Source organism: Microbispora sp. CA-102843, assembly GCF_050936215.1.
GTDB lineage: Bacteria > Actinomycetota > Actinomycetes > Streptosporangiales > Streptosporangiaceae > Microbispora.
On the sequence record NZ_JBNJNF010000001.1, the window covers coordinates 7,920,024 to 7,976,868 of the forward strand.

Sequence of the window (56,845 nt, forward strand, 5' to 3'; positions counted from 1 at the left end):
GCCGAACGCGGTGCTCAACTCGACCTCCATCGGCAGGATGCTCGCCAAGCCCGAGATCGGCGTGAACCAGTACGGCTCCTGGTATGGCGCCGGCCTGTGGGTGCGCCAGGTGACGGGACACGTCAACACCTGGCACGACGGCTCGCAGCCCGGCACCTACACCTACATGGCGCGCCTGCAGAACGGCGTCACCTACGCCGCCCTGTTCAACCGGCGGGAGGAGACCGGGTCCCCCGACTTCGACGTGCTCGCCGACCTGTTCAACGCCCAGATCGGGAAGGTGCGCCTCTGGCCCACCAACGACCTCAGCTCACGCTACTTCTGACGTGGTTCAGGTGGGACTCGGCGCGGGCGACGGCGTGGCGACGTCGTTGTCCAGTTCCCTGGCGGTCCACAGGGCGACACCGCTGCCCGGCAGCTGACTGATCCGGGACTGGAACGTGGCGGTGCCGTCCGTCGCGTCGTCGTCCTCCTCCGCGAAGACGATGAGGGACTGCCAGGTGCTCCATCTGTCCGCGGGGAAGAGCAGCCGGGGGCCGATGGACAGGTCCGAGTCGCCGAGCAGCCGCTCGCTGTCGACCGTCACCCAGCCGTACGACGGCCTCTGGCTGAGCCGCACGTAGATGAGCGCCGAGCCTCCTTCGGGCACGACGACCTCCGCGGGCGAGACGATGACGCTCGGCGTAGCGCTCACGGACGGGGTGGGAGTGGGGGTGGACAGCAGGCGGACCACGCGAGCCGATCCGCGGGGCGCGGCGTCGGCCGCGCCCGGGACGAGCCCGGTCACCGCGGACGCCGTGGCCACGACGGCCGCGAGGAGGGCCGAGCGACGTAACCGGCCGTGGGGGAATCGCATCGGGCACCTCCATGGCGAGCTGACCAGACCGCCTCGGGCCGGCTGCCGCTGATCGCCGGCGATGGTCCCAGCGTCGGGTCTGCTTCGCGACCTGTACAGGAACCGCCCCCACGGCGGCGGCCCGCGACGCGGGCGTGCGACCGGCGGCCCGCGGTCTACCGGCGGTCTACCTGGGGGAAACTCCGCCCGACATGGCCTGCCCAGCCGGTGACGACCGGTGAAAGATTCAGCCGGCTTGGCGGAATTCGGCAGCCTGGGGGCCTTCGGCGCAGGCGGCGGCCAGTTCGTCCAACGACAGGCCCAGCGCGGCGGCGAGCGCCGCGACGGTGAAGAAGGCCGGGGTCGGCGCGCGGCCCGTCTCGATCTTGCGCAGCGTCTCGGCCGACAGCCCGGCCGCCGCGGCGACCTCGACCATGCTGCGCTCGCCGCGCGCCTGCCGGAGCAGGACGCCGAACCGCTCCCCCCGCTGCCGTTCCTCGGGGGTCAGGGGCACTCTCACCATGACCGTGATACTAATACCGGTATAGTTATTGGCGCCACCCCGGGAGGGCATGTCATGGTGGAAATCAAGACCGACGCCGCGCTGGACGCGATGCGGGAGGCGGGGCGCGTGGTGGCCCGCGCCCTCGACGCCGTACGGCGGGCCGCGGCCGTGGGGGTGCGGCTCACCGACCTGGACGAGGCGGCTCGGGCGGTGCTGCGTGAGGCGAAGGCGCGCTCGCCGTTCCTCGGCTACCGGCCGCCCTTCGCGCCGACCCCGTTCCCCGCCGTGGTCTGCCTGTCCGTCAACGACGCCATCGTGCACGGCATCCCGACGGACTACCGGCTGCGTGACGGGGACGTCGTCGGCGCCGACTGCGGCGCCGAACTGGACGGCTGGACGGCCGACGCGGCCGTCACCTTCGTCGTCGGCACCCCCCGCCCCGGCGACGTGGACCTCATCGAGACCACCCGCCGCGCCCTGGACGCCGGGATCGCCGCCGCGACCGTGGGCCACCGCATCGGGGACATCTCGGCGGCGATCGGCGCGATCGCCCAGAAGGCCGGATACGGCATGCCGAGGGACTTCGGCGGCCACGGCATCGGCCGCCGCATGCACGAGGACCCGTCGGTGCCGAACCACGGCCGGCCCGGCCGGGGCTATCCCCTGCGGCACGGTCTCGCTCTGGCCATCGAGCCGATGTTCATCGCCGGAGGCCGGGACGGTTACCACACGGCTGCCGACGGCTGGACGCTGCACACCACGGACGGCAGCCGGGCCGCCCACATGGAGCACACCATCGCGGTCACCGAGGACGGCCCCCGCGTGCTGACCCTGCTCTAAATAGGAGTGCCCCGGCGGCCGGTCGCCCGTACCATCCGAGCCATGCCGACTCTGCCTACGCTCGCCCTGTTCGCGACCGCCACGCTGGCGCTGCTCCTGGTTCCGGGACCCGCCGTGCTCTACATCGTCACCCGCAGCGTGGCCCAGGGCCGTACGGCGGGGCTGGTGTCGGTCCTCGGCGTCCACGCCGGATCGCTGGTGCACATCGCCGCCGCGGCGTTCGGGATCACCGCGCTGCTCGCCGCCTCGGCCACGGCGTTCGCCGTCGTGAAGTACCTGGGCGCGGCCTACCTCGTCTACCTCGGGATCCGCAAGCTCGTGCGGCGGCCCGAGGTGGAGGCCGCCGAGGTCAAGGTGGCCTCGCCCCGCAGGCTGTTCGGCGAGGGGTTCGTGGTCAACGTGCTGAACCCGAAGACGGCCATGTTCTTCCTCGCGTTCCTTCCGCAGTTCATCGATCCTGCACGCGGTCCCGTGGCGCCGCAGGTGCTCCTGCTCGGGGCCGTGTGGGTCGCGCTCGGCATGGCCAGCGACGGCACGTACGCCCTGCTGGCGTCGGTCCTGGCCGGGCGGCTGCGTTCCTCGGCGCGGGCCCGGCGGCGGCTCGACCGGGGCAGCGGCGTCGTCTACCTCGGCCTCGGCGCTGTGGCCGCGCTCGCGACCGAGGGCGCCAAGAAGCTCTGACGGCTACCCGGGACATTTGTACTGCCGCAAACGGGATCGCTGAATCTGCCCGGCTCCTCCGGCTTTCGAGACGCTTGATGCGCACACCGAGACGCACCGGAGGAGCCGATGACCGAGACCCTGACCACCCCGGTGAGAGCCGAGCAGCCCCGGCGGGGCAACCTCGGCAAGACGCTCATGCCGCTGGCGCTCGACGTCGCCATGCCGATGGCGTGCTACTACCTCCTGCACGGCGCGTTCGGCATGAGCGAGGTCGCCGCGCTGGCCGTGAGCGGCGTGATCCCGGCCGTCCGGGTGGTCGCCGGGATCGTCAGGGACCGCACCCTGAACGGGCTCGCCGGGCTGACGCTGGCGGTGAACGTGGCGGGCATCGCGCTGAGCTTCGTCACCGGCGACGCCCGCATGATGATCGCCAAGGACTCCGGTCTCAGCGGCGTGATCAGCCTGTTCATGATGCTCTCGGCGTTCACCGCGCGCCCGGTGATGACCCCGGGCATGCGCGCGTTCATCACCCGGGGGAACGCGGTGCGGGAGGCCGCGTGGGACCGGCTCGCGGAGCGGTCGGCCCGGTTCCGCCGGGCCGAGCGGAGGTTCAGCGGCATCTGGGGCGGTGTGCTGCTGGCCGAGTGCGTGGCCCGGCTGATCGGCGCGTTCACCCTGCCGGTGTCCACCATGGTCTGGCTGTCCAACGTGATGCTGATCGCCGCAATCGTGCTGGGGCTCGTGCTCGCCGGCGCGTTCGCCTCCGGGCCGATCATGATGATGGTCAACATCGAGGTGAAGGAAGCGCGATGAGAGGCAGAGGCATCAACTACGACACCGGTTTCCTCCCGGGCGGGCACATCAGCCGGGAGACGTTCGACCCGGAGACGGTCCGCGCGGAGATGCGGGTCATCGCCGATGAGCTGCACTGCACCGCGGTCCGCATCACCGGCGGGCACCCCGAACGGCTCAGCGTCGCCGCGCGGCACGCCGCCGACGCGGGGCTGGAGGTGTGGTTCGCGCCCTTCCCCTGCGAGATGACGACGCGGGAACTCGCGCCGTACTTCGCGGAATGCGCCGAGCGGGCCGAGGAGGTGCGGCGCGACGGCGCGGAGGTGGTGCTCGTGACCGGGTGCGAGCTGAGCTTCTTCTGCGCCGGTTTCCTGCCCGGGGAGACCTTCTTCGACCGCATGGCCGCGCTCGGCGCGGGGGATCCCGAGCTGTACGCCCGGTTCGCCGAGATCCCCGCGCGGCTGAACCCCTTCCTGGCGGAGACCGCCGAGGCCGCCCGCACGGTCTTCGGCGGACGGGTGACGTACGCCTCGGGCGACTGGGAGGACGTCGACTGGAGCCCGTTCGACATCGTCGCGGTGGACGCCTACCGCGACGAGCGCAACGCCGCGACCTACCGCGAGGAGCTGCGCTCCCGCTTCCGGTTCGGCAAGCCGGTGGCGGTCACCGAGTTCGGCACGTGCGCCTACACAGGGGCAGGCGCACGCGGCGGCATGGCGTGGGCCATCGTGGACTACACCGTGAGTCCGCCCCGGCTGAACGGCGACTACCGCCGCGACGAGGGTGAGCAGGTCCGCTACCTGCGCGAACTGCTCACCGTGTTCGAGGAGGAGGGGGTGGACAGCGCCTTCTGGTTCACCTTCGCCGGCTACAACACGACCTACGACCCGGACCCGCGCGGCGACCTCGACATGTCCTCCTACGGGGTGGTCCGGCTGCTGAAGGCGGGCGGCAGGGAGCCGAAGGAGGTCTTCCACGCCCTCGCCTCCGCCTACTCCGGCTGACCCGCCCCGGCGGCCACCTGGCCGGCCCACCGGTAGTCGGCCTTGCCCGCCGGGGAGCGGAGGATCTCCTCCACGAACGCGTAGGTCCGCGGCACCTTGTAGCCCGACAACCGGGTGCGGCAGTGGGCGTCGAGCTGCTGCGCCGTCGGCGTGGTCCCGTCGTACGGCTGGACGACGGCCGCGACCCGCGTGCCCCAGCGCTCGTCGGGGATGCCGGTGACCACGGCGTCGAACACGGCGGGATGTCCCTTGAGCACCGCCTCGACCTCCTCGGGAAAGACCTTCTCCCCGCCGGTGTTGATGCACTGGGAGCCGCGGCCGAGGATGCGGATCGTCCCGTCCTCCTCGACCATGGCGAGATCGCCGGTGAGCAGCCACCGGACGCCGTGGGCGTCGGTCACGAAGGTGCGGGCGGTCTTGTCCGGGTCGTTGTGGTAGCCGGACGCGATCCGGCCGGTCCTGGCCACCGTGCCGATCCGCTCCGAGCCCGGCTCGACCGGGGTCAGCGTCTCGTCCAGCACGGCCACCGAGGCGTTGGCGTTGGGCCGGTAGCGCAGGCCCGACTCGGGCGACGACCCGTCGACGGCGGAGGCGGTGTATCCGGACTCGGTCGAGCCGAAGTTGTCGAGGATCATCCTGCCGGGCAGGAGCTCCTCCAGACGGGCGCGTACGGCGCCGCTGAGGATCGCCCCGGTCGAGCTGAGCGCGAACAGCGACGACAGGTCGTAGGAGCCGGCGGCGATCTCGTCGGCGAGCGGGCGGGCCATCGCGTCGCCGGTGACGTTCAGGCTGACGACCTTCTCCCGCTCGATCGCACGGAGCACGGCGGCCGCCTCGAACCTGCGGACGTACACCATCGTGCCGCCCATCCACCAGGCGATGTAGGTGCCCACCTGCGCGGCGCCGTGCATCAGCGGCGCCGCCGTCATCATGACCACCGGGGACGCCGCGCCGCGCGCCTGCTCGATCACCGCCTCGGGCGTCTTCAGCGGCTCGCCGTACGGGTTGCCGCCGCCGAAGGCGTAGAACAGGTCCTCCGACCGCCACATCACGCCCTTGGGCATGCCGGTAGTGCCGCCGGTGTAGATGACGTACACGTCGTCGCCCGACCTGACGGGGAAGTCCCGGCCATCGGGCTGCCCCGCCACCGCCTCCTCGTACGGCACCGCGCCCGGCACGGCGGTGGGGCCGCCGACGGCGACGAGGTGGCGCAGCCCGGGGACCTCGGGCGCGGTGGCCGCGACCCGGTCGTCGAACTCCACGTCGAACAGCAGGGCCTCCATGCCGGAGTCCCGGTAGATGTAGAGCAGCTCCGACTCGACGTACCGGTAGTTGACGTTGACCGGCACGGCCCGCAGCTTCAGCGTCGCCAGCAGGGCCGCGACGTACTCCGCGCCGTTGTAGAGCTGCATGCCCACGTGCGTGCCGCGTCCGACCCCGTGCGCGGCCAGGTGGTGGGCGAGCCGGTTGGCGCGGGCGTCGAGCTCGGCGTACGTCAGGCGGTCGTCGCCGCAGACCACCGCCACACGGTCCCCGATGGCGTCGGCGAGCCCCTCGAAAAGATCGGCGTGGTTGAACTCCATCCGGCGGACCTCCCGCTCGTCAGGGCCTGAGCTAACTCACGGTCTGCTGCTTCCCACGATCCACATGGAGAAGAACTGGGCGCCTCCGCCGTAGGCGTGGCCGAGCGCGAGGCGTGCCCCCTCGACCTGGTGCTCCCCCGCCATGCCCCGCACCTGGAGCGCCGCCTCGGCGAAGCGGATGAGACCGGAGGCTCCGATCGGGTTGGACGACAGCACGCCGCCGGAGGCGTTCCACGGGGTGTCGCCGTCGAGGGCCGTGCATCCGGCCTCGGTGAGCTTCCAGCCCTCCCCCTCGGTGGCGAATCCGAGGTTCTCCAGCCACATCGGCTCATACCAGGAGAACGGGACGTACACCTCGGCGACGTCGATCTCCCGGCGCGGGTCGGTGATCCCGGCCTGGCGATAGACGTCGGCGGCGCAGTCGCGGCCGGCCTGCGGGCTGACGACGTCGCGGCCCGCCAGCATGATGGGCTCCGAGCGCATCGCCGTGCCGTGGATCCAGGCGGGCGTGCCGGTCACCTTGTCCTCGGCGGCCAGCACCATCGCGCAGGCGCCGTCCGACGACGGGCACGTCTCCAGATAGCGGATCGGCTCCCACAGCATCGGGGTCGACTCGACCATCTCCCGGTTGATCCCGGGGATGCGCAGGTGGGCGTACGGGTTCTTCAGCGCGTTCAGCCGGTCCTTGACCGCGACCAGCGTGCCGATGTGGTCCGGCGCACCCGACCTGCGCATGTACTCCCTGATGTGCGGCGCGAAGTAGCCGCCCGCCCCCACGACCAGGGATGCGTTGAAGGGCAGGTGCGTGGACAGGGCCCAGGTGGCGTTCGACTCCGACTGCTTCTCGAAGGCGACCACCAGCACCCGCCCGTGCACGCCGCCCTGCACCAGCGAGGCGCCGACCAGCGCGGTCGAGCCGCCGACCGAGCCCGCCGTGTGCACGCGCATCACCGGCTTGCCGGCCGCGCCGAGCGCGTCTGCGAGGTACGCCTCCGGCATCATCACGCCCTCGAACAGGTCGGGGGCCTTGCCGATGACGACCGCGTCGATGTCGGCGAACGTCAGCCCGGCGTCCTCCAGGGCTCGCAGGGCGGCCTCGCGGACCAGCCCGGCGAGCGACACGTCCCGCCGTCTGGTCTGGTAGCGGGTCTGGCCCACGCCGATGACGGCACAGCGGTTTCCCACGGCGACTCCCTACGCGGACGTTTCGAGCACGGCGACGAGGTTCTGCTGCAGGCACGGGCCGGAGGTGGCGTGCGCCACCGTGCGGTCCGCCGAGCCGTCGAGGATCCGCCGGGCCGCCTCGCCCACGCGGATCAGACCGGTGGCCATGACCGGGTTGGCCGCGAGCGGCCCGCCCGACGGGTTGACCACGACGTCCCCTGACAGGCCGAGCGCCTCGCGCAGGATCGGCTCCTCGTGGCTGAACTGGGTGTGCAGCTCCGCCACGTCGACCGGGCCCTTGCCCACCCCGGCCGCCCGGCCCGCATCCGCGGTGGACGCCGACCGGGACAGGTCGCGCATGCCCAGGTAGTGGGGCTCGGCGCGGTGCGCGATGCCGGTGATCCAGGCGGGCCGCCCGGCCAGCTCGCGGGCGCGGTCCCCGGCGGCCAGCACCACGGCCGCCGCCCCGTCCGTGACCGGCGCGACGTCGTACGGCCGCAGCGGCTCGACCTCGTATTCGCCGCCTGACGGATCCGGCAGGTCGAGGGCGTAGGGGTTGGCCCGGCCGTCCGTCCGGCTGCGCCGTACGATCTCGTCCAGCGCCGCTCTGTCCGCTCCTCGGGCGGCGGCCTGCAGCGCGGCGTACGACACCTGGTCGAGCCCGAGCGGCGCCAGATAGTACGGGTCGAGCTGGAGCGTCATGATCTCCCGGATGTCCGACATCGACGACTTGCCGAAGCCGTAGACCAGGGCGGTGTCGATGTCGCCGTGCTGGAGCCGCACCCACGCCTCGTACAGCGCGAAGGCGCCGTCCATCTCGACGTGGCTCTCGCTGATCGGCGGCCAGGCGCCGACCGCGTCGAGCGCCGAGACGAACGAGAACGGCGCGCCGGCCAGATAGTCGCACGAGCCGGAACAGGTGAAGCCGAACCTCTTCAGCCCGGTCGCCCGCTTGACCTCGTCGATGACCGGCAGCAGCAGCTCCGGCTCGGCCAGCCCGGTGTCGTGGCCGGTGTGGACGGTCTGCGCGAAGGCGACGACCGCGACGTCCCGCATCAGGCACCACCTCCGCTTTCGTCGAGGTCGGCGTCCGGCTCCCCGGTCGGCTCGAACCACTTCACGTTGGTCATCGACAGCGTCCGCTCCTCGGGCGGCACCCACACGGCGCGCACCCGCATGCCCTGCCGCACCTCGTGCGCCGGCACCCCGCCGACCAGCGCGATCATCGGGGTGTCCGCGCCGTCCAGCAGCACGTACGCGGAGACGAACGGCACCTCGGGGGCCCGGGGGTCGGGCAGGTTGTTGATCGCGAAGGTGGTCACCGTTCCGGTGTCGGCGACCTCCACCTCCTCCTCGACGATCGAGCCGCACGCGGGGCACGACTCGCGATAGGGCACGTAGACGGCGGCGCACTCGGCGCACCGGCCGCCGACGAACCTCCCGTCGCGCACACCCTCCAGGAACCGGGTGAGCGCACGGCCCGGCGTGACGCGATACTCGGCCCGCACCGGCGCGACCAGCGAGGTGACCTCCGGCAGGAAGCACTCGATGTCGGTGATGTGCCCGGCGGTGGCGGCCCGCCAGCGCGGGCGCACCCGCAGCCCCGGCCGCAGCGCCTTCGGGCTCCCGGCGTCCACCGCGTGGACGAGGGCGGTGTCGGCGCCGTCGAGCCTGATCAGCGCCCAGGCGAACGGCCGGTCGAGCGGGTGGCCGGGGCGCGGGGAGTCGACCCAGGCCCACGCCTGGACGGTCCCGGCCGGACCGACCTCCACGTACTCCTCGGTGACCGGCTCTCCGGTGTCCGGGTCGTACTCCAGCGGCGGCACCAGCACCCGTCCCCCGGCCGTACGGACCCCGACGAGCCGGCGGTCGCGCAGTTCGGTGAGGAACCGCCCGATGACGGGCCCGGTGGTCCGGGTGTAGCCGCCGGGGAACTCCAGGACGTGCGTCGCGACCAGGGGTTTCGATTCCTCAAATGGCACGGTCCCTGCCTTCCCAGTAGGGGGCGCGGAGCTTGCGCTTGAGCAGCTTGCCGTTCGGCTCGCGGGGCATCTGGTCGATGAAGTCGATCGAGCTCGGCCACTTCATCCGGGCCAGACGGCCCTCCAGCGAGCGGAGGATCTCCTCGGCCAGTTCTGGGCCGGGCACCGCGCCTGGCGCGGCCTCGACGACGGCCTTGATGCGCTCGCCCCACTCGTCGTCGGGGATGCCGAACACCGCCACGTCGGCGACCTTGGGGTGGACGAGCAGCTCGTTCTCGATCTCGGCCGGGTAGATGTTGGCCCCACCCGAGATGATCATGTCGGCCTTGCGGTCGCAGAGGAACAGGAAGCCGTCCTCGTCCAGGTAGCCGATGTCCCCGACGGTGAAGTAGGCAGTGTCTCCACCGACCCCCCTTCGGGCACCCACCCCCACCGCCAGCCGGTTGGCCGCGGTCTTCTCCGGGTCGCCCTTGTACTCGAAGGAGATGCCCATCTTCATGTAGACGGTGCCGGGCGTGCCCGCGGGCACCGGTGCGAGCTCGTCGTCCACGATCAGCAGCTCGCTGCCCGGCCAGGCCTTTCCGACCGTGCCCGGCCGCTTCTTCCAGTCCTCGGGGGTGGCGATCGTGCCGCCGCCCTCGGTGGCGGCGTAGTACTCGTAGATCACGTCGCCCCACCACTCCAGCATCTGCCACTTGACCGGCACCGGGCAGGGCGCGGCGGCGTGGATCATCCACCGCAGCGACGACAGATCGTAGGAGCGCCGCGTCTCCTCGGGCAGCGACAGCAGCCGTTTGAAGTGCGTCGGCACCATGTGGGAGTTCGTCACGCGGTGGCGCTCGCACAGGCGCAGGGTCTCCTCGGCGTCCCACTTGTCCATGAAGACGAGCGTGTGCCCCATGTGCAGCGCCGTACCGGCGAACTGGGTGACCGCCGTGTGGTAGCTCGGCGAGGTGACCAGGTGGGCGTTCGGCCGGCCCGGCGTCACGCCGAACAGCCGCAACAACCCCGTCATCAGCTCCGCGGAGTCGTCGGGGTCGAGGCCGGTGAGCGCGCGGCGCACACCCTTCGGCCTGCCAGTGGTGCCCGAGGTGTAGTGCATGGTGGCCCCGGCCGTACGGTCGGGGGGCAGGGTGTCCGGCCTGCCGTCGGTCAGCTCGGCCGCCGGCCGGAAGCCCTCGACCTCGCCATAGGAGAAGCACCGGTCGGCGGCGATTCCCGCCTCCTGCGCGCCCCTGACGGCCTCCTCGGCGTACCGCTCGCCGGCGAAGAACGCGGCGGCCTCGCTGTCGGCGATGATGTAGCCGATCTCGGGCCCGGTGAGGTGCCAGTTGACCGGCGTGTAGTACCACCCCGCCTGCAGGGCGGCGAGGTAGAGCACGAGGCCGTCCGCGCCGTTGGGCAGCAGGCCGCAGATGCCGTCCCCGGGCCGCAGGCCCAGCTCACGCAGCCCGTGCACCATGCGGTTGGCCCGGGCGAGCAGTTCGCCCGCGGGGTGCTGCGTTCCGTCGGGATCGACCGCGGCGATCCACGCCGGGTCGGCTTGCGCCAGCCTCCAGAAACCGAGTGAGCCCATATGCCAGCTCCCTTTATGACTGTGTTTCCCGCTCACCATCCGGGCGCCAGCGGCGTGAGCGGCCCCGAAGTGAAGCACGCCGGTACGACGCTGACAAGACCTGGCAATGCGGAGCGACTCAGACGAGAATCGGTTCTAGTTCTTGCGGGCAGACTAACCCCGCGCGCCATGTCTAACAAGCGCTTGATCGAATCGATTGCACCACCCAGCTGGAGGACACCTGTGGAGCTCCTGGCCATCAGCACCCCGCACTGCCGGATCGAGCGCGACGGTCACGTGGTGATCGTCACGATGGACCGGCCCGAGGCCAGGAACGCGCTCTCACAGGACATGCTGGTGGGGCTCGCCGAGGCATGGCAGTACATCTCGGACGAGCCGGAGGTGCGGGTCGGCATCCTCACCGGCGCGGGAGGCACGTTCTGCGCCGGGGCCGACCTCAAGGCCATGGGCACACCGTCCGAGGACGAGCGGGTGCGCCGCCGGGCCGCCGAGATCCCCGACTACCACTGGAAGGGCCTGCTGCGCGATCCCGAGGCGCTGCCCGCCAAGCCCATCGTGTGCGCGGTCGAGGGGTACGCCGTGGCGGGCGGCACCGAACTGCTCGTCGGCACCGACCTGCGCGTCGCCGGCGAGAGCGCCACGCTCGGGCTGTTCGAGGCCCGGCGGGCGCTGTTCCCGATGGGCGGCAGCGCCGTACGGCTGCCGCGCCAGATCCCGTACGCGTTCGCCATGGACGTGCTGCTCACCGGCCGGGCGATCACGGCGGCCGAGGCGCTCGCGATGGGCATGGTCAACCGGGTCGTGCCGGACGGCCAGGCACTCGCGGCCGCCCGCGAGATCGCCGACCAGGTGGCCGCCTGCGGGCCGCTGGCCGTACAGGCGATCCTGCGCGCCTACCGCGAGACGCTGGGCATGCCGGAGGCAGAGGCCTTCAAGGTCTCCGACGCGATCGGCTGGCCCGTCATCGGCTCAGAGGACGCGAAGGAGGGCTCTCGCGCCTTCCGCGACAAGCGCCCGCCTGTGTATCAGGGCCGATAGCCGGTCAGGGGCGGGCCTGGACCATGGCGTGGGTCCCGGTGGTACGCCAGGGGCGGCCGGCCGCGTCCAGTTCCGCCAGCGTCCGCTCCGGCACGCCCACGAGCGCGTCCGACTTCAGCGTGCGCAGCGCGACGACCGGCCCGGGGAAGTAGGCGGTGACGGCGGCGAACGGCGTGGTCGCCGGCCACATCCGGTCGCCGACGAGCCGCCGGTAGTTCAGGTCGCCCTTCATGACGGTCAGGGAGGCCGACGCGAGCTCCTCCCGCAGGTCGTCCGGCATCTCCGCGTAGGGCAGCGGAGCGCAGGCGAAGGGATGCGCCCGCAGCGTGAGACGTCCTTCCTCCATCGCGTCCCAGAGGCGGGCGCCCGCCTCTCCGGCCCGGCCGGGCGCCGCGGCGAGCCGCCGCAGGCACGCGAGCACGTCGGCAGGGGTGGCGTCGGACACGAAGTACGGGAAGGGCTTGACGTGGAGGACGACCTCGCCCGCGAGCCCGCAGGCGAGGAGGTGGTCGGCCAGCACGAGATCGGGCAGCAGTTCACGCCCCGCGTTGTCGGCGACCAGGCAGATCCTTCCCGGCGCGGCGGCCTCGAGAAGCGACCACAGCAGCGGGCGGTCGTCCACCACCAGGTCCGTCGCCCTCTCGTGGTCGCCCTTGAGGGTGACGCCGAAGGACAGGTCCGCGCGGTTGCCCCAGAGCGAGCCGAGCAGCAGCGCATCGGCCCGCTCGGCCGGGGAGAGCGTCGCCGTCTCGTCGAGCGCCGCCAGCTCCCCGTCCACGACCGGGCCGTCGAGTTCGGCCTGCTTCATGGGGCCGAAGGGATCGACCCCGCGCCACGGACCGTCGCCGAAATATCCGGTGGCCTCCAGCAACTTCCGGTAGAAGTAGCTCTCACCCCACAGAAACGGCACGTCGACATAGCGGCGGCCGATCTTGCCGCGTCCCCACTCGGCCCAGGCGGCGCCGTCGTGCGCCGACGGCTCCAGCGGCTCCATGACGTCGCGCACGACCTCGTCGAGCAGCCGGTCGAGCGCGCGCCGCCGGTCAGGCGTGTACGGCAGCGCCCGCGCGACCTGGCGGACGAGGACGGGATGCCGTTCTCTGAAGACGCTCAGGGCGTAGGAGCCGGGGACGTTCCCCATGATGGGCGGGGCGTCCGCCACGGTCTCGTCGCGGGCACCACTCATCCCCGGCATCCTCCCTCGGCTCGCACGACTGCACCGCCAGTAAATCGCAGCGGCCGAGCGACCGGAGGGCAGGGGCGGCAGGCGGCGTCACCCGTCGCCGGTGATGCGGCCGAGGCGCTCCATTGCCTCGATGTACTCCTCCACCATCTCGAAGACGACCTGCCTGGCCGGCTTGACCTGGTTCATCGCGCCGATGATCTGACCGGCGGGGAACGAGGCCAGCTCGGTCGCGTCCGACCTGCCGATCCGCCGCAGCGCGTCGGAGATCAGCATGAACTGCAGCGGCATCGGCAGCGTGCCGGGCGACTCGGCCGACTCCCACGCGTCGGTCCACTCGTTCTTCAGCAGGCGGGCGGGCTTGCCGGTCCAGCTCCGCGATCTGACCGTGTCGCGGGAGGTGGCCGCGATGATGCGCTGCCGCACGGTCTCGGAGGTGTCGGCCTCCTCCACGGCCAGCCAGATCGAGCCGGTCCACACGCCCTCGGCGCCGAGCGCCATGCCCGCGGCCATCTGGCGGCCGGAGCCGATGCCGCCCGCGGCCAGGACCGGCACGTCCACCGCGTCCACGACCTGCGGGATCAGCACCATCGTGGAGATCTCGCCGGTGTGGCCGCCCGCCTCGGTGCCCTGCGCCACGACGACGTCCACGCCGACCTCGACCTGCTTGATGGCGTGCCGGGGCGTGGAGGCGAGCGCGGCCACCTTCACGCCCTTCGCGTGCGCCTGCTCCACGACGTCGGCGGGCGGCGGGCCGAGGGCGTTGGCGAGCAGCGCGATGGGATGCCGGAGCGCGACCTCGACCTGCGGCCGGGCCGTCGCGTCGGTCCAGCCGAGCAGCACCTTGCCGGAGTCCGAGCCGTCCAACGGCGGCACACCGTGCCGGGCCAGCAGGTCCTCCACGAAGGCCCGGTGCCCCTGCGGGATCATCCCCTGCAGCCGCGCCACCAGTTCGGCCGGGGAGTCCACGTCGAGGTCCGCCCCCTCGTAGGAGGCGGGCATCACCACGTCCACGCCGTACGGATGGCCGTCCACGTGGTCGTCGATCCACTTCAGCTCGATTTCGAGCTCCTCGGGGGTGAAATACAGGGCGCCGAGCACCCCCATGCCGCCGGCGCGGCTGACCGCGGCGACGACGTCCCGGCAGTGGCTGAAGGCGAAGATGGGGAACTCGATACCGAACATGTCGGTGACACGTGTCCGCATGCCTCGAACGTACGATGCCCTCCAGCGAACTGCAACGCGTTCTAACAACCCATGCGCGACAGTTCCTACTGGCCGGTAACTCATGGGGCGCGAGCAGCCGGAAGCCCTGCGAGAACACGTTTCAGGCGGCGGCGCCTCTCTGGCACACCGGCACTCTCGCACCACTGGTCACAGGGGTGACGACAGCTCACGGGCGAAAGTCAGATTTCATGACAATGCGGGATTGCGGCCATACCACCGTGGTCGTACTTTCCCTCTATGGATCTGGAGATCCGCCACCTGAGAATCGTGCACGCGGTCGCCGAAGCCGGGAGCGTCACGAAAGCGGCCACCCGGCTCGGCCTCGCCCAACCGTCGCTCACCGCTCAGCTCAAGCGCATCGAGCGCTCACTCGGGGGTCCGCTGTTCGAACGCGACCGCAACGGCGCCCGTCCCACTCCTCTTGGCGAGATGGTGCTGTCCCGCGCCCGGGTGCTGCTGCCCGCCGTACGGGACCTCCAGGAGGACGCGGTGCGGTTCGCCAACACCTCTGTCAAACTGCCCGGCTACCGCCTCGGGGCGACGAACGGGCCCATACTCGGCGGGCTCGTCGAGCGGCTGACCGCCGATCAACCCGGCATCCCGGTCACCACCCGCACCTCGTGGTCGGCCATGGAGCTGACCGCGCTCGCGGTGGCCGGCCGGCTCGACTTCGTGCTGCTCGGGACGTGCGGCGACAGCCCGCCTCCCCCGGCCGACGCGATGAACTGGACCACGGTCGGCACCGACCCGGTCTTCGTGCTCCTGTCCGAGGACCACGCCCTCGCCGGCGAGAAGGAACTGGAACTGTCCAGCCTCGCCGACGAGCACTGGACGGTCGCCCCCGGCGACGGCTGTTTCGCCGACTGCTTCGCCGCCGCCTGCGCGCGGGCCGGGTTCGTCCCCGAGTCGATCTACGAGACGGACGTGGGCACCTGCCTGCACCTGGTCGGGGTGGGCAAGGCGGTCGCCCTGTGCCAGGCCACCTTCCAGCTCACCGCCGGGCTGGTCATGATGCCGCTGGCCGGGGCGCCGCTGCGCTGGCGGCACCTGCTCGGCTGGCACGCCGACTCGATCGGCGCGCGGGCCGCCGCCCCCGTCGTCGCCGCCCACGCGCGGGCCGCGTACGCCGACGCGGTGCGGCGCAGCGCCCGCTACGCCGACTGGCTCGTCACCAACCCCGAATACGGCGTGGTCCCCTGACACGCGGTCCCGTGCACGTCCGTCCGGCTCCGCGCTCACATCTGATGTGCCTCTCGTCGACGTGCTCGCACACGCCCGGTGGTCCGGGGGCGGCTATTTCCGGGCCAGCGAATCCCCAGACAGAGGCGGTTCCATAACTCGGTGGTAGGGGCGAATTGATAGATCCGCCTGACAGCGGAGGTCGGTTACGTTGACGGCACCCCCAGAGACAAGGAGAGCCCCACATGCTCCACAGACGCACCGTACTCGCCGGATGCGCTCTGGCCGTCACGGCCCTCGCCACGGTCGCCACCCCCGCCATGGCCGAGCCGAGCAACTCTCCCGCCTCCTCCGCCGTCAAGCCCCCGCCCGCGATGGTGGACGCCATGCAGCGCGACCTCGGGCTCACCCCCGCCCAGGTCGACGCCCGCCTGGCCAACGAGGCGAAGGCCATGTCCACCGACGCCAAGGTCCGCGCCACGCTCGGTGACGCCTACGCCGGATCCTGGGTCTCCGGCGCCACCTCCGAGAGCTTCATCGTCGCCACCTCCGACGCCTCCAAGGCGGGCGCGGTGCTGGCCGCCGGCGCGCAGCCGAAGATCGTCAGCCGCAACCTCGCCGCCCTCGACTCCGCCGAGGCCGCGCTGGACCGGGCCGCCGCCAACGCGCCCGCCTCCACGTCCGTCTGGTACGTCGACGTGCTCAGCAACAGCGTCGTCGTGCTGTCCTCCAACACCGCCGAGGCCGCGGCGTTCGTGGCCGCGAGCGGCGCAGACAAGTCGGCCGTACGCGTCGAGCAGTCGAACGAGCAGCCGCAGACCTTCTACAACCTTCAGGGCGGCGACGCCTACTACATCAACAGCTCCGCCCGCTGCTCCATCGGCTTCCCGGTGCGCAAGGGCAGCACGCCCGGCTTCGTCAGCGCCGGCCACTGCGGCAGCGCCGGCAACACCACGACCGGCTACAACCGGGTCGCGCAGGGCACCTTCCAGGGCTCCTCGTTCCCCGGCAACGACTACTCCTGGGTCGCGGTCAACAGCAACTGGACGCCCACGAACATCGTGTCGTACGGCAATGCGAGAGTGTCCGGCTCCAGCGTCGCCGCCGTCGGCTCCTCGATCTGCCGGGCCGGCTCGACCACCGGCTGGCACTGCGGCACCGTCCAGCAGCTCAACGCCAGCGTCCGCTACTCGCAGGGCACGGTCAGCGGCCTGACCCGGACCAACGTCTGCGCCGAGCCCGGCGACTCCGGCGGCTCGTTCATCTCGGGCAGCCAGGCTCAGGGCATGACCTCCGGCGGCTCGGGCAACTGCACCTCCGGCGGCACCACCTACTTCCAGCCCGTCAACGAGGCTCTCTCGGTCTACGGGCTCACGCTGGTCACCAGCTGATCCAGCCGATTCGCAGGAGGCTCCCCCGCCGGCCGTTCCCGGTCAGCGGGGGAGCCTTCGCCATATGGGCCGGGGCAGCAGGCGCATGACGGCGAACGCGAGCCGCAGCCGCTCGGGGACCCAGACGGTCACCTTCCGCGTGTCCAGGGCATCCACGACCGCGTCCGCGACCTCGGCCGCCGTCACCGACATCGGGGCGGGGGTCATCCCCCGCGTCATCCGGCCGATCACGAAGCCCGGCCGGACGACCACGACCCGGGCCCCGGAGCCGTGCAGCGCGTCGGCCAGCCCCTGGGCGAAGCCGTCCAGCCCGGCCTTGGCCGAGCCGTACACGAAGTTGGCCTTCCGCACCCGCACCCCGGCCACCGACGACAGCACGACGAGCGTGCCGTGGCCCTGCTCCCGCAGCCGCCGCGCGGCGGCCAGGCCGATCGAGACGTGGCCGCCGAAGTTGACCGCGACGTCGCGGGCGGCGGCCACCGGGTCGGCGTCGTAGACCGCCTGGCTGCCGAGCACGCCGAACGCCGGGATCACCACGTCGAGGTCGCCGACCTTGGCGACGGCCTCCTCGATCAGGGCGGCGTGCGTCTCCGGCCGGGCGGCGTCGAAATCCAGCAGGTGGACCTCGGCCCCGAGCCGTTCGAGGTCGTCCACCGGCGCGGAGGCGCCGTCTTCCACGGACGCGGAGACGTCGCGCGCGGCGAGCACGATCCGGCGGGCGCCCCGCCGGACCAGCCGCTCCACGATCGCGAGGCCGATCTCGCTGCGCCCGCCGAGCAGCAGGACGGTGTCGACCGAACCCAGCGCGTTTCTCATGGCCACTCCTATCGCCACTCCTTCAGCACAGGCGCAGCCTACGGGCGAGGTCGGAGACGAAGACCCCGTCCGGGTCGGCCCGATGCCGGATCTCCCGCCACCGCGCCAGCCGCGGGTAGGTCGCGGCCATGGTTGCGGCCGACATGCGGGAGTCCTTGGCCAGGTAGAGGCGGCCCCCTGCCGCGGCGACCCAGCCGTCGAACTCGGTCAGCATCGCGGCCAGCCCGCTCTGCCCGGCCGGGATGTCCAGGGCCAGCGTCCACCCCGGCATCGGGAACGACAGCATGCCGGGCGTCCCCGCGCCGAACCTCTTCAACACGGTCAGGAACGACACGACCCCCGCGCCGGACAGCCGCTCGACCACCCGGCGCAGCGTGTCCTCCGCCCCGAGCGGCACCACGAACTGATACTGCACGAAGCCGCGCGGGCCGTACATCCGGTTCCAGCCGCCCACGCCGTCGAGGGGGTGGAAGAACGGCGCGATGCCCTGGACGATCCGCCGCGGGGTGGCGGGGGCCTTGCCGTACCACGCGGTGTTGAAGGCCCGGACCGAGGCCCGGTTGAGCAGGCCGCCGGGCGCCCAGGGCGGGGCGGACAGCAGGGGCCGCGGCGCGAAGGCGAGCGGGTTCCCGCGCACGCGGGCGACCAGGTCGCCGGGAGCGGCGTGGTCGCCGCGCGTGAGCACGCCCCGGCCCATCCGTCCGCCCCGCGCCAGCAGGTCGATCCACGCGACCGTGTAGCGGTGATCGTCGTCGGTCGCGGCCATCGTCTCCAGGGTCTGGTCGAGGTCGCGGGTGCGCTCGACGTCCACCCGCATCCAGGCGGTCTCGACCGGCACGCACTGGAACGTCGCCTCGGCGATGACGCCGGTCAGCCCCATGCCGCCCACGGTGGCCCAGAACAGGTCGTCGCCCGGTTCGAGCGTACGCAGGCGTCCGTCGGCGGTGAGCAGGCGCAGCGAGCGCAGGTGGGCGCCGAAGGAGGAGTCCACGTGGTGGTTCTTGCCGTGCACGTCGGCCGCGACGGCCCCGCCTACCGTGACGTACCGGGTGCCGGGGGTCACCGGGACGAACCAGCCGCGCGGGACGAGCTCGGTCATGAGGTCGTGCAGGCTGACCCCCGCCGACGCGGTGACGAGCCCCGTTGTGCTGAGGCTCCACGACGGCTCAAGCGCCGTGCAGTCGAGCACGAGCCCGCCCGCGTTCTGCGCGGCGTCGCCGTACGCGCGGCCGAGGCCGCGGGCCACGACCCCCCGGCCACCCGCCTTCACCAGGAGCGCGGCGGCCTCCTCCACGGTGCGTGGGCGGGCCACCGTCGCGCGCGTGGGCGCGGTGCGCCCCCATCCCGTCAGCAGCGTCATGCCAGTTGGATACCGCATGCCAGCAGGATCAGCATCAGCGCGAGGAAGATCTGGAGCGGGCGGTCGCGCAGCACCAGTTCCTCGGGCTCCTCCCCCACCCCGCGGTCGACCAGCAGCGCGTGCCGCAGCACGACCAGCACGAACGGCACGATGCTGAGCGCGCAGAACGCCTTGGCCGGCCCGGTGTGCTCCTGGAGCGCCCACAGGCAGTAGGTGACGATCATCGCCCCCGAGGCCATGACGCGCACGTGGCCGAGGTAGCTCGCGGTGTACGTCTCCAGCGTGGCCCGGGCGATCCGGCCGTCCCCGGGCCTGGCGCGTAGCTCGGCCTCCCGCTTGCCGGCCACCAGCAGCAGCGAGCCGAGCGAGACGACGACCAGGAACCAGCTCGTCACCGGCACGGCCACGGCGACCGCCCCCGCGTACGCGCGCACGACGTGGCAGCCGGCCACCGCGACCAGGTCCACCACCGGCTGGTGCTTGAGCCAGAGGGTGTAGGAGAAGGTGAGCGCCAGATAGGCGGCGACGACGACGGCGAGCGGCCATCCGCCCGCGAGCCCGGCGAGCAGGCCGGCCGCCAGCAGCGCCGCGCCCACGGTCCGCGCGAGCCGTACGGACACGATCCCGGCCGCGATCGGGCGCAGCCGCTTGCGGGGGTGAAGCCGGTCGGCGGCCACGTCGGCCGCGTCGTTGAAGAGGTAGGAGCCGCTGGCGGCCAGACAGAAGGCGGCGAACGCGACGAGCGAGCCGCGCAGTCCCGCCCCGGTGGTCAGCACGCCGGCGGCGGCCGGAGCGGCGAAGACGAGCGCGTTCTTGAGCCACTGCCGGGGCCGGCAGGCCCGCAGCAGTCCCGCCGCGCGGGAACGCCGGGAGGGCGTGCCCGCCGGAGGCGTCGCCGCCGGCGGGCGCAGGACGCTGTCCCGCTTCACGGGCCGGTCCGCTTTCCCGGGTCAGTCCACGCGGCCCGGCCGCAGCAGCCACACCCCGACGACGGCGAGCGCGAGCCCGAGGATGAGCGCCACCAGCGGGAGCGTCGTCTTGATCAGCGTGATCTGGGCCATGTTGTCGCGGGCCGTCTGGACGAGCCCACCCACGGTCTGCGGGGTGAACGAGGCGGTGGCGATGAGGGCGGGCATGCGCTCGACGCCGTCGGCCGTCTTCAGCACCTCGTGGCGCTGCTGCTCCTGCTTGACGGGGACGCCGGTGGTCGGCTCGACCCAGAAGGTGTTCACGCCGTCGTAGACGCGGTCGACCTGGATGTCACCGGTCCCCTCCATGCCGAGCACGGAGGCGGGCGCGCTGAGCTTCTCGATGGGCGTCGGCGGGATCTTCTGCACGAACCGGTAGACCGGCAGCCCGTTGACCGTGTCCTCGCCGTCGAACGTCGCGTCGTACGCCTTGCGGGTGTCGGTGTTGAACACCTGGTAGGTCTTCTTCTCGACGCCGAACGGGAACAGGAAGATCTGGCCCTGCAACTGCACCGGCTGCGCGCCCGACCCGCTGTTCACACTCGTGCCGCAGCAGGTGACGCCCTGGCCGTTGAATTTGTTGAACGCGCTGCGGAACTGCGACATGGAGATCTGCGGATTGTTGTTGGTCACGTCGTTGGCGTTGGTGAACTGGTCCCACACGACGTGGTCGTCCTTGGCCTCCTTGACGTCGCCTCTGGTCGTGACCGTGATGTCGAGGGTCCCGGTGACGACCTTCAGATCCCGCTTGCTGAAGTACTGCGCGTTCTCGGCGGTCAGTCGCGTGATGCTGTACTGGTTCGCCGGCGCCTGCACGAGTTTGTCCGCGACTTGGAACCTCAGCAGCGGCGCGAGAACAACAAGGAACGCCCCGAGTCCTAAGAGGACCACTCCCAATCCGCGGCGCATCGCTCCTCCTGGGGCAGGCCAGATACTGCCTATTTGTCCTGAAACACGTTCCTATTTCGCTGTATGTTAGACGGGGCAGTGACCAACGTCACCAGGGATGCGGAAAAGTGACCGAAACAGGTTCTAGCTCGACGGCGACTCGTGACATGTTACCGGCCGGTTCGCAATCCGTTCGTGACACACCCGTGCTTTCCGGTCACGTGCCCTCCGGACATGTGGACGCCCTCGACGGCGTGCGGGCGCTCGCGGCCGTCGCCGTCCTCGTCTTCCACGTCGCGATCGAGTCGGCGGCGGCGCTGCGGGACAACTTCTTCAGCAGCCTGCTCGCCCGGGGAGACGTCGCGGTCCCCATCTTCTTCGCGCTGTCCGGGCTGCTCCTCTACCGGCCCTACGCGCGCGCCGCGCTGCTCGGCGAGCGTCCCCCGGACACCCGCGTCTACCTGATCAAGCGCGCCCTGCGCATCCTCCCGGCGTACTGGCTGGTCGTGGTCGTGGCGATGGTGCTGTGGGCCGGGCCGCACCTCGGCGACGTCAAGACGTGGCTGCAACTGCTGCTGCTCGGTCAGACCTACGAGATCCACCCCTGGTGGTTCGGCCTCGGGCCCCGCGGGCTCGCCCAGATGTGGAGCCTGTGCGTCGAGGCCGCCTTCTACGTGCTGCTGCCGCTGGTCGCCGCCGCGCTGGCCGCCTACGCCCGGCGCGGCGGCCCCGGCCTCGACGCCCGTGCCCGGCGGCTGCTGACGGGCGTCGCCGTGCTCGCCGCCTCGTCGTTCGCGTGGGCGCTGCTCACCTACTTCCCCGTCTACCGGCCCTACCTGAACACCTGGCTGCCCCGGGCCTGGGTGTTCTTCGCGGTCGGCATGGCACTGGCCGTCGTCTCCGAGTGGGCCAGGCAGGAGCCCGGCGAGAACGGCCCGGCGCACCGGTTCGTCCGCGCCGTGGGCGCGTCGGCGGGCTCGTTCCTGCTCGTCGCCGCCCTCGCGTACGCCGTGGCGGCCTCGCCGCTGACCGGCACGCGCTTCAGCGGTGTCGACGGCGTCTGGGCGGACCTGTCGGAGCTGGCCCTGTACGCCACCGTGGCGGCCGGACTGGTGATCCCGGCCGCACTGCTGCCGGCCGGGGGCTCGCCGTACGGCCGCTTCCTGAGCAGCCGGGTGATGCGCTTCCTCGGCCGGGTGTCCTACGGCGTGTTCCTGTGGCAGTTCGTGGCTCTCTATCTCTGGTACGACTTCACCGAGCAGCAGCCGTGGAGCGGGAACTTCGCCGGCAACATGGTCGTGGTCGGCTCGCTCACGCTGCTGCTCGCCACGCTCACCCACCGGTACGTCGAGGAGCCGGCGAGGCGTCTGGCCCGCCTCGCGATCTCGTCCCGGAAGGAGACGCCGAAGGCGACGCCGAGCGGGACGGTGACGGGGACGGAGGAGACGGGGACGGCGGCGGCGTCGCCGCGACCGTAGGGGCGGGCGCGCCGGGCACGGGGTCGCCGTAGGCGAAGCCCTTCAGGCAGACCGCCGACGGGTCGTCCAGCCGGATCAGCAGCCCCTTGCCGACGGCCGTGACCGGGAAATGCACCAGCGCGCCGGCGGAGCCGGTGGCGTGGAACTGCAGCTGCCCTCGCTGCCCGCTCATCTCGTAGATGCCGGTGCCGGCCCGCTCGGCGGTGTAGGCCAGACCGGCGATCGGCCCCGGCCCGCCGAAGGACACGACATCGGGGAAGAAGATCGCTTCGCCGAAGAGCGGGAAGCACGAGCGGTCCCCCGGCGGCACCACCCCGACCGACGCCTTCACCTCGACCGGCGTGAGCCCGCCCTTGTCGTCGAAGACGAGCGCGTGCTCCGACGGCTCGGGCACGCGCATCCGGGCGCGCAGCGCGGGGCGGGCGAGCGGAGCCAGCAGATGATGGCTGAGCCTGCGGTTGCCGTTCCACGGCAGCACGATGTCCTCGGGCAGCGGGCTGGAGTAGATCACGGCCGTGTCCGGGACCCGGGCGAGGGAGGCCCGTACGGCGGCCAGATAGGCCCGCACCCGGTCTCCCGACAGCGTGTCGCGGTAGTTCTGGATCGACACGATCGACATCGCGAGATAGGCGCCCGCGAGGAGCCCCGCCGCCGTCGGCAGCCCGCTCCCGGCGGGAACCGGCCGCCGATAGGGCTCGGTCTCGTCCCGCAGGGGCAGCAGGGCGAGCCCCAGGCAGATCGCGAACACGATCGCGGCGTCCGCGACATAGCGGGTCTCTGAGCCGACGACCTGGGTGAACCCGGTGCCCCGCGCGATCGCCGTGGGCACGCCGTCCGCGGCCACCAGGTAGCCCGCCAGGATCAGCCAGGCGCGCGCGGCCCGGCGCCGCCACAGCACGGTGGCGACCACCAGGGCGGCGAGCACGGCCCATCCGGCGGCCACCAGCAGCGGGCTGGGATCGGCCAGCCCGCCGTTGGGCGTCACCGGGCCCCACGACAGCGGCCCGCCGACCGCCCCGGCCGGGAAGACCTGGCCGAGCAGGCGGCCCAGCAGGTCCGCCGCGTTGCCCGGCGCCGGAACGGCCGCGCCCTCCCCCGGCGCGGTGCCGCGGCGGGCCAGGTACAGCGCCGCGTATCCGCCCATCAGCAGGACGTAGGAGCCCCACAGACGCCAGTGGGAGCGCAGCTCGCGCAGCATGAGCGCGATCCACGGGCCCGCCCACGGCCGCAGGTGCGACGTGGTGAGCGCGAACAGCAGGAACGGGACGAAGATCCCCTTCGTGCTGAACGCCATGCCGGCCAGCACCCAGTAGAAGGCCCGGCGGGCGTGCCGCGCCCTGCCCTCCCTTGCCCACCTGACCTGGGCCGCCAGGGCCATGACCATCGCGAGCTGGAGCGGCACCGCGTTGATGGCGGCCGACCACCAGCCGAAGGCCGGGACCGTCAGCGGCGAGAACAGGGCGAGGGTGAGCGGCAGCAGGATGCCGGGCCGCGTGCCGAACAGCCGCACGAGCAGCCGCAGCAGCATGACCGCCACGGCCGCCTGGACGGCGAACGTGACCGCCGAGACCAGCAGCCAGTCGTACGGCGACAGCCGCGACAGCACCCAGGTGAGCCCGAGCGCCCCCGGCATCAGGTGGCCCTTGTGCACGCGGAACAGGAAGTCGAACGTGAGGCTGTGCTCGTAGGCGTCGCCCACGAACAGGAAGTCGTCCTCGACGAAGGAGGAGGACGTCAGGACGGGGATCCGGACCGCCAGCGACGCCACGACCAGCAGGACCGCCGTGATCATGACGGGGTTCGCCAGGCCCGCCCGCCATCGCGGCAGCGCGGTGCCGGGCCGACCGGTACGCACGATCTGAGTCATCGGGATTCTCCCAGCGCCGTGGGACAAAAGGGGGTGTTATGCTCCGGCGCACCCGACAGGAGAGGGACGTCGTGCACGCCGAGCCGTTCCGCGCCGACCTGGCCCGTTCGATTCGCCTGTTCAGCGCCTTCCGCAAGGAGCAGACCGACCCCGACTTCTTCTACGGCCTGCTCGCCCGTGACACCGTCGCCCAGCTCGCGGCGTACGCCGACCTCGACGGCGCGCTCGTCGCGGACGTCGGCGGCGGGCCCGGCTACTTCACCGACGCGCTGCGCGCCGTGGGCGCACGCCCGGTGTGCGTCGACTGCGACGCCGGGGAGATGAGCGCGCGCACCGGCGCCGTCCCCGACGGCGCGGTGCTCGGCAGCGCCCTCGACCTGCCGATGAAGACCGGCTCCGTGGACGTGTGCTTCTCCTCCAACGTGCTGGAGCACGTGCCCGATCCGTGGCGGATGGGCGACGAGATGGTGCGGGTGACGAAGCCGGGCGGCATCGTCTACCTGTCGTTCACCAACTGGCTTTCGCCCTGGGGCGGCCACGAGACCTCGCCGTGGCACTACCTGGGCGGGCACCACGCCGCGCGCCGTTATGCGCGCCGCCGCGGCCGCTCCCCCAAGAACGTCTACGGCACGAGCCTGTACGCCGTCTCCGTGGCCCGGGCGCTCGCGTGGGCCAGGCGGCATCCCGGCGCCGACCTCGTCGACGCCCTGCCGCGCTACCACCCTCGCTGGGCGACCCCGGTGATCCATCTACCCGGCGTTCGCGAGATCGTGACCTGGAACCTGCTGCTGGTGCTGCGCCGCCGCTGACCTCCTCGGCCGGGTCGCGATCCGGAAGACGACGGCGAGCACGGCGGCGAGCAGGCCGCACGCCAGCGGGATCCACTCGCGCGTCAGCAGGATCCACCGGCGGAACCGGGACGCCTCGTCCGCGAAGGCGCGCACCTCGACGGTGCTCGTCACCAGGTCGGCGTCGAAGGCGACCTGCCGCTCGACCTGGTCGGGCGTGCGCAGCGTGTCGCGCCGCCGCTCCTGCGTGCGCACGGTCAGCCCGCTCTCCGGCTCGACCCAGATCGTGCGGGTGATCTCGGTGTACCGCGCCACGGCGACCCGCTCCTCGCCGGGCATTCCTACCGACGTGCCGGGCACAGGGCCGGGCAGGTCGGCCGTCTTCACCGGCCCGGCCGAATAGGTGTAGCGGTAGGTCGGCACGCCCTCGACGGTCTCCTCGCGCTCGAACCGCATCGGCGCCTCCCGCCGCAGCACCGGGTCGAACATCGTGTACGAGCGCGGCTCCGCCCCGGCGGGCAGGCGGAAGGCCAGCCCGGTCTGCCGTACGCCGGGGTCGTCGTCGACGTACTCCCCGCAGCACTCGACGGCCAGGCCGGTCCGCCGGTCGAAGGCCGTGCGGCGCTCGTGGTAGTCGACGCGCTCGCCATCCCGGGTGTCGAGCGAGGAGAACTCCACCCACACGGCCGTGCGGTCGTCACCCGCCTGCGGATCGCCGTAGACGGCCACCGTGTTCTGCACCGGCACGTTCCGGTGCAGGCGGAACGTGGCGGTGTCGAGGTAGGTGGCCGAGGGCGAGACGAGCCGCTGCACGCGGGTCTGCTCCAGCGGCAGGACCGTGGTCCGCGGATAGACGTAGAAGTGGAACAGCGCCCCCACGGTGATCAGGAAGGCGATGGCCGCCAGGAGGAGCGTGCGCCGAAGCCGCACGAACGCGCCCGTCACCGGACTGCCTCCCCGTGATCCGGTGCCAGGTGATCGCGTACGGCGGCCAGCAGGCGGGCGAGCACGACGAGGCAGAGCACGTCGGCGGCCAGGCCCTGCCCGGCGGCCTGGGCGAGCCCGGCGAGGCCGAGCGCGACGAGCGCCACCCACGCGGAGGCGGCGTGGCGGGCGAAGGCCCGCAGGCGGCTCGGACCGGCGTGCTGGGCGCCGGCGATCCCGCGCAGCCACAACAACGCCCCCAGCGCGGCGGTGACGACGACCGCGCCCGCCACGCCCCCGGCCCACAGTCCGGCGAGCGGCGCGGCGGCCCACACCCACAGCGCGCGGACGCGGCCCGGCCCCACGGCGTGCAGCCGCGACCGGCCGCGCACCAGTGCCAGGGCCACCACCGCGAGGGCCAGGCCCAGCCCGGCGAGCAGCGCGGTGCGGTAGGCCGGGTCGGGCTCGTAGCGCAGCACCACCTCGCCGCCGCCGGTCGGCAGCTCCCAGGCCTGCCGCCAGCCGTCGAGCCGCGCCGGGGTCAGCCGCACGCCGTCGAGGTACGCCTGCCAGCCGGCGTTGTAGTTCTCGTTGACCACCAAGTAGGAGGGCGCGGCGGCGGCGACCCGGAGGCGGCGCTCCTGCGGCCCCCACGACGTCACCGTGGCAGGGGTGGCCGTCACCGCCGCGCGGTCCTCGCCGGCTCCGTCGTCCAGCACCACAGAGCGCACCCGGAAGGCGTCGCCCGGCGCCACGCTGACCCGGCTGCGGCCCTCGGTCAGGTGCACGGGCGCGCACCCGGAGTAGGTCAGCGGACGGCCGTTGAGCACGTCGTCGAGCGTGCCGTCGACCACCCGGGTCGGCACGTCGTCGCCGTCCACCCGCAGGGTCGGGCCATAGCCGCAGGGCAGCCGCAGCGGGATGGCGCCGAGGCCGCCGAGGGGTTTCACCCCGGGGATGGCGATCTCGGCCACCTCGATCGCGCGGGAGGCGGGCGCGGTGAACTCGATGGTGAACTTCCGCGTCTTCAGCGCGGGGAACGTGAACACGCCGTCGCGGTCCACCCAGCCCTGCACCGCTCGCTCCCCGGCGCGCAGCGTGAGCTTCACCGGCGGGATGCCCTGCGCCGAGTCGGGGAACAGCACCCGGATCCGGGAGAAGGTCCGGGTCCTGCCCAGGTCGATCGACAGCGTCGGATGCCGGTCGAACGGCTGGGCGTACCACAGCGTCGAGGGGTCGCCGTCCATCGCCTGGCGGCCCAGCACGGCCCCGTGCTCGGCCGCCGTGGACGACGCGCTGACATGCGGAAACTGGTTCGGCAGCGTGGTGATCAGGTCCGCCGCCTTCGGATCGGTGAGCACGGCCTGCCCGCGCACCGTGCGGACGCCGTCGCGCGCCACCGGGATGAGCCGGTCGAACCCGTAGCCGTCCTCGCCGACGATCTGCAGCCGCGAGGAGCAGCTCCAGGTGACCGAGCCCCGCATGCACGGGTCGGCGTCCCCCTGCTTGGTGAGCAGCACGGTGCCCGGGTCGACCGTGCCGGTGTCCGGCACCGAGATCGTCCGCACCGCCCGCACGCCCGGGATGCGCAGGTCGGTGATGCCGACCCGGCTGCCCAGCGTGGTCCTCGGCTCGTACGCGAGCCTGGTCACCCGGATCCGCAGCCACGAGCTCTTCCCGGGGAGCGGCAGCAGCGGCTGGAGCGCGTCGGTCGGCGCCACCGCCACTCGGCGGACGCCGCGCTCGGTCTCCAGCGCGACCTCGGCAACCGGCGGGCCGATCGCCCCCTGCTCGAAGGCCGCCGAGATCTCGGTCAGGTCCACCTGGCCCGTGAAGCGGACCTCCAGCCACTCCCCGACCGCGCCGTGCCAGCCGTCCGACCGCCACCCCGTGCGCGGATCCTCGTCGAGGGCGGCGTACGGCTGTCGCCCCGGGTCGCGCTGGCCCACGGCGGCCGTGACGGCGGAGTCCGCCGACGAGGCGGTGACGTCCTTCACGTCGAGGTAGCGGGCGGTCGAGGTGGCCGCCGACCAGGCCGGATCGGTGAGGTCGGTGGTGACCGGGGCCTGGTTGCCCGGCAGCGTCGCCGACGCGATGCGCCGCACGTCACCGAACACGATGTCCCGTTTGCGCAGCGTGTCGGTGAGGATCGTGTCGCGGGCGGGGATCGCCCCCGCGCCCGGCTCGTCGCCCACGAGCACCGGGCGGTCGCCGGTGAACACGCCCTCCTCGGCGAGGTCGAGCACGGCCTCGGGGGCGCCCTCCACGTGCAGCGTGCCCGCGCGGGGCACGGTCGAGGCGAGCGGGGCCGTTCCGGGGATCTTGTAGACCTCCAGCGCCGGGTAGGGCTGGTCGAGCCAGCCCGACGCGGTGCCGTTCGCGGTCAGGCCGACCAGCGGCCCGAACTCGGCGGTCCTGGACAGCCCGGAGTCCTGCAGGGTCTGGTGCACCCGGGCGGGCCAGGCGGTCCCGAGCGTCTCCCTGACCAGGTCGTTGCGGATGAGCAGGTAGCTCACCCCGGCGCGGCGCAGGGCCTCGGTCAGGCCCGGCGAGCCGTGCCCGGTGGCGAAGCGCTCGTCCACCGCCTGCACCAGCCGGGCCAGGCCGGACGATCCCCACGGCACGTTGGCGTGGGTGGCCCAGCGCACGGTCAGCAGCGACTGCATGGGCTCGTCGAGCGGGCGGCCCCACAGATACTCGCCCCGCGCCGAGCCGGGCATCGCGAGCACCATGCCGTCGCCCGCGTTGCGGTTCAGCCAGGCCGCCGCCTGCCGCCAGTAGTCGGGGAGGTCCGCGAAGGACCCGCGGGCGGTCACCCCGGCCGTCGCGACCGGCACGAGCGTGAGCGCGAGCAGCCCGGCCGCGACGGCGGTGACCGGCCTGCGCAGGCGCACGGACCCCCCGACCGGCCGCCCGACCGGCAGCGTGGCAGGCAGCGCGGCCAGCCCCAGCGCCAGCGGCAGCCGGATCAGCGCGTCGAACTTGTGCAGGTTGCGGAAGGGCGCGAGCGGCCCGTCGAGCAGATCCCTCACCTGGCCGGTCCAGGGATGGGCGAGGTCGCCCGTGTGACCGGCGATGACGATGAGCAGGCCCGCGATCACGCACAGGACCAGGAACGTCCGCTCGGGGGTCGCCCTGCGGACGACGCCGGTCAGCCCGAGCCCGGCCACCAGCGCCGTCGCGGCGACCAGCCACGGCACGGTCGCCTGGTCGTAGGCCGCGGGCAGCCACGGCTGTCCGTCCACCGGCAGGAACGAGATCCAGCTCGACGTGCCGCGCAGCGCGTTCACCAGGGAGGTGACGCTGGTGGTCGCCGACGCCGTCTCGATGAACGGCAGGAACGAGAAGATGTAGCGCCCGAGCAGCAGCAGCGGGACGAGCCACCACATCGACACGAGGCCGACGAACAGCAGCCACCAGCCGAGCAGGGCCCACTTGCGCCCGCCGTGGCGGCGGCTGAGCAGGTAGACGAGCGGGACGACGAGCACCGCGAGCTCGGCCGCGGCGTTGACGCCGCCCGCGAACAGGAACGCGGCGGCCGACAGCGCGGCGGCCCGGCGCGGGCTCGCGCCCTCCCGGGTGCCATAGACCAGCGGCAGCAGCACCCACGGCAGCACGGCGGTCGGCTGGAACTCCGAGGAGTTGATCCCGATCAGGGCCAGCGCGTGCGGGGCCAGGGCGTAGGCGAGCGCGCCGAGGATCCGGGTGCCGGGCGAGCCGATCCCCATCGCCCGGGCCAGCCGCTCGGTCCCGAGGAACGCCGTGCACAGCACGAGCGACATCCAGAGCCGCTGGATGTCCCAGGCGGGCATGTCCATGGCCCGGAAGAGCACGTAGAACGGGCCCATCGGGAAGAGGTAGCCGTACGCCTGGTTCTGCAGGTGGCCGAAGTAGGCCGGATCCCACAGGTGCAGCGCGCGCGAGAGGAACCCCAGGGGGTTCACCGCCATGTCGAGCTTGGTCTCGGAGATCACCGCGCCGGGCGCGGTGTTGAAGGCGACGGCCGCGAGCAGCAGGCAGCCCGCCAGCAGCCGGAGCCGGTGCCGCAGCGCCCGGCCCGGGTGCGCGGGACGGGCGGCGGAGTCCGGCTCCGAGGCCCCGGCCGCCTCCTCCGGCGCCGAGGTCACCGCCTCCCGGGAGGGACCGGGCTCCTGCGGCTGAACCGAGACGTCAACGGACACGGGCGCGCTCAGGACTTCTCACGGAGGCTCTCGGCACACTTCTCGGGGGCTCGCGCGGGGAGCCGGCCGAGTTCGCCCGCGACCAGCCTGGTCATGGCCGCCCCCGTCTTCCCCCAGGTGAACTCGCCCGCCCAGCGACGACATGCCCGGGCCGTCCGCGCCCTCGTCAGGGGATCGTCCAGCTCCCGCAGGGCCTGGTCGACCACGTCGGCGAGCCGCTCGCCGTCGCGCACCAGCCACCCCGTCACGCCGTGCCGTACGGAGTCGCGCAGGCCGGCCACGTCGTAGGCGACGGTGGGCACGCCGAGCGCGGCCGCCTCGATCACGGTCAGCCCCCAGCCCTCGAACTCCGACGCCGTGACGTTGAGCCTGGCGCCGCTCAGCACCGCGTTCTTCTCCGCCTCCGGCAGGAACCCGTGCAGGTGGACGCGTCCGGCCACGTCGGGCCTGCCCGCCCGCGCGGCCAGCCGGTCGTGCTCGGGGCCCCGCCCGACGACGTGCACGTGCAGCCCGGGACGGCCGGGAGCCAGCTCGGCGGCGAGCTCGACCACCCGCTCGACGCGCTTGTGCCCGACCAGGCGGCCGAGGTAGACGACGGCCGGGTCGCCCGGCACCGGCTCCCTCACGACGGGCCTGGCGCTCGGGCTGCCGTTGGGCACCACCTCGATCGGGGCCAGCCAGCGGAGTCGCTCACGCAGCTCGTCGCGGGAGGAGTCGGAGACCGTCACCGTCGTGCACCGCCGATACACCAGCCGCGCCACCGGCCCCTCGATGAAGCAGCCGATCCGCGCCAGCCACCGTGGGAAGAAGGCGTAGAACTGCCGGTCGTGCACGTGGTGGACCACGCAGATCACCCGCGTACGGCGGCGTGCCACCACCGGCGAGAAGAACGGGATGCCGTTCATGCAGTCAATGATCACATCGAACCGGCGGCGGCGCAGCAGCAACCAGAGCGGGACGAGGAGGTAGACAAGATACTTGTTGCCCATCCTGCGCAGTTCGATGCCGTCACGCGACTCGCCGCGGGTCTGGTGCCGCTCCCGGCTGGTGACGAAGTGGACGCGCGCCCCCTGGCCGACGAGGTAGGCGGAGACCCGCCAGGCGTACTCCTCCGCGCCGCCCGCGACGGTCTGGCCCGGCTCCCGGAAGTTCAGCACCGCCACGCGCACGTCTGCGAGCAGGGGGACGACGGCCGGAGCCGCACCGGCGCCGGTGGCCGCCAGATGCGGCCTGTCGGACGGCTCGGGAAGGGGGGCCGGGTGCCCCGAGGACTTCGCCTTCGCACCCTGTGCGACCACGACCACTCCTTCGGGTGACGCGTCTCGGCGGCGAGTTCGGGGAGGCACCGCGGGGCGCGGCCGCCGATACGGGTGGTCCCGGGGCGCGGCGGATGAGGCGGTGCGGGCGAATCGGGGCACGGACGCATGAGGGCATGGCGAAACCACGCCCCTGACGAACTGGGTCTTCGCAGGAGTCCTTATGGAACGGGCGTCAGGTCTGGTGCGCTCACCTGTCGCCGTAGTTGTAGAGCGGCTTGTTCGGTGGTTCCACGGTGGGCGCGGCCACGTTGACGACCGCCACGGAGGCGACGCCGGCGAGCACGGCCCCGACCGCGAGAGCAGCCAGCACCTTCAACACGATGCTTCCTCCTCGACAGTTCGAACGCGCGGGTGCGCCGAGACTAGAACGTGATACAGCTCCTACACCATAGCCTTGGTCAAACCGTGATAAAAAGACTTACCGTCCAGTATGCCGCGAGTCACGGATCTTGACTGCTCACAGGCGTACCAGGAGGAGTTCACGGCCCCTGTAGACGGGGGTAGCTCCCGGCAACCGGGACAAGAACGTGTTCTCATCGGCCCCGACTGTGAGCACGTATCGCACCCCCTCCCGCGCGAGCGCCTCCGTGAGTGACGCGCTCACCGGCTCCGCCGGCCCGGCCAGCAGCGCGCCGATCCGCCGCGCGAGGGGGCTCTCGGCGGCCACCCGGATCTGTCTCCCGCCGCCCGTGCCGACGACGAGCGCGTCGTTCCACACCACCGGCCGGGAGAACATCTTGGTGGCGGGGTCGAGGACCACCCGGCCGCCGTTCCAGGAGAACGCCCGGTAGGCACTCCAGGGCAGCGACAGCAGCGCGCCGGGGACGGGGTCTCCGTTGACGACGGCCTGCACGCGGCGCCACTCCTCGGGATACTCGGCCGTCCCGAGCCTGCCGAACGCGCCCAGCGCGAACGTCGGCAGGACCAGCACCGGCACCGCCACCGCGGCCGACGCGATCGGCGCCGGCAGGGCGGCGCGAAGGGCCGTCACCGCCACGGCGACACCCACGGCCTGCGCCAGCGCGAACGGCGCGACGTACACCTGGCCGTCGCGGAGCGGGCCGAACCCCGCCCACCAGCCGATCAGAGCACGCGGCACGCCGGGCGCGAAGGCCCCGGCGCACGCGATCAGGACACCGGCGCACGCGGCTGCGGCCAGACCCCGCCACCACGCGGGCCGCCGTACGAACCCGAGCCGTACGAACCCGGCGACCGCGACGAGGGTGAGGGCGAGGCGGACGGCGGCGAGCGCGGGCATGTCCTGTCCGGGCACCACGGCGTGGGAGTTCCAGATGCCGCCGAGCGTGAGCAGGCTGCCGAGCGTCCCGAACGGCCCGTCCGCCCGGGGCGCGAAGGCGGCCACCCCGGCGGGATCGGCCACGGCGTCCGCCCCGAGCGCGGGGACTAGCGCCGGGATGAGCGCCGGGACGAGCCACGGCAGGCTGAGCACGGCGACGACGGCCAGTGGCGGCGACACCGATGACAGCACCGCCCGCGCCCGTCCTCCCCCGCCGCCTCCCCCCTCGCCTCTCCCGCCACCTCTCCCGCCGCGCAGCGCGGCCACCGGGAGCACGGTCAGGGCGCTGACGAGCATAGCCTGGAACCCGCCCACGGCGGCGGGCAGCAGGGCCGCCGCGAGCCGCGAGGCCCCGCCACGCGCCGCGGCGCGCACCGCCCACGGCAGCCCGGCGTAGCCGAGCAGCAGCGCCCACTGCCCGATGAGCAGGCGCTGGGCCAGGTAGGCGTTCCAGGCGTAGAACGCCGCCGCGGCCAGCCGGGGCACGATCCCGCCCCCCGGCAGGGCGTCACGTGCGAGAGCCGCGGCCCCGGATGCGGCCAGCACGAACAGCCCGAGCAGGATCGCCTTCTGCACGATCTCGGCCGGGACCACGGCCGACAGCAGCGCCACGACCTGGTCGCTCGGCACGGCCCGGGGGAATCCGCCGGGCAGGCGCGGCGGCGGGTCCGGGACGAACACCATGTCGTAGCGCAGCACGAACCCCGGCCCGAGGGCGGGCCCGAGCGCCAGGACCCCGAGAGCCAGGCCGAGCAGGGCCGGCCCGGTCCGCGCGAGCACGGCATGCGGCTGGAGGACGGGACCACCCCGCACCAGGCCAAGCCGTACAAACCGGAAGGGCGGCCGCATGCCGTACAGGCTAGTGGCCGGTCACGCGGGCGCCTGAGCGGCCCGCGTGACCGGCCGCGGCCGGGGCTACTTGCCCGGCTCGGGGTCGCGGGGCAGGCCCAGCATGCGCTCGGCGATGATGTTGAGCTGCACCTCCGTGGTGCCGCCGTAGATGGTCATCGCGCGGGTAGCGAGCACGGCCCGGTTCCAGTAGCCGGCGTCGCCGAGCTTCCAGTCTGCGGCGGTGACGGCGGCCGTGCCGAGCAGCGAGACCGCCGCCTCGGAGACGTGCTGCGCGTGCGCGGTCGACAGCAGCTTGCGCACCGACGCGTCGGCGCCCGGCTCGCTGCCGGCGAGCTGCTTGAGCGTTACCCGCAGCGACAGCGCGTTGATCGAGTGCGCCTCGCAGACGACGCGGGCGAGGTCCTGCCGCTCGGCGGCGGTGAGCTCGCGGCCCAGCCGGCCGGCCAGGCCGAGCAGGTCGGGCACCGAGGCGCCGGTGCCGCCAGAGCCGGACGACAGCGAGACCCGCTCGTTCGACAGCGTGTTCCTGGCGACCCGCCAGCCCTCGTCGACCTCGCCGACGACCATCTCGTCCGGCACGAAGACGTCGTCGAGGAACACCTCGTTGAACAGGTTCTCCCCGGTCATCTCGGTCAGCGGCCGCACGGTGACGCCGGGCCCCTTCATGTCCACCAGGAAGTAGGTGATGCCGTCGTGCTTCGGCTTGGAGGTGTCAGACCTGGCGATGCAGATGGCCCACTCGGCGACGTGCGCCACCGACGTCCAGATCTTCTGGCCGTTGAGCTTCCAGCCGCCCTCGACCTTCTCCGCCTTCATCTGCAGCGACGCGAGGTCGGAGCCGGCCCCCGGCTCGGAGAAGAGCTGGCACCAGATCAGCTCGCCGCTCAGCGTCGGCGGCAGGAACCGCTCCTGCTGCTCCGGCGTGCCGTACGTGACCAGCGACGGCACCACCCACGCGCCGATGATCATCTGCGGAAGCTTGATCTTGGCCGCCCTGATCTCCTGGTGGATGAGCACCTGCTCCAGCGGGGAGGCCGCGCGGCCCCAGGGCCCGGGCAGGTGCGGCATGACGAAACCGGCCTTGGCCAGGGCCCGCTTCTGCTCGACGCCCTCCAGGGCGGCGATCTCGGCGAGCTCCGCCCGGATGGCCTCACGCTGCGACTCCGACTCCTCCGGCAGGTCGATCTCCATCTCCCGGGCGACGCCCTGGAGCGCGAGCGCGGCCACCCGGTCGGACCACTCGGAGGAGGAGCCGAGCAGCGCGCGGATGGTCAGCGCCCGGCGGTAGTACAGGTGCGCGTCGTGCTCGAAGGTGTAGCCGATGCCGCCGAACGTCTGGATCGCGTCCTTGGCGCACTGCACGGCCGCGTCGGGCGCCATGACGGCGGCGATCGCGGCGGCGTAGTCGCGCTCGGCGCCCTCCGCCCGGGTGGCGTCCCAGACCGTGGCCCGGGCCTGCTCCAGCGCCACCAGCATCCGCGAGATCTTGTGCTTGATGCCCTGGAACTGGCCGATCGGGCGGCCGAACTGCACCCGGACCTTGGCGTAGTCGGCGGCGGCCGACACGCACCAGGCGGCCACCCCGGCAGCGTCCGCGCCGAGGACGATCGCGGCCACGTTGCGCACCTCGGCGCCGGTCAGGCCGGTCAGCACCCGCTCGGCGGGCACCCCTACGCCGTTCAGCTCGACCTTGGCCACGCCGCGGGTGAGGTCGAGCGACTTGATCGCGGTGACCGTCGCCTGGGCGGCGTCGATCGCCACCCACTCCTCGCCGCCGTCCGTCGCCACCGGCAGGACCAGCACGTCGGCGACCGCCGCGCCGAGGACGTGCCCGGCCGCGCCGCTGATCGTCAGCACGTCGCCGTCGCGGACACCGGTGATCTCGCCGTCGAGCGCCACCGCGCCGGTCAGCGATCCGTCCGCGAGCCCGGGCAGCAGGTCGGCCTGCGCCTTGCCCTCGGAGGCGAGGATGGCGGCGCTGGCGAGCACGGTCGGCACCATCGGGCCGGGTGCCACCCGCTCCGACAGCGCCTCGATCGCCACGGCCGCCTCCAGGAGGCCGTAGCCGGAGCCGCCGAACTCCTCCGGAACGTGCAGCCCGAGCAGCCCCTGGCCGGCGAGAGCGGGCCAGAAGGCCGGGCGCTCCTCCGTTCCCGGATCGGCGAGGACACCCACCGCGCTTCGCACGAGGTCGGCGGGCACGGCCCGCTCGGCCCATCCGGTCACCGACTCGCGAAGCGCCTCGTGCTCCTCGCTCAGCCCGATCGCCATAAGATCCTCCAGCGCTAGGTCTTTGTAGAACCATATTCTAGAGGAATATTCGCTGGCTAGGCCGTGTCCCGAGCGCCCGGGTATCGGCCGTCCCGGGCACCCGTCATGACCTGCGCCTGTCCCGGCGTGCCGCCTTGCGGCGAATGTTCTCGCAGGTAGACAGGGGACTATGCAGCTCTCACGGAAGGTCCTCCGCACGGTCGCCGCCCCGGCCGTGGCCGTGCTGGTCGCGGGGGGATGCGCCCCGGGAACCACCCCGGGCGAGACCGCCTCCCCGACGGCGCCTCCGAAGACGGGGACGGCCGCGCCCATGCCGACCCGCCCGATCGAGCTCGAGACGACCTACGAGCAGGTCATCAAGAGGGTCCTTCCGTCGATCGTGCAGATCACCACCGGACAGGCGCTGGGCTCGGGCATCGTCTACGACACCGACGGCCACATCCTGACGAACGCCCACGTCGTGGGCGCCGCCACGGAGTTCCAGGTCACGCTGGCGACCGGCGGCAAGTCGAGGAAGGCCAGGCTGGTGAGCTCCTATCCTCCCGGCGACCTGGCGATCATCCAGGTCGAGAACAAGAACGGGCTGACGCCCGCGACCTTCGGCCGCTCCGCGAACCTCAAGGTCGGGCAGATCGTGCTCGCGATGGGCAACCCGCTCGGCTTCTCCGGCAGCGTGACCCAGGGCATCGTGTCGGCCCTCGGCCGCACCGTGACGGGCGAAAGGCACGCCGGCGGCGGGGCCGCGACCATCGCCAACGCCATCCAGACCTCCGCGCCCATCAACCCCGGCAACAGCGGCGGCGCGCTGGTGGACCTGTCCGGCCAGGTCATCGGCATCCCGACGCTGGCCGCCGTCGATCCCAACCTGGGAGCCGCGCCCGGCCTCGGCTTCGCGATCCCGAGCGACACCGCGACCGACATCGCCCGCCAGATCATTCAGTACGGCCGGGTCGTCAACAGCCATCGGGCTGCCCTCGGCGTACGGGTCGGCACGGCGGTCGACGCGGACGGCAACCCGATCGGCGTGGCCGTCGGCTCGGTGTCCCCCGGCGGCGGCGCGGAGAAGGCCGGCATCCGCCCCGGCGACGTGATCGTGAAGGTCAACGGAACACCCACCCCCACCGCCAGCGCCCTGGCGCAGGCCCTGGTGACACTCAAACCAGGCGACAAGGCCCGGGTCGAGCTGATGCAACCGGACGGCACCAAGAGCACGGTCACCGTCGTGCTCAGCGAGCTGCAGGCCGGAGGATGAGCCCGATCCATCGTCGCCGAACTCGCCGCGCACTACGAGGGGGCGACGGCCGTGCCCGCAGACCCCGCCCTGGTCGAGGCGTTCTACGACTTCCGGGACGGCCCCGATCGCAGTTCGCCCCGTCCCGCCCGTCGCGGCTCCGGCACTTCTCAGGGGTGAGTCAGGCCGTCGCGCCCGGAGGCCGCGAGACGGCCACGACTTCCACCATGCCGTCGAGACCGGCGAAGTCCTTCGGATTGGCGGTGTAGAGAGGAAGCTCGTTGCTGGCGGCGATCGCGGCGATCACCAAGTCGGCTACCCTGCCGCGCGGCTGCCGACCGGAGATACGAACGGCAGCGCATATCTGGCCGTATATCCGGGCAGCCTCGGCGTCGGAGGGCAGCGCGTCGAAAGTGGCCTCGACATGCTGCAGGACGGCTATCCTCCGGGCACGCTTGATCGGGTCAGCGGTGGCATGCGGCGCGTCCGACAACTCGCCAAGCGTCACATCGGTGATCAGGGACGCTTCCGGTAGTTCGGCGGCATCGAACAGGGACAGGACGGCCACGATGTTGGTGTCAAGCACTCCTTCCGCATGTCTCACAGGCCGGTCCCCTCCAGCGGATCGGCAGGCAGCTCCTGATCGATCACGGCGTCCAGGTCGGCGCGGAGTTCGTCGACGTCGAGAGCAGGCGCGGTAGCGAAAACGGCCAGCACCTTCGTGGTTGGAACGGCCCGGCGACGCTTGATCGGAATGACCTCGGCAAGCGGTTCACCGTTGATCGTCAGCACATACTGCTGTCCCTGCCGCAGCCCCCGGGTGATGCTGCCGGAGTCGCTGACGAACTGCCGCACACTGACATCGACAGGTCTGGGTCTGGTGCTCATCGTCCCATCTTCACGACCCGTACTACGCCGTACCACAGTATCTTGGCCAGCGAGCGCAGGGGGGACGTCCCCACGAGCCAGGAGGACCTGGCAGAGCACCCGCTGCCCGCGCTGGTCGCGGCCAGGGTGCCGATCACGGTGAACACCGACGACCCGCCGATGTTCGGCACCGACCTCAGCCGGGAGTACGCCGTGGCGGCCGAACTGCTCTCCCCCGATGAGAAGGGCGTCGCCGACCTGGCCCGCGCCGCGGTGGAGGCGTCCCTCCTCGGCGCCGAACGCAAGTCGGCCCTGCTCGCGGAGATCGACGCCTACCTCGATCAGAACTCGTCGGCGCCGCTCACCTGAGCGATGTCGAACACGTGCCGGGAGGCGGCGCAGAGCGTCTCCAGCACGTGGATCGGCAGGTCGTCGGCCGAGTACGCGGCCCGCACGATCTGGACCACCCACTCGCCGGGCTCCAGTTCCAGCATGGCCGCCTCGCCGTCCCCGGGCGGACGGGCGACCAGGTGCTCCTCCGCCCGGCCGAACCGGTGGCCCATCTCCTCGATGCGCGCCTGCAGGCTCGGCGCCAGGAAGCCCGGCTCGCACAGCGGCGTGTCCGCGAAGAGGTCGAGCCGCAGGAAGCTCGTGGCGACCCGCACCGGCACGTCACCGGCGAGCAGCAGCTTGCGCCGGGCCAGCACCGGCGTGCCGGGCTCCACCCGCAGCCCGGCGGCCACGTGCTCGGACGCGGGCTCCGGGCCGACGTACAGCATCCTGCGCCCGGCCCGCACACCCTGCCGCTCCGCCTCCGTCAGGAACAACGAGGCCGATCCCCGTACGGCCGGCTCCGACGGCAGCGACCTTCGCACCACTATTCTCGGCCGCTCCATGCTCCGCTCCCCCACGGCAAGCCCCTCCCATGTACCGCCCCGACAGTACTCGTCATATCTGAGAGCCACTCCCGAGGAGTATTGAAACGATCGGTTCAAAACTTGCTATGCTGCCCGCGTGGCCCGGCCGAGGATGTTCGACGAGGAACGGGCCCTGGACGCGGCAATGCGCACATTCTGGGAGAAGGGCTACGAGGCCGCTTCCACTCAGGACCTGTGCGACGCCACCGGACTGGGGCGCAGCAGCATCTACAACACGTTCAAGAGCAAACAGGATCTCTTCGAGCGCGCGCTCGCCCGCTACCTCGACAGCATGACGACCGCTCACCTGGCCGTCCTGGAGGACTCGACGAGAAGCGGAGCCGACCGCATCCGCGCCCTGCTCGTCCTGGTCGTCGAGGGCGAGACCGCGAACCGGGCCGGCGGTCGCGGCCTCGGTTGCCTGAGCGTGAACACCACGGTCGAAGCGGCCGCCCGCGAGACCCGGGCAGCCGAGATGCTGGAGCGCGACACGACCCGCAGGCTGGCGGCCATACGTGCGGCCATCGAGGAGGGCCGCCGGGACGGAAGCATCGTCTCGGCGCGGGACGCAGAGGCGCTGGCCCGATTCGTCAACGCGGCCGTCGCCGGCATGCGCGTCTCCAGCCAGGCAGGCGCGGACCGCGCGACCCTGGAGTCCATCGCCGAGATCACCCTGGACGCCCTGACCCACTGATCCACTCCCATCGAACCGCTGCCACCGACTCCGGCACCATCCGCACCCGGACAGTGCCTTCACATGCCCCAGTTTCGAACTGCCTGATGGGCGTCGGCCTGGCCGGCGTGACCATGAACACGGCGATGGCCACCCGCGTTCAGCGTGCCGGCAACGCCGGCCCGCTGGTCAACACGGTCCACTCGTCCTTCATCACCCTCGGCATCATCCTCGGCTCCTCAATCGGGGCCGTCGTCATCGACGCCTGGGGGCTGCGGGCTCCGCTGTGGCTCGGGGCCGCGCTGGCGCTGGCCGGTCTGGCCACCCTCCTGCCCGACCTGATCCGGCGCCACTCGCCGGCTGCCGGCGCCCAGCTCGCCCACGACGAACAGCCGCAACGGGTCTAGACACCAAAAAAGGGCGGGGAGGAAGCGTTCGCTTCCTCCCCGCCCTTCTGCGGAGATGTGGAGGTGGCGGGAATCGAACCCGCGTCCTTCAACACCAAGACAGGGCTTCTCCGGGTGCAGCCTGTTGCGCTTTTCTCGGCCCCGGCGATCTCACAGGCGAGTCACCGACGGGCCCAGTCACTGTTTGGTTTCCCGTACGGCCCCGTGACCGGGCCGGACGGTTGAGCCTTCTAGCGATGTCAGTTCCGGGCCGAAGGCACTCCCGGGCTGACAGAGGTTTCTCGCTGCTTAGGCGGCGAGAGCCAGGGAAGCCTGGCTCACCTCAGTGCTCTTCTTATTGGCACTTATCGTTTGCGGTCACAGTGTTAACGGGGTTATGTCCGCCGTCCCCGACCCGCTTCCCCTGACTTGCAATGTCGAAGTCGAAACCGGTCACCCCCTGTGGAGTTGTCAATCCAGACCCGAGGGCCTGGCGTCACAAGCTTACTCATGACAACACCGGCGACGCGACTCGAATTCCTTCGCCCCGGTGCACCGGTGGGCCGGTGAGACGCCGAAGCCCCCGGGATCGCGGCCTCTGGCACGCGCCCCCGGGGGCTGACCGGCAGGGTCGAGCCGGTCGAGACGGGCAGGGCTCCCCCCGAGATGGAGCCCTGTCCTCATCACGGCGACTGGGCCCGCAACCCCCCAAGCGGGTCCCAGTCACCTAGAAAGACGCCGGTCACCGCCCTGATGGTTGCTCGCCTCGGAGCCTTTTTCAGGTCTGGGGCTGCGCGTCGCGGAAGAAGCTTCCGGCCATCGTCGCAGCGGCCTCCGTATCGCCGCTCTGCGCCAGCACGGCGACCGCGACGTCCCCCTGCCAGCCCACGAACCACGAGAGCCTGGTGCGCTCCTTCTTCTCCGTCTGGGTGACCTCGGCGGCCACGCCGTACACGGGGTCGCCGGGGGCGGAGGCGGCGGAGGCCGCGCCGGACGTCACACCGGCCCGCATGAGCGTGCGCAGCTTCGCGATGATCGCGGGATCGAGCGTCACGGGCTGCGCGGTGGCCGGCGTGGCGCCGTCCTCGGCCGCCGGGTCGGGAGCGCTGGGCGAGGTCACCAGCACCGGCGGCCGCCACGTGCCGGACTTGACGGCCGCGGCGACGAGGGCCATGGACAGCGGGCTCACGCGGGCGCCCTGCCCAGCCATGATCTTCGCGATGGCGGCGTCGCCGTCGGGGGCGTCCATCGACCCGCTGAACGTCTTCAGCGGCAGCTTCCAGTCACCGCCGATGCCGAACTGGCTCGCGCTTGCGGAGAGCCGCTGCCCGCTGATCCGCCGCGCCAGCGACGCCAGGGCGGTCACGCAACCCTGCGCGAAGTCGGTCTGGAAGGTGGGCGTCGTCACGCCGTTGACACCGGGCTGCTGGAATCGGGCTCCGCCCACGGTGCGGTCGGCGCTGCACGGCACCTTCTGCTTCGGGTCGAGACCCGACTGGAGCAGTCCTTCCGCGGCGACGACCGAGAAGGCGGTGCCGGCCGCGAACTTGCCGGCCAGCGCGTCCTTCTCCTGGTGCAACTGGTTGGTGGAGACGGCGAGCAGGTCGCCGGTGGAGGCCTGCACCGCGACGAGCGCGGCCGGGCGGGCCCCCGCCACCGCGGCGTCCCCCACGCTCTGCAGGCGGCTGTCGATCGTGGTCTGGACCGACGAGTTCTCCCGCCCCGGCCACGCCTTGAGCTCCTTGACCAGCCGCCCGGTGGCGTTGTCGAGGATCACGACCCGGGTCTCGGTCGAGCCGGTGAGCTGGTCCTGGTAGGCCTTCTGCAGGCCGTCCCGGCCCAGCGTGTCGCCGGCCCGCTGCGGCCCGCCGAGCCGCTGCTCCGCCTCCGGGGTGATGGCCGTGACCACCCCGACGATCTGGGTCGGCGACTTGGGGGCGACCGGCGGGTTGTCGATCTGGAACTCCAGACCTTGGATGGCATCCAGCTTGGACCTGATCTGGGCGAACTTCGTCCGCCCGAACGTCGCGAGGGGAACGAAGTCCTGCGGGGGCGACGACAGGATGCGGCTCAGCAGGCGGTCCTGGGCGAAGCCGGTGACCTTCGACAGCTGGTCGCAGAGCCTGCCGGGGTCCTTGACCTTGGCGGGGAAGACCCCGGCGACGTGCAGGACGGTCTCGTCCTGCAACGGGTTGCCGTTCCGGTCGAGGATCGGCTTGCGGCCCTTGGGGACGGTGGCGACCGCGAGCCGCTGCCCGGAGTGCAGGTCGGGGTGGATGACGCTCGGCGACCACCGCACCTTCCACTGGCCGCCGACCAGGTGCAGGGGCAGGTTGCCGTCGTACTGCCAGAGGGGGTTGTTCTCGCCGAGGTCCACCTCGGCGTGGTAGCCGGCCCGCGCGGCGTCGCCGTCCTGGCTGATCCCCCGGAGGGAGAAGCGGATCGAGGCGGCGTCCAGTTGCAGCCGGGCGTTTTCCAGTGCCTTGCGCACCGCCGCCTGGTCGCCGTCGGCCCGCCGCGCGGCGGCCACGTAGTCGCCCGTCTGCCAGCCGACGAGGAAGTCGCGCACCGCCTCGTGCGGCGACGGTTCCTCGAAGCAGCCGGTCAGCAGGGGCGCGGTCAGCCCCAGCGCGAGCGCGGCCCGTACGGCTCTCGCCCGGACGACCCCGAATGATCGGAAGGACACGGCCTAACGGCCCCCCCGGCGGCGGACCGCGTTCGACATGGCCCGCGCCATCTCCCGGCCGGCCTGCTTCTCCATGAGCGTCTGCCGCTTGTCGTAGTCCTTCTTACCCCTGGCGATGCCGATTTCGATCTTCGCCCGGCCGTCCTTGAAGTACATCGACAGCGGGATCAGCGTGAGGCCCTTCTCCTTCATCGTCGCGCCGAGCTTGCCGATCTCCTTGCGGTGCAGCAGCAGCTTGCGCGTGCGCCGGGCGGCGTGGTTGGTCCAGGTGCCCTGGCTGTACTCCGGGATGTACACGTTGATCAGCCAGACCTCGCCGCCCTCGACCGAGGCGTAGCCGTCGGTCAGGTTGGCCTTTCCCGCCCGCAGGGACTTGACCTCGGTGCCGGTCAGGACGAGCCCGGCCTCGTAGGTGTCCTCGATGAAGAAGTCGTGCCTGGCACGCTTGTTCTGGGCGATCAGCTTGCGCCCGGTCTCACGTGGCATAAGGGGAGCCTACCGTCGCCGCGAAGGGCGAAAACGAGCTGCGCGGCCGGTGCGGGATCACACCCGCAGGTAGCGGCGCAGGGTGACGAACGAGGCGAGCACACAGATCAGCACGCCGATGGCCATGGTGCCGGTGATCACGCCCGCGACCGTGTCCCAGCCGAGGGGCGCCGCCATGTAGGTCTGGATCGACTCGAAGATGAAGACCTTGACGATGATCAGGATCACACCGGACAGGACGCCGCCGATGAGACCGGCGATCAGGCCCTCCAGCACGAACGGAAGCTGGATGTAGATGTTGGAGGCGCCGACCAGCCGCATGATGCCGGTCTCCCTCCGGCGGTTGTACGCCGACAGCCGGACCGTGTTGCCGATCAGCAGGGTGGCCGCGATCACCATGAGGATCGCGATGCCGAGCGCCACGTTGCGCAGCGTGTCCATGAAACCGAAGACCGACTGGAGCAGGTCGCGCTCGTTGACGACGTTGGAGACGCCGGGCTGCCCCTTGAGGCTGCTCGCGACCGCCGTCGCCTTCTCCGGGTCCTTCAGCTTGACCCGGAACGACTCCGGCATGTCCTCGGGCTTGGTCACCGACAACAGCAGCGTGTTGCTCTCGGTGCTCTGGAAGTTCTTGTACGCCTGGGCCTGGGTCTCGAACTGCACCCGCTCGACGTCCGGGAGCGCCTTGATCGTCTGCTCCAGGTTGCCCTTCTCCTCCTGCGTGACAGCGCCCCTGTTCTTACAGGGTTCGAAGGGTGAGCCCTTGGTGCACAGGTAGACCGACAGCTCGACCTTGTCGCTCCAGAAGCCGGTCAGCTTCGAGACCTGGGAGTTGATCATCAGTCCGACGCCGAGCAGCGCCATGCCGACCGCCACCGTCACGATCACCGCGATGGTCATCGTGAGGTTGCGCCGAAGGCCGATCCAGACCTCGGAGAAGATGAAGTTGGCCCGCATGGTCGCAGTTACTCCTAATACGCCTGGCCGTACACGCCGCGCGACTGGTCGCGGACGATCTTGCCGTCCTCGAGCTCGACCACGCGCTTGCGCATGGAGTCGACAATCGCGGCGTCGTGTGTCGCCATGAGGACGGTCGTGCCGGTCCTGTTGATTCGGTCGAGCACCTTCATGATGCCGATGCTCGTGGCAGGGTCGATGTTTCCCGTGGGCTCGTCGGCGAGCAGGATCATCGGCCGGTTGACGAACGCGCGGGCCATGGCGACCCGCTGCTGCTCGCCACCGGACAGCTCCTCCGGCATGCGGTGCGCCTTGCCCTCGAGGCCGACGAGCTCGATGACCTCGGGCACGACCTTGCGGATGAAGCGGCGCGGCTTGCCGATGACCTCCAGGGCGAACGCCACGTTCTCGTAGACGTTCTTGTTCGGCAGCAGCCGGAAGTCCTGGAACACGCAGCCGATGCGGCGGCGCAGGTGCGGCACCTTGAAGTTGGACAGCTTCGACAGGTCCTTGCCGGCCACGTGGATGGAGCCGCTGTTGGGCCGCTCCTCCTTCAGCACCAGCCGGAGGAAGGTGGACTTCCCCGACCCTGACGGACCGACCAGGAACACGAACTCGCCCTTGTCGACATCCACGCTCACGTGGTCGAGGGCGGGCCGGTTTTGGTTCGCGTAGACCTTGGTGACATTATCGAAATGGATCACGGGCGCATCACGGCTAGCCAGTCTAGGGGGTGGGACGGCCGGTCCGGGGGTCGCCGGTCACTTTGCTCTGGATCGACGTTCCGTTTGGCCAGAGGCCAGTCTAGGGGTAACACTGGCATGGAACGTCCATAACGGAAACAAAACGATTAGCCCTTGGGCGATGGGGCGGTAAAGCTGCTATGAGCTGCGAACATCTGATCTGCGCCGCGTGCGCCGGCCCCGTGGTGGAGGGGCGCTGCCCCGTCTGCCGGGAGGGCCGCGCCAAGGTTCACCACCACGGGTTCATGGGGCTGTCGCCCCTGGTCATCGCGCTTGTCGTGCTACTGGTCGTGGCACTGGTCGCGCTCACGCACGTCAGCGGTTACTGACCGTCACCCGATTCCTGGCGGCGCGTCCAGCGGATCTCGCCCTCGATGAACTCGTCGAGGTCGCCGTCCAGCACCGCGGTGGGGTTGCCCGCCTCCACACCCGTGCGCAGGTCCTTGACGATCTGGTACGGGTGCAGCACGTAGTTGCGGATCTGCGTGCCCCATGACGTCGTCGATTCGCCGCGCAGCTCGTTCATCGCCGCGGCCTCCTCCTGGCGCTTGCGCTCAAGCAGCTTGGCCTGGAGGACGGCCATCGCCGTCGCGCGGTTCTGCAGCTGCGACCGCTCGTTCTGGCAGGAGACCACGATCCCGGTCGGGAGGTGGGTGATCCGCACGGCCGAGTCGGTCGTGTTCACGCCCTGGCCGCCCGGCCCCGACGACCGGTAGACGTCGATGCGCAGGTCGTCCTCGTTGATGTCGATGTGGTCGGTCTGCTCGACCACGGGCACCACGTCCACACCCGCGAACGAGGTCTGCCGGCGGCCCTGGTTGTCGAACGGGCTGATCCGCACCAGCCGGTGGGTGCCGTGCTCGCCCCTGAGCGTGCCGTACGCGTAGGGGGCCTTGACCGCGAAGGTGGCCGACTTGATGCCGGCCTCCTCGGCATAGGAGGTCTCGTAGACCTCCGCCGGGTAGCCCTTGCGCTCGGCCCACCGCAGGTACATGCGCAGCAGCATCTGGGCCCAGTCGGCCGCGTCGACGCCGCCCGCCTGCGAGTTGATGGTCACCAGGGCCTCGCGGGCGTCGTACTCGCCCGACAGGAGCGTGCGGACCTCGAGCGCGCCGACCTCGGACCTGAGCGCGGCGAGCTCCCTGTCCGCCTCGGCCTGCGCGTCCTCGTCGCCCTCCTCGGACGCCAGCTCGAACAGGACCGGCAGGTCCTCCAGGCGGCGGCCCAGACCGTCCACCCGGTTGACCTCGGCCTGCAGGTGGGAGAGCCGGCTGGTGACGCGCTGCGCCTGATCGGGGTCGTTCCACAGGTCGGGCGCGGCAGCCTGCTCCTCCAACTCGGCGATCTGCTTGCGCAGGGCGTCGAGGTCGAGCACGTCCTGAATGCCCTTCAGCGTGCCGCTAAGCTCGTTGATCTCTTCGGCTGGATCGATGACTGCCACGTCTGTAAAGGGTACGCGAATCGGGGACCCGGTCAGGCAGTCCGCCTCGGTAGCATGTGGATCGATTGCAAGGGGGGCTGGCGTGAACGGGGTCGTTCGGAGTGCGCTGGCCCTTGCTCTGCTCACCTGTACGGCCGTCGCCTGCTCGGGCGGCGAACCGGCCCGGCCGACGGCCAGCCCGGCTGCGGCCACCTCCGCCCTGCCGAGTCCCGGCGAGAGCCCCTCGCCGTCGCCCAGTCCCCCGGCGGTGACGCTGGAGGAGGCGTCCCGGGCGCTCGACGCGTTCCTGGACACCGACGACGTGCTGCGGCAGGCCGGGGCCGACCGGTGGGCGCTCCAGCTCACCCAGGACGGCCAGCGGCCCATCACGATCGCCGAGATCCACTCCCGTGAGGGCAAGCCCGCCCGCTACACGTGGGATCACCGCACGGTGCTCGTGCCCCGGCAGAGCGCCCGCTCGACCGTCTGGTTCGCGGCCACCGCCCGGCGGCGCGACGCGTCCGGCGACGTCCGCACCGGCGTGTTCACGTTCGTACGGCAGAGCAAGGACGGGCCGTGGCGCAGCAGCTTCGCGTCCCTGCTCAATCCCGGCGAGAAGCCGCCCCCGGTCACCCTCGACGCGGACGGCTACGCCACGGCACTGGAGTCGCGCGACACCTCGGTGGCGATCAGCCCCAACCTGATGGGCCCGCTGCACGCCACGGCCGCCGAGGAGGGCCCGAAGGGATACGCCTCCGGGCTGATCGCCCCCGGCCCGCAGACGACGGGCTTCTACGACGAGATCAGCGACACCAAGGAGACGGCGAAGGGCGACGACTGCATGAACTACGAGTCGATCTTCGCCTCGGCCCCCAACTACCCGATCTTCGCGCTGCGCACCCGCGACGGTGGCGCCATGATGCTGTACACGCTGATCCGCACGTCCTCGTGGAACCCCATCCCGAAGTGCGGCGAGGGGCGCCCGGTGACGGTCCCCGCGGCGGCCCGCTGGCTGCTGGGCCACACCAAGGACCTGTTCATCCGGCAGAAGCGGCAGATCGTCGAGACCCAGCAGTACGTGAGCGCGGTGCCGCCCAAGGTGTCCACCGCGCCCGCGCACGTCGTCGGCTACGAGGGAATCGTCACCGGCGGCTCCAACCGCTGATCGCCGAGCACGGTCTACGCCTCCGTGTGGGGGAGGTTGCTGGTGGAGACCAGCGTCCGCACCGCGCGCAGCGCGACCGACAGCGTCGCCAGGTCGAAGGTGTCGCTCTCCCAGATCTCCGACAGCGTCTGCCGCGACCGCGTCACCGCGGCCTGGTTGGCCTCCGTCCAGCTCGCCAGCCGCTCCTCCGGCGACAGCCCCGGCCGGCTGTGGATCAGCACGTCCCTGGTGAGCGTCGCGTGGGCGGCGTACAGGTCGTCGCGCAGCGCCGACCTGGCCATCGAGTTCCACCGGCTGTCGCGCGGCAGCGCGATCACGCGCTCGCGGAGCCGGGCGAGCTGGAGCCGGTCGGCCAGATCGAAGTAGACCTCGGCCACCTCGCTCACCGGCCGGCCGGTGTACGCCGCGATCTCCACGAGGTCGAACGTGCAGTAGGCCGGCACCATCGCCGCGACCCGCTCGGCCAGCTCGCCGGGCACGCCCCTGGCCACGAAGGAGTCCCTGCGCTCCTCGTACGCCGCCAGGTCGGGACCGGTCAGCAGCTTGGGCAGGTGGGGCAGCAGGCCGCCGGCGCCCTCGATGAAGTAGCGGGCCGTGGAGGCGAGATCGAGCGGGGGCCGGCGGTTGCCGAGCAGCCAGCGGGTGCCGCGCTCGGACAGCTTGCGGCCCTCCAGCAGCATCGCGAGCTGGGTCGCGGTGTCCACCTCGTTGTCCAGCTCCTCGATCTGCCGCATGAACGACGGCAGGTCGAAGACCTCCCGCGTCACGAGGTAGGCCCGCACGATGTCGGGCGTCGAGGCTCCGCTCTCCTCGCCGAACCGGTAGACGAAGCTCGTCCCGCCGAAGTTCACCACGTCGTTCACGATCCGGGTCGTGATGATCTCCCGGCGCAGCGGGTGGGAGTCCATGTACGTCCGGAGACGGTCGCGCAGGGCCGAGGGGAAGTACGACACCAGCCACGACGCCAGCGACGGGTCGTCGGGGATGTCCGACTGCAGCAGCTCGGCGTCCACCACGAGCTTGGTGTAGGCGAGCAGCACCGCGAACTCGGGATTGGTGAGCCCGAGCCCGGCCTGGCGCCGCTCGGCGAGCACCTTGTCCGACGGCAGGAACTCCAGCTCCCGGTTGACCAGCCCCTCGCGCTCCAGCCTCCGCAGGTAGCGGGCGTGGATGTGCAGCATCTCCGGCGCCTGCGCGCGAGCCGCCGCGAGCACGACGTTCTGGGCGTAGTTGTCCTCCAGCACCAGCCTGCCCACCTCGTCGGTCATGTCGAGGAAGAGCTGGTTGCGCTGCTTGTCGGTCATGTCGCCGTCGCGGACGACCTGGTCGAGCAGGATCTTGATGTTCACCTCGTGGTCGGAGGTGTCCACGCCGGCCGAGTTGTCGATGAAGTCGGTGTTGATCAGCCCGCCGTTCAGCGCGAACTCGATCCGGGCCCGCTGGGTGAAGCCGAGGTTGCCGCCCTCGCCCACGACCTTGCAGCGCAGGTCGGCCGCGTTGATCCGCAGCGCGTCGTTGGCCTTGTCCCCCACGTCGGCGTGGGTCTCCGACGACGCCTTGGCGTACGTGCCGATGCCGCCGTTCCACAGCAGGTCGACGGGGGCCCGCAGGATCGCGCTGATCAGGTCGTTCGGCGCGAGCGCGGTGACGCCGTGCGGCAGGCCGAGCGCGTGGCGCGCCTGCGGCGAGACCGGGATCGACTTCGCGGTGCGCGGCCACACGCCGCCGCCCGCCGAGATGAGCGACCTGTCGTAGTCGTCCCAGGAGCTTCTGGGCAGCTCGAACAGCCGTAGCCGCTCGGTGAAGCTCCGCGCGGCGTCCGGGTCGGGGTCGATGAACACGTGCCGGTGGTCGAAGGCAGCCACGAGCCGGATGTGCTCCGACAGGAGCATGCCGTTGCCGAACACGTCGCCGGACATGTCGCCGACGCCGACCACGGTGAAGTCGGTGCTCTGCACGTCCACGCCGAGGGTGCGGAAGTGGTACTTGACCGACTCCCAGGCACCCCTGGCGGTGATGCCCATGGCCTTGTGGTCGTAGCCCACAGACCCGCCGGAGGCGAAGGCGTCGCCGAGCCAGTAGCCGTACTCCTTGGCCACCTCGTTGGCGATGTCGGAGAACGTCGCGGTGCCCTTGTCGGCGGCCACCACGAGATAGGTGTCGTCGCCGTCGTGCCGCACGACGTCGGGCGGCGGCACGACCTCCCCCGCGGCCAGGTTGTCGGTGAGGTCGAGCAGGCCGGAGATGAACTGGCGATAGCAGGCCACGCCCTCGGCCAGGAACTCGTCGCGCCCGCCCGCGGGGGGCTGCTTGACGACGAAGCCGCCCTTCGAGCCGGTCGGCACGATGACGGTGTTCTTGACCATCTGCGCCTTGACCAGGCCGAGGATCTCCGTGCGGAAGTCCTCCATGCGGTCCGACCAGCGCAGGCCGCCGCGGGCGACCTTGCCGAAGCGCAGGTGCACGCCCTCGACCCGCGGCGAGTACACGAAGATCTCGTACTTCGGCCGGGGCAGCGGCAGCACGCTGATCGCCTGCGGATCGACCTTGAGCGAGATGTACGGCTTGCGCCTGCCGGTGACGAACTGGCTGCCCGCGTCCCCGGCGTCGCGCCCGTCGTCGCGCGCGGCCTGGAAGACGTTGGTGCGCAGCGTCGCCTGGATCATCTCCAGGTAGGCCCGCAGGATGCGGTCCTCGTCGAGCGAGGCCACCTCGTCCAGCGAGGCGAGGATCTCCTCGGTCAGCGCGTCGCAGACCTCCAGCCTGCCGTCGTCAGGCCGCCGGGGGTCGAGCCTGGCCTCGAACAGCCGCACCAGCAGCCGGGCCAGCCGCACGTTGCCGCGCAGCACCTTCTCGATGTACGACTGGCTGAACGTGGCCCCGGCCTGCCGCAGATACTTGGCGTACGCCCGGAGGATCTCGGCCTGCTCCCAGGTGAGCCCGCCGGCCAGCACGAGCGCGTTGAAGCCGTCGTTCTCCACCTCGCCGCGCCACAGCACGGCGAACGCGTCCTGGAACAACCGCTTGAACTCGTCGCGGTGCACCTCCTCCGAGGGGGTGTACCGCAGGCCGAAGTCGTAGATCCAGGCGTCCCGGGTGTCGGGGTCGTGGTCGCGGTCGATCTCGTAAGGCCGCTCGTCCACCACCTCGACGCCCATCCGCGTGAGCAGCGGAAGCACCCGCGACAGCGAGATCGGCGCGCCGAGCCGGTAGAGCTTGAAGCGGCGCTCCCCCTCCGCCGCGCCGTACGGCTCGTAGAGGTTGATGCCGATGGCGTTCGGGTCCTCGCCGAGCGCCTCCAGCCGCTTGAGGTCGGCGACGGCCGTACGCGCGGGGAAGTCGGCCTTGTAGCCCTCCTGGAAGGCGGAGCCGTAGCGGCGCAGCAGCCGGGGCGCGTCCTCCTCCGGGCACAGCTCGTTGATCGCGGCGGCGAGGTCGTCCTCCCACGTGCGGGTGGTGGCGGCCAGCCGCGCCTCCAGTTCCTCGACGTCGACCGGCGTCTCGGCGAGCGGCTTGCCGCGCTCGCCGCGGATCACGACGTGCAGCCGGGCCAGCGCCGACTCGCCGATCATCGTGCTGTAGTCGAGCGAGGTGCCGCCGAGCGCCTTCATCAGGATCCGCTGCATGTGCAGGCGGACCTTGGTGGTGTAGCGGTCGCGCGGCAGGAAGATCAGGCAGGAGATGTAGCGGCCGTAGTCGTCGCGGCGCACGAACAGCTTGACCTGCTTGCGCTCACGCAGCCGCAGCACGCCGAGCGCGATGGGCAGCAGCTCGTCCACGGAGGTCTGGAAGAGCTCGGTGCGCGGGTAGGTCTCCAGGATCTCCATCAGATCCTTGCCGTCGTGGCTGTCGGGCGACAGCCCGGCCCGCTCCAGCACCTCGGCGAGCTTGCGCCGCAGCACCGGGATCCGGGAGATCGACTCGTTGTACGCCACGTGGGTGAACAGCCCCAGGAACCGCCGCTCGCCGATCACCTCGCCCTCCGGCGAGAAGACCTTGATCCCGACGTAGTCGAGGTAGTGGGGCTTGTAGACGGTGGCCCGGCTGTTGGCCTTGGTGACGATCAGCACCTGCTTCTCGCGCGCCTTCGCGCGGACCTTCGGCGGCAGGGCCGCGAAGCTGGCCGATCCGGGCTTGTCGGCCCGCAGGATGCCGAGCCCGGTGCCGGGCAGCTGGCGCAGCGCGGCGCCGCCGTCGGTGTCCTCAAGCCGGTACTCCCGGTAGCCCAGGAACGTGAAGTGGCCGTCGGCCAGCCAGCGCAGCAGCTCCGTGCTGTCCTCGACCTGCGCGGGGTCGAGCGGCGGCGGATTGACCGCCAGGTCCTCGGCGGTCTGCACGGCCAGCGCCCGCATCTTGGCGAAGTCCTCGACCGCGCAGCGTACATCGAGCAGCACCCGCAGCAGGTCGCTCTCCAGCCGCTTGAGCACGGTGTGGTCGGCCTGCCGGTCGATCTCGATGTGCATCCACGACTCGCGGATGACCTGCCCGGTCACGTTCTCCTGCTCGGGGCCGAGCAGCTCGCCGGTCATGTCCCTGCGCACCCGCATCTGGGGGTGGACGATCAGGTGGGTGCCGATCTCGTTCCGGTCCAGCTCGGTCGTCACCGAGTCGACGAGGAACGGCATGTCGTCGGTGACGATCTGGACCACCGTGCGGCCCGGGTCCCAGCCGAACTCCTCAAGCGTGGGGGTGTAGACGCGGACCAGCGCGCGTCCCTGCGGCCGGTGCTGGGCCAGGTGGCGGTGGGCCATCGCCGGGCCGTACACGTTCACCGGGTCGCGGTCGGCCAGGTCCTCGGCCGGGACGTTGCGGTAGTACCGCCTCAGGAAGGCCAGGGGGTCCTCGCCCTCCACCTGGAGCGCTCCCGGCGCGTGCGCGCACCTCTCGGCGGCGATGCGGAGAAGCTCGTCCAGCGCTTCATCCGATTCCTGCCGATTCAGCGCCATTTCGAGCGGCATGTCGCTACTCACTCCCTTGTGAGGATTCAAAGCCAGGCCCGGAGTTCCCAGAGCAGGGGAAAGAAGTGCAAACGCGTTCTCCCCCTCAAGTACGGTGCCCCGGACGAGCCTCCCGTACCGGATTTCGTGCCGATCTGGCGCTCCACCATCTGCACGTGCCTCATCCGCCAGAGCGCGGTCGTCTCGTCGTGGGTGAGGAGATCTTCGGCCAGGTCCCACAGGTCGTCGTACGATCCCCGGTCGCGGGCCACGGCCAGCAGGGAGTCCATGATCTCTTCGTCGGAGACCGGCAGGCCGCGCTGGGAGAGGGCGGTGAGGTAAGCATCCCACAGCGTCGGCTCGGCGAGCCGCCGCCGGAGCCTGGCGAGTTCCGCCTCGCTCGCGTCCCTCAGCCGGCCGAGGTACGACGGGTCCTTGACGGCCGAGAGGAACTCGATCTCACGGAACTGCACCGACTGGAAGCCGCTCGCGGGGGCGAGGACCGACCGGAACTCCAGGAAGTCCTGCGGCGTCATGGTCTCCAGCACCTGGACCTGGTCGACCAGGACCTTCTCCACCGCGTGGACCCGGCGGAACAGATGCCTGGCGCGCCACAGCGCGCCCTCAATCATCGCGTCCCTGATCCGCTCCAGCTCGTGCAGGAGGAGCTTGAACCACAGCTCGTAGACCTGGTGGACGGTGATGAACAGCAGCTCGTCGCTGGCCCCGGACTGCTGCTCCTGCTGGGCGAGCAGCTCGGGCAGGCGGAGATAACCGCCGTAGGACAGGCGCCCGCCCTCCTCGCCGAAGCTGCGGGGCGGGGGAAGCACGTCCCCGGACCCGGCCCGGCCATACGGCGTCGCAGGCATGCGCCACTCCTCCACGATGGGCGCGCCCTTCCGATCCCCATTGACCGAAAGCCCGGCACCACCGCCCCCGATACCACCCCATAACGGCACAAACGTCAACTTCGTCCGCGTGCGCGCGACCAGGGGATTGACCTTGTCCTATTTAACCAGCCGCACCCCCTCCGGGGGCTCTCATGCGCAAGCCGCCCCGGAGACGCCCGCTCACCGGCGGGAGGTCGCGCGCCGGACATCGGGAAATCCCGAAATGCCTGATCACAAAACGGTTTGAACTTCTCGAAGCTGCTTTCGACTCGCGTACGATCATGCGTCGTGGAAGATCATCGTCCGGAGCGTACGGCCGTCTTCGTGGACCAGAGCGGACGCCGGGCCAAGATCTTGACAGCCGCTGCGGTCGGCGGGGCGATCGTCGTCCTGGCGCTGACTCTCACCCTGGTGAGCGGAGCACTGGCCGGCCCCGAGCTGCCCCCGATGGGATGGCCGGGCACGCAGGGACAGCAGGTCGTGGAACGGTCCCCCATGGGCTCCCCCACCCCGTCTCGGAGATCCGAGCGCAGGCGTGTCCCCCGGGCGAGTGGCACGCCACGCGTGACGGCGGCTTCCGCGCGGCGGACGCCCTCCGCTCGCGGACTGCAGAGCAGGGCTCCCTCCGCCGCTCCTTCCAAGCAGAAGAGCCTCAAGCCGAGCAGGACGCCTTCCGCGGTCCCGGAGCCGGATGTGAAGATCTCCGCGTCCGGTGAGTCCACGCCCGCGCCGTCGGCTCCCGAGGTCGCGCAGACCACGGCGCCGGCCAAGGAGGCGACGCGGACCCCGGCGCCGGAGCCCAGCACCGTCCAGACGCCTCCCCAGCAGCCCGGGCAGACGCCCGGGGCCTCCCAGTGACGCGTCCATGAGACGACAGCGCAGACCGGCCGAGCGGAGACCTGCCGAGCCGCGCGGCCACTGGTTCCTCGTCGCGATCGCCGCGCTGCTCATGGCCGGAGCGCTGCTGCTCAACGCGTACGCGCACAACGTCATCGGCGAGACCAAGGCGCCCCCGGCGGACTACGGCGACTCCGCCGAGCTGGAGCAGATCCGCTCCGGCGGCCCTCTGGTCAACGTCTCGGGGTCCCGGCCGCTCAGCGCGCGGCCCAAGCCCCGCCGGGTGGCGCTCACCTTCGACGACGGTCCCGATCCGCGCTGGACGCCCCGGCTGCTCGACCTGCTCCGCAAGCACCACGCGAAGGCGACCTTCTTCGTCCTGGGGGCCCACGTCGCCGAGCACCCCGAGCTCACCCGCCGCGTGGTCGCCGAAGGGCACGAGATCGGCAACCACACCTACACTCACGCCGATCTGGGCGCGGTGCCGGCCTGGCGGGTCCGCGTGGAGATGTCCCTGACCCAGAAGACGCTGGCCGCGGCGGCCGGGATCCACACCCGCCTCGCCCGAATTCCGTACTCCTCGGCCCCGGGAGCGGTCGGGTACGGGCAGCTCGCCGCGATGCGGCTGCTCGGCGACGAGGGATACCTCGTGACGTTCGCCGACGTGGACACCCAGGACTGGAGCCGCCCGCCCGTGGACGAGATGGTCCTCGCGTCCCTCGCGCGCACGGTCGAGGGCGAGGGTGCGGTGATCATGTTCCACGACTCGGGAGGCGACCGCACCCGGACGCTGGCCGCCGTCGACCGGCTGCTCACCCGGCTGGAGAGGATGAAATACTCCGCCACCACGCTCACAGAGGCCGTCGGGCTCCCCACGGCGCACACCGCCGCCTCCCCCGACGAGCGCGTCCTCGGCACGGTCCTGGGGTTCGCCCAGCGGGCCTCCTTCGCCTTCGTCGAGGCGCTCGGCTGGTTCCTCGCCGCGGCCGGCGTGCTCACCGTGCTCCGGATGACCCTTTTCGTCGCACTGGCGTGGGCGCACGCCCGCAGGACGCGCGGGAGATCCGCGAACACCGGCATGCCCCGCTGGGCGGCCCCGCCGCCGGTCTCGGTGATCGTCCCCGCCTACAACGAGGCGGCGGGGATCGAGGCGACGGTGCGGTCCCTTGTCAGGACCGACTACGCGGGCCCGGTCGAGATCGTCGTCGTGGACGACGGCTCCGCCGACGACACGGGGCGGATCGCCGCCTCGCTCGGCCTGCCCGGGGTCCGGGTGATCCGGCAGCCGAACGCCGGGAAACCCGCCGCGCTCGCCACCGGCATCGCCCACGCCGCCCACGACATCCTGGTCATGGTGGACGGTGACACCGTCTTCGAACCCTCAACCATCCGTAACCTCGTACGGCCGCTCGCCGACCGCACCGTCGGCGCGGTCAGCGGCAACACCAAGGTCGGCAACCGGCGCGGGCTGATCGGCCGCTGGCAGCACGTCGAGTACGTCGTCGGGTTCAATCTGGACCGCCGCGCGTTCGACCTGCTCGGCTGCATGGCGACGGTGCCGGGGGCGATCGGCGCGTTCCGCCGGGAGGCGGTGGCGTCGGCCGGAGGCGTCAGCGCGGACACGCTCGCCGAGGACACCGACCTGACCATGGCCATCAACCGCAGGGGCTGGCGGGTGGTCTACGAGGAGCGGGCCCGCGCGTGGACCGAGGCGCCCGCCTCACTCGGCCAGCTGTGGCGGCAGCGGTACCGGTGGTGCTACGGCACGCTGCAGGCGATCTGGAAGCATCGCGGGGCGGTCGTGGAGCGCCTTCCGTTCGGCCGTCGATGCCTCGGATATCTCACGCTGTTCCAGGTGTTCCTGCCGTTGCTGGCCCCCGTCGTCGACGTCATGGCCCTCTACGGGCTGTTCGTCGGCGATCCCCTTCCCGTGGTCGCGGTGTGGGCCGGCTTCGTCGCGGTGCAGGCGCTCACCGGCTGGTACGCGTTGCGCCTGGACGGCGAACGGGCCTCGGTGCTGTGGGTGCTGCCGCTGCAGCAGTTCGTCTACCGGCAGCTGATGTACCTGGTCGTCATCCAGTCGGTGGCCACCGCGGTTCTGGGGGCCCGGCTGCGCTGGCACACGGTGCGCCGGGAGGGCACGTTCCAGCTGGCGGGACCGTCCGTCCCGAAACCGTCCCTCGCGGGCCGCCGGCGCCGGCCGGTCAGGGGTGGGAACGCTCCGAGGAGACGGAGGAGCCGTCCTTGATGGCGTCGAGCATGCCGGGCAGCTCCTGGGCCTCCAGCAGTTCCGCCCGGCATGGCGCGCATTCGTCGAGGTGCCGCTCGAACGCCTCGGCGTCGTCGTCGTCCAGCACTCCCAGGGCGTACGCTGCCACGTCGAAGTGCGGCGACGACGCGGACATCAGCTGGCCACCCCTTTCTCCTTCAGGGCCGCGCGAAGCGCGCGCAGGGCGTAAAAGAGCCTGGATTTCACGGTACCCGGTGGGATGCCCAGAACCTCGGCCGCTTGGCTTACCGTCCGGTCGCGTAAGTATGTCTCTTCGATAACTTCCCGGTGCTGGCTCGACAGGCGCCTCAGCGCGTCCGCGACCACGATGGCCGCCAGCGTCCGGTCCGAGCCGTCCGGTACGGCGATGCTGTCCTCTTCGGGAGCCTCCACCTCCCTCGGCCGTACGC

At 71.7% G+C, this 56,845-nt stretch carries 49 protein-coding genes and 1 other RNA gene (2 of these 50 only partly in view); 18 read left to right on the forward strand and 32 right to left on the reverse strand.

From position 1 onward, the window contains the following. Nucleotides 1-325, forward strand: the 3' end of a protein-coding gene (locus ACQEVJ_RS36580; RefSeq protein ID WP_433109200.1) for a serine hydrolase domain-containing protein. 914 nt of this gene lie to the left of the window's left edge; only the last 325 of its 1,239 coding nucleotides appear in the window; its start codon lies beyond the left edge, outside the window; it ends in the stop codon at nt 323-325. A gap of 6 nt (nt 326-331) precedes the next feature. On the opposite strand, the gene ACQEVJ_RS36585 is transcribed toward ACQEVJ_RS36580, so the two are convergent. Continuing rightward, nucleotides 332-856 carry a hypothetical protein gene (locus ACQEVJ_RS36585; protein ID WP_433109202.1) on the reverse strand — a complete coding sequence of 175 codons (525 nt, stop codon included), beginning with the start codon at nt 854-856 and terminating at the stop codon, nt 332-334. 226 nt (nt 857-1,082) lie between these two features. Next, a complete protein-coding gene (locus ACQEVJ_RS36590; protein ID WP_142562592.1) occupies nt 1,083-1,358 on the reverse strand; it encodes a helix-turn-helix domain-containing protein in 276 nt (91 codons plus the stop codon). A 54-nt stretch (nt 1,359-1,412) separates the two neighbouring features. Here ACQEVJ_RS36590 and map point away from each other — a divergent pair, with 54 nt between their 5' ends. The 4 genes from map to ACQEVJ_RS36610 all read left to right on the forward strand — a co-directional run bounded on the left by map (nt 1,413) and on the right by ACQEVJ_RS36610 (nt 4,639). Next, nucleotides 1,413-2,180, forward strand: coding sequence for a type I methionyl aminopeptidase (gene map / locus ACQEVJ_RS36595; protein ID WP_433109205.1), 768 nt, complete (start codon nt 1,413-1,415; stop codon nt 2,178-2,180). A gap of 42 nt (nt 2,181-2,222) precedes the next feature. Next, nucleotides 2,223-2,861: a LysE family translocator gene (locus ACQEVJ_RS36600; protein WP_433109207.1), complete on the forward strand. Its 639-nt coding sequence runs from the start codon at nt 2,223-2,225 to the stop codon at nt 2,859-2,861. A 108-nt stretch (nt 2,862-2,969) separates the two neighbouring features. Continuing rightward, nucleotides 2,970-3,656 carry a VC0807 family protein gene (locus ACQEVJ_RS36605; protein ID WP_433109209.1) on the forward strand — a complete coding sequence of 229 codons (687 nt, stop codon included), beginning with the start codon at nt 2,970-2,972 and terminating at the stop codon, nt 3,654-3,656. Continuing rightward, entirely contained in the window at nt 3,653-4,639 is a 987-nt protein-coding gene (locus ACQEVJ_RS36610) for a hypothetical protein (protein WP_433109211.1), read from the forward strand. Before ACQEVJ_RS36605 ends, ACQEVJ_RS36610 begins: the two co-directional genes overlap by 4 nt. Here ACQEVJ_RS36610 and ACQEVJ_RS36615 read toward each other — a convergent pair. Genes ACQEVJ_RS36615 through ACQEVJ_RS36635 form a run of 5 tightly spaced genes read right to left on the reverse strand, consistent with a single transcriptional unit; the run spans nt 4,627 to nt 10,944 of the window. After that, nucleotides 4,627-6,222, reverse strand: coding sequence for an acyl-CoA synthetase (locus tag ACQEVJ_RS36615; protein ID WP_433109213.1), 1,596 nt, complete (start codon nt 6,220-6,222; stop codon nt 4,627-4,629). The genes ACQEVJ_RS36610 and ACQEVJ_RS36615 overlap by 13 nt on opposite strands. Nucleotides 6,223-6,258: 36 nt before the next feature. Then, on the reverse strand, nt 6,259-7,407 hold the full coding sequence (locus ACQEVJ_RS36620; protein WP_433109215.1) for a thiolase domain-containing protein: 1,149 nt from the start codon (nt 7,405-7,407) through the stop codon (nt 6,259-6,261). A gap of 9 nt (nt 7,408-7,416) precedes the next feature. Beyond that, the gene (locus ACQEVJ_RS36625) at nt 7,417-8,442 is read right to left on the reverse strand and encodes a thiolase domain-containing protein (RefSeq protein WP_433109217.1); all 1,026 of its coding nucleotides are present in this window, start codon (nt 8,440-8,442) and stop codon (nt 7,417-7,419) included. Beyond that, on the reverse strand, nt 8,442-9,368 hold the full coding sequence (locus ACQEVJ_RS36630) for a Zn-ribbon domain-containing OB-fold protein (RefSeq protein ID WP_433109219.1): 927 nt from the start codon (nt 9,366-9,368) through the stop codon (nt 8,442-8,444). Before ACQEVJ_RS36630 ends, ACQEVJ_RS36625 begins: the two co-directional genes overlap by 1 nt. Further along, nucleotides 9,358-10,944, reverse strand: coding sequence for an acyl-CoA synthetase (locus ACQEVJ_RS36635; protein ID WP_433109221.1), 1,587 nt, complete (start codon nt 10,942-10,944; stop codon nt 9,358-9,360). Before ACQEVJ_RS36635 ends, ACQEVJ_RS36630 begins: the two co-directional genes overlap by 11 nt. A 222-nt stretch (nt 10,945-11,166) precedes the next feature. On the opposite strand from ACQEVJ_RS36635, the gene ACQEVJ_RS36640 reads away from it, so the two are divergent. After that, nucleotides 11,167-11,982: a crotonase/enoyl-CoA hydratase family protein gene (locus ACQEVJ_RS36640; protein ID WP_433109223.1), complete on the forward strand. Its 816-nt coding sequence runs from the start codon at nt 11,167-11,169 to the stop codon at nt 11,980-11,982. A 4-nt stretch (nt 11,983-11,986) separates the two neighbouring features. Here the strand turns inward: ACQEVJ_RS36640 and ACQEVJ_RS36645 are convergent, their stop codons facing one another. Then, a complete protein-coding gene (locus ACQEVJ_RS36645) occupies nt 11,987-13,168 on the reverse strand; it encodes a damage-control phosphatase ARMT1 family protein (RefSeq protein WP_433109225.1) in 1,182 nt (393 codons plus the stop codon). Between the two features lie 87 nt (nt 13,169-13,255). Then, nucleotides 13,256-14,371, reverse strand: a complete 1,116-nt coding sequence (locus ACQEVJ_RS36650; RefSeq protein WP_433109227.1) for an NAD(P)H-dependent flavin oxidoreductase — start codon at nt 14,369-14,371, stop codon at nt 13,256-13,258. A 258-nt stretch (nt 14,372-14,629) separates the two neighbouring features. Between ACQEVJ_RS36650 and ACQEVJ_RS36655 the strand changes: the two genes are divergently transcribed. Together ACQEVJ_RS36655 and ACQEVJ_RS36660 are read left to right on the forward strand one after the other, a co-directional pair. Then, nucleotides 14,630-15,592, forward strand: coding sequence for a LysR family transcriptional regulator (locus tag ACQEVJ_RS36655; protein ID WP_433109229.1), 963 nt, complete (start codon nt 14,630-14,632; stop codon nt 15,590-15,592). Between the two features lie 224 nt (nt 15,593-15,816). Then, nucleotides 15,817-16,962: a S1 family peptidase gene (locus ACQEVJ_RS36660; RefSeq protein ID WP_433109231.1), complete on the forward strand. Its 1,146-nt coding sequence runs from the start codon at nt 15,817-15,819 to the stop codon at nt 16,960-16,962. A gap of 42 nt (nt 16,963-17,004) precedes the next feature. On the opposite strand, the gene ACQEVJ_RS36665 is transcribed toward ACQEVJ_RS36660, so the two are convergent. Genes ACQEVJ_RS36665 through ACQEVJ_RS36680 form a run of 4 tightly spaced genes read right to left on the reverse strand, consistent with a single transcriptional unit; the run spans nt 17,005 to nt 21,015 of the window. Continuing rightward, nucleotides 17,005-17,778, reverse strand: coding sequence for a decaprenylphospho-beta-D-erythro-pentofuranosid-2-ulose 2-reductase (locus tag ACQEVJ_RS36665; RefSeq protein ID WP_433109233.1), 774 nt, complete (start codon nt 17,776-17,778; stop codon nt 17,005-17,007). A 22-nt stretch (nt 17,779-17,800) separates the two neighbouring features. After that, nucleotides 17,801-19,138 (reverse strand): FAD-binding protein, encoded by a 1,338-nt coding sequence (locus tag ACQEVJ_RS36670; RefSeq protein WP_433109235.1) that lies wholly within the window; start codon nt 19,136-19,138, stop codon nt 17,801-17,803. Continuing rightward, entirely contained in the window at nt 19,135-20,067 is a 933-nt protein-coding gene (locus tag ACQEVJ_RS36675; RefSeq protein WP_433109237.1) for a decaprenyl-phosphate phosphoribosyltransferase, read from the reverse strand. Before ACQEVJ_RS36675 ends, ACQEVJ_RS36670 begins: the two co-directional genes overlap by 4 nt. A 21-nt stretch (nt 20,068-20,088) precedes the next feature. Further along, a complete protein-coding gene (locus tag ACQEVJ_RS36680) occupies nt 20,089-21,015 on the reverse strand; it encodes a DUF3068 domain-containing protein (protein ID WP_433109239.1) in 927 nt (308 codons plus the stop codon). Nucleotides 21,016-21,230: 215 nt separating this feature from the next. Here ACQEVJ_RS36680 and ACQEVJ_RS36685 point away from each other — a divergent pair, with 215 nt between their 5' ends. Together ACQEVJ_RS36685 and ACQEVJ_RS36690 are read left to right on the forward strand one after the other, a co-directional pair. Continuing rightward, nucleotides 21,231-22,472 carry an acyltransferase family protein gene (locus ACQEVJ_RS36685; protein WP_433109241.1) on the forward strand — a complete coding sequence of 414 codons (1,242 nt, stop codon included), beginning with the start codon at nt 21,231-21,233 and terminating at the stop codon, nt 22,470-22,472. Between the two features lie 1,905 nt (nt 22,473-24,377). Next, on the forward strand, nt 24,378-25,148 hold the full coding sequence (locus tag ACQEVJ_RS36690) for a class I SAM-dependent methyltransferase (RefSeq protein ID WP_433109243.1): 771 nt from the start codon (nt 24,378-24,380) through the stop codon (nt 25,146-25,148). Here the strand turns inward: ACQEVJ_RS36690 and ACQEVJ_RS36695 are convergent. From ACQEVJ_RS36695 to ACQEVJ_RS36720, 6 genes are all read right to left on the reverse strand, one after another. Next, entirely contained in the window at nt 25,089-26,072 is a 984-nt protein-coding gene (locus tag ACQEVJ_RS36695) for a DUF3068 domain-containing protein (RefSeq protein WP_433109245.1), read from the reverse strand. The genes ACQEVJ_RS36690 and ACQEVJ_RS36695 overlap by 60 nt on opposite strands. Beyond that, on the reverse strand, nt 26,069-30,232 hold the full coding sequence (locus ACQEVJ_RS36700) for an alpha-(1->3)-arabinofuranosyltransferase domain-containing protein (RefSeq protein WP_433109247.1): 4,164 nt from the start codon (nt 30,230-30,232) through the stop codon (nt 26,069-26,071). The genes ACQEVJ_RS36695 and ACQEVJ_RS36700 overlap by 4 nt, the downstream gene beginning before the upstream one ends. Nucleotides 30,233-30,240: 8 nt before the next feature. After that, a complete protein-coding gene (locus tag ACQEVJ_RS36705; protein WP_433109249.1) occupies nt 30,241-31,530 on the reverse strand; it encodes a glycosyltransferase family 4 protein in 1,290 nt (429 codons plus the stop codon). Nucleotides 31,531-31,738: 208 nt separating this feature from the next. After that, complete coding sequence (locus ACQEVJ_RS36710) at nt 31,739-31,870, reverse strand: hypothetical protein (RefSeq protein ID WP_433109251.1); 132 nt, start codon at nt 31,868-31,870, stop codon at nt 31,739-31,741. A 138-nt stretch (nt 31,871-32,008) separates the two neighbouring features. Further along, a complete protein-coding gene (locus ACQEVJ_RS36715) occupies nt 32,009-33,697 on the reverse strand; it encodes a hypothetical protein (RefSeq protein WP_433109253.1) in 1,689 nt (562 codons plus the stop codon). A gap of 66 nt (nt 33,698-33,763) precedes the next feature. Next, nucleotides 33,764-35,971 (reverse strand): acyl-CoA dehydrogenase, encoded by a 2,208-nt coding sequence (locus tag ACQEVJ_RS36720; RefSeq protein ID WP_433109255.1) that lies wholly within the window; start codon nt 35,969-35,971, stop codon nt 33,764-33,766. 169 nt (nt 35,972-36,140) lie between these two features. Here ACQEVJ_RS36720 and ACQEVJ_RS36725 point away from each other — a divergent pair, with 169 nt between their 5' ends. Beyond that, on the forward strand, nt 36,141-37,223 hold the full coding sequence (locus ACQEVJ_RS36725) for a S1C family serine protease (protein ID WP_433109257.1): 1,083 nt from the start codon (nt 36,141-36,143) through the stop codon (nt 37,221-37,223). Between the two features lie 160 nt (nt 37,224-37,383). Here ACQEVJ_RS36725 and ACQEVJ_RS36730 read toward each other — a convergent pair whose 3' ends face one another. Together ACQEVJ_RS36730 and ACQEVJ_RS36735 are read right to left on the reverse strand one after the other, a co-directional pair. Continuing rightward, entirely contained in the window at nt 37,384-37,788 is a 405-nt protein-coding gene (locus ACQEVJ_RS36730; RefSeq protein WP_433109259.1) for a type II toxin-antitoxin system VapC family toxin, read from the reverse strand. Nucleotides 37,789-37,802: 14 nt separating this feature from the next. Continuing rightward, nucleotides 37,803-38,090, reverse strand: a complete 288-nt coding sequence (locus ACQEVJ_RS36735; protein ID WP_433109261.1) for a hypothetical protein — start codon at nt 38,088-38,090, stop codon at nt 37,803-37,805. A 42-nt stretch (nt 38,091-38,132) separates the two neighbouring features. Here ACQEVJ_RS36735 and ACQEVJ_RS36740 point away from each other — a divergent pair, with 42 nt between their 5' ends. Then, complete coding sequence (locus ACQEVJ_RS36740; RefSeq protein WP_433109263.1) at nt 38,133-38,438, forward strand: hypothetical protein; 306 nt, start codon at nt 38,133-38,135, stop codon at nt 38,436-38,438. Here the strand turns inward: ACQEVJ_RS36740 and ACQEVJ_RS36745 are convergent. Then, on the reverse strand, nt 38,411-38,965 hold the full coding sequence (locus ACQEVJ_RS36745) for a UTRA domain-containing protein (RefSeq protein ID WP_433109265.1): 555 nt from the start codon (nt 38,963-38,965) through the stop codon (nt 38,411-38,413). The two genes, ACQEVJ_RS36740 and ACQEVJ_RS36745, sit on opposite strands and share 28 nt — an antisense overlap. A 118-nt stretch (nt 38,966-39,083) precedes the next feature. On the opposite strand from ACQEVJ_RS36745, the gene ACQEVJ_RS36750 reads away from it, so the two are divergent. After that, on the forward strand, nt 39,084-39,680 hold the full coding sequence (locus ACQEVJ_RS36750; protein ID WP_433109267.1) for a TetR/AcrR family transcriptional regulator: 597 nt from the start codon (nt 39,084-39,086) through the stop codon (nt 39,678-39,680). 86 nt (nt 39,681-39,766) lie between these two features. After that, nucleotides 39,767-40,066, forward strand: coding sequence for a hypothetical protein (locus ACQEVJ_RS36755; protein ID WP_433109269.1), 300 nt, complete (start codon nt 39,767-39,769; stop codon nt 40,064-40,066). A 55-nt stretch (nt 40,067-40,121) separates the two neighbouring features. Here the strand turns inward: ACQEVJ_RS36755 and ssrA are convergent. The 5 genes from ssrA to ftsE form a co-directional block, all read right to left on the reverse strand. Beyond that, nucleotides 40,122-40,506: a transfer-messenger RNA gene (ssrA, locus tag ACQEVJ_RS36760) on the reverse strand. A 317-nt stretch (nt 40,507-40,823) separates the two neighbouring features. After that, entirely contained in the window at nt 40,824-42,731 is a 1,908-nt protein-coding gene (locus tag ACQEVJ_RS36765) for a penicillin-binding transpeptidase domain-containing protein (RefSeq protein ID WP_433109271.1), read from the reverse strand. A gap of 3 nt (nt 42,732-42,734) precedes the next feature. Next, nucleotides 42,735-43,217, reverse strand: coding sequence for an SsrA-binding protein SmpB (gene smpB, locus ACQEVJ_RS36770; protein WP_433109273.1), 483 nt, complete (start codon nt 43,215-43,217; stop codon nt 42,735-42,737). A 57-nt stretch (nt 43,218-43,274) separates the two neighbouring features. Next, nucleotides 43,275-44,174: a permease-like cell division protein FtsX gene (gene ftsX / locus ACQEVJ_RS36775; RefSeq protein WP_433109275.1), complete on the reverse strand. Its 900-nt coding sequence runs from the start codon at nt 44,172-44,174 to the stop codon at nt 43,275-43,277. Nucleotides 44,175-44,188: 14 nt separating this feature from the next. Then, nucleotides 44,189-44,878, reverse strand: a complete 690-nt coding sequence (gene ftsE / locus ACQEVJ_RS36780) for a cell division ATP-binding protein FtsE (RefSeq protein WP_079315626.1) — start codon at nt 44,876-44,878, stop codon at nt 44,189-44,191. Nucleotides 44,879-45,057: 179 nt separating this feature from the next. Between ftsE and ACQEVJ_RS36785 the strand changes: the two genes are divergently transcribed. Continuing rightward, on the forward strand, nt 45,058-45,246 hold the full coding sequence (locus ACQEVJ_RS36785; protein WP_182898828.1) for a hypothetical protein: 189 nt from the start codon (nt 45,058-45,060) through the stop codon (nt 45,244-45,246). Here the strand turns inward: ACQEVJ_RS36785 and prfB are convergent. Continuing rightward, the gene (prfB, locus tag ACQEVJ_RS36790; RefSeq protein WP_433109278.1) at nt 45,240-46,358 is read right to left on the reverse strand and encodes a peptide chain release factor 2; all 1,119 of its coding nucleotides are present in this window, start codon (nt 46,356-46,358) and stop codon (nt 45,240-45,242) included. The two genes, ACQEVJ_RS36785 and prfB, sit on opposite strands and share 7 nt — an antisense overlap. Nucleotides 46,359-46,440: 82 nt before the next feature. Between prfB and ACQEVJ_RS36795 the strand changes: the two genes are divergently transcribed. After that, on the forward strand, nt 46,441-47,502 hold the full coding sequence (locus ACQEVJ_RS36795) for a hypothetical protein (protein ID WP_433109279.1): 1,062 nt from the start codon (nt 46,441-46,443) through the stop codon (nt 47,500-47,502). A 14-nt stretch (nt 47,503-47,516) separates the two neighbouring features. Here ACQEVJ_RS36795 and ACQEVJ_RS36800 read toward each other — a convergent pair whose 3' ends face one another. Further along, on the reverse strand, nt 47,517-52,460 hold the full coding sequence (locus ACQEVJ_RS36800; RefSeq protein WP_433109281.1) for an NAD-glutamate dehydrogenase: 4,944 nt from the start codon (nt 52,458-52,460) through the stop codon (nt 47,517-47,519). Between the two features lie 26 nt (nt 52,461-52,486). Continuing rightward, the gene (locus ACQEVJ_RS36805) at nt 52,487-53,308 is read right to left on the reverse strand and encodes a tryptophan 2,3-dioxygenase (RefSeq protein WP_433109282.1); all 822 of its coding nucleotides are present in this window, start codon (nt 53,306-53,308) and stop codon (nt 52,487-52,489) included. 309 nt (nt 53,309-53,617) lie between these two features. On the opposite strand from ACQEVJ_RS36805, the gene ACQEVJ_RS36810 reads away from it, so the two are divergent. Both ACQEVJ_RS36810 and ACQEVJ_RS36815 read left to right on the forward strand, forming a co-directional pair. Then, the gene (locus ACQEVJ_RS36810) at nt 53,618-54,187 is read left to right on the forward strand and encodes a hypothetical protein (RefSeq protein ID WP_433109283.1); all 570 of its coding nucleotides are present in this window, start codon (nt 53,618-53,620) and stop codon (nt 54,185-54,187) included. Between the two features lie 7 nt (nt 54,188-54,194). Continuing rightward, entirely contained in the window at nt 54,195-56,414 is a 2,220-nt protein-coding gene (locus ACQEVJ_RS36815) for a bifunctional polysaccharide deacetylase/glycosyltransferase family 2 protein (RefSeq protein ID WP_433109284.1), read from the forward strand. On the opposite strand, the gene ACQEVJ_RS36820 is transcribed toward ACQEVJ_RS36815, so the two are convergent. Together ACQEVJ_RS36820 and ACQEVJ_RS36825 are read right to left on the reverse strand one after the other, a co-directional pair. After that, nucleotides 56,371-56,571, reverse strand: a complete 201-nt coding sequence (locus ACQEVJ_RS36820; RefSeq protein ID WP_433109285.1) for a zf-HC2 domain-containing protein — start codon at nt 56,569-56,571, stop codon at nt 56,371-56,373. The two genes, ACQEVJ_RS36815 and ACQEVJ_RS36820, sit on opposite strands and share 44 nt — an antisense overlap. Beyond that, nucleotides 56,571-56,845, reverse strand: partial view of a sigma-70 family RNA polymerase sigma factor gene (locus tag ACQEVJ_RS36825; protein WP_433109286.1) — the 3' portion only. It continues 304 nt past the right edge of the window; the window shows 275 of its 579 coding nt (coding positions 305-579); the start codon falls outside the window, past its right edge — the gene reads right to left on this strand; it ends in the stop codon at nt 56,571-56,573. Before ACQEVJ_RS36825 ends, ACQEVJ_RS36820 begins: the two co-directional genes overlap by 1 nt.

Excerpts from the sequence above, each read along its gene's own strand:
- ACQEVJ_RS36585 (WP_433109202.1), bottom strand. The coding sequence starts at position 856 with ATGCGATTCCCCCACGGCCGGTTACGTCGCTCGGCCCTCCTCGCGGCC.
- ACQEVJ_RS36590 (WP_142562592.1), bottom strand. The coding sequence starts at position 1,358 with ATGGTGAGAGTGCCCCTGACCCCCGAGGAACGGCAGCGGGGGGAGCGG.
- map (WP_433109205.1), top strand. The coding sequence starts at position 1,413 with ATGGTGGAAATCAAGACCGACGCCGCGCTGGACGCGATGCGGGAGGCG.
- ACQEVJ_RS36600 (WP_433109207.1), top strand. The coding sequence starts at position 2,223 with ATGCCGACTCTGCCTACGCTCGCCCTGTTCGCGACCGCCACGCTGGCG.
- ACQEVJ_RS36605 (WP_433109209.1), top strand. The coding sequence starts at position 2,970 with ATGACCGAGACCCTGACCACCCCGGTGAGAGCCGAGCAGCCCCGGCGG.
- ACQEVJ_RS36610 (WP_433109211.1), top strand. The coding sequence starts at position 3,653 with ATGAGAGGCAGAGGCATCAACTACGACACCGGTTTCCTCCCGGGCGGG.
- ACQEVJ_RS36615 (WP_433109213.1), bottom strand. The coding sequence starts at position 6,222 with ATGGAGTTCAACCACGCCGATCTTTTCGAGGGGCTCGCCGACGCCATC.
- ACQEVJ_RS36625 (WP_433109217.1), bottom strand. The coding sequence starts at position 8,442 with ATGCGGGACGTCGCGGTCGTCGCCTTCGCGCAGACCGTCCACACCGGC.
- ACQEVJ_RS36635 (WP_433109221.1), bottom strand. The coding sequence starts at position 10,944 with ATGGGCTCACTCGGTTTCTGGAGGCTGGCGCAAGCCGACCCGGCGTGG.
- ACQEVJ_RS36645 (WP_433109225.1), bottom strand. The coding sequence starts at position 13,168 with ATGAGTGGTGCCCGCGACGAGACCGTGGCGGACGCCCCGCCCATCATG.
- ACQEVJ_RS36650 (WP_433109227.1), bottom strand. The coding sequence starts at position 14,371 with ATGCGGACACGTGTCACCGACATGTTCGGTATCGAGTTCCCCATCTTC.
- ACQEVJ_RS36655 (WP_433109229.1), top strand. The coding sequence starts at position 14,630 with ATGGATCTGGAGATCCGCCACCTGAGAATCGTGCACGCGGTCGCCGAA.
- ACQEVJ_RS36660 (WP_433109231.1), top strand. The coding sequence starts at position 15,817 with ATGCTCCACAGACGCACCGTACTCGCCGGATGCGCTCTGGCCGTCACG.
- ACQEVJ_RS36665 (WP_433109233.1), bottom strand. The coding sequence starts at position 17,778 with ATGAGAAACGCGCTGGGTTCGGTCGACACCGTCCTGCTGCTCGGCGGG.
- ACQEVJ_RS36670 (WP_433109235.1), bottom strand. The coding sequence starts at position 19,138 with ATGACGCTGCTGACGGGATGGGGGCGCACCGCGCCCACGCGCGCGACG.
- ACQEVJ_RS36680 (WP_433109239.1), bottom strand. The coding sequence starts at position 21,015 with ATGCGCCGCGGATTGGGAGTGGTCCTCTTAGGACTCGGGGCGTTCCTT.
- ACQEVJ_RS36690 (WP_433109243.1), top strand. The coding sequence starts at position 24,378 with ATGCTCCGGCGCACCCGACAGGAGAGGGACGTCGTGCACGCCGAGCCG.
- ACQEVJ_RS36715 (WP_433109253.1), bottom strand. The coding sequence starts at position 33,697 with ATGCGGCCGCCCTTCCGGTTTGTACGGCTTGGCCTGGTGCGGGGTGGT.
- ACQEVJ_RS36720 (WP_433109255.1), bottom strand. The coding sequence starts at position 35,971 with ATGGCGATCGGGCTGAGCGAGGAGCACGAGGCGCTTCGCGAGTCGGTG.
- ACQEVJ_RS36725 (WP_433109257.1), top strand. The coding sequence starts at position 36,141 with ATGCAGCTCTCACGGAAGGTCCTCCGCACGGTCGCCGCCCCGGCCGTG.
- ACQEVJ_RS36735 (WP_433109261.1), bottom strand. The coding sequence starts at position 38,090 with ATGAGCACCAGACCCAGACCTGTCGATGTCAGTGTGCGGCAGTTCGTC.
- ACQEVJ_RS36745 (WP_433109265.1), bottom strand. The coding sequence starts at position 38,965 with ATGGAGCGGCCGAGAATAGTGGTGCGAAGGTCGCTGCCGTCGGAGCCG.
- ACQEVJ_RS36755 (WP_433109269.1), top strand. The coding sequence starts at position 39,767 with ATGGGCGTCGGCCTGGCCGGCGTGACCATGAACACGGCGATGGCCACC.
- smpB (WP_433109273.1), bottom strand. The coding sequence starts at position 43,217 with ATGCCACGTGAGACCGGGCGCAAGCTGATCGCCCAGAACAAGCGTGCC.
- ftsX (WP_433109275.1), bottom strand. The coding sequence starts at position 44,174 with ATGCGGGCCAACTTCATCTTCTCCGAGGTCTGGATCGGCCTTCGGCGC.
- ACQEVJ_RS36785 (WP_182898828.1), top strand. The coding sequence starts at position 45,058 with ATGAGCTGCGAACATCTGATCTGCGCCGCGTGCGCCGGCCCCGTGGTG.
- ACQEVJ_RS36800 (WP_433109281.1), bottom strand. The coding sequence starts at position 52,460 with ATGCCGCTCGAAATGGCGCTGAATCGGCAGGAATCGGATGAAGCGCTG.
- ACQEVJ_RS36805 (WP_433109282.1), bottom strand. The coding sequence starts at position 53,308 with ATGCCTGCGACGCCGTATGGCCGGGCCGGGTCCGGGGACGTGCTTCCC.
- ACQEVJ_RS36815 (WP_433109284.1), top strand. The coding sequence starts at position 54,195 with ATGAGACGACAGCGCAGACCGGCCGAGCGGAGACCTGCCGAGCCGCGC.
- ACQEVJ_RS36820 (WP_433109285.1), bottom strand. The coding sequence starts at position 56,571 with ATGTCCGCGTCGTCGCCGCACTTCGACGTGGCAGCGTACGCCCTGGGA.